A 56350-nucleotide genomic window follows, 5' to 3' on the forward strand; every position below is an offset into this window, starting at 1 on the left:
GATGCGTTGCGCTGCGAACAACTCGGGGAACAGGCGCATCATCATCTTGCGGTCTTCGAGCATGTAGCTCACGCCGCTCGGTGTCCGCAGGTTGTCTTCGAGCACGTAGTACGTGCCGTCGCCATCGCGCACTAGATCGACGCCGGAAATGTGGGAGTAGATATCCCGGTGCAGATCCAGCCCTTGCATCGCCAACTGGTATTGCTCGTTGGCCAGCACTTGCTCGGCCGGGATGATGCCGGCCTTGATGATGCGCTGCTCGTGATAGAGGTCGGCGAGGAACATGTTCAACGCCTTGACTCGCTGAATGCAGCCGCGTTCGACGATCCGCCATTCGCTGGCGGGGATACTGCGGGGAATGGTGTCGAAGGGAATCAGGCGCTCTGTCCCCTGCTCATCACCGTAGAGCGTGAACGTAATCCCGGCGCGATGAAACAACAGATCGGCCTCGCGTCGCCGTTGTGCCAAAAGCTCGTCAGGCGTTTCGGCCAGCCAACGGGCAAACTCCCGATAATGCGGGCGGACCAGGCCGCCGGCATCGTACATCTCATCAAAATAGGTGCGGATCATGCCGTACTCCTTGTCACCCGGACATCTAGGCTTCGCAAGGCCCGTGCCATCGGCATAAACGCTTTGATTTCAATCAGTTGGATAATCGCCCCAAAAGCACCGCACCAATCCTGTGCGGCAAACGCCCCAACCTGATCGCCCCCGCTTCATTGCGAAGCAATGTTGTCGCCTATCACCAGCATAGTCAGAGTTGATTTCACTGCCCGGGGGTTGGTGCGGATAATTCGCGCATTCGTTGCAAAACCTCTCGAACTTCCCTTTGGCCGCCTGTTCAGGCGGCTTTTTTTTGGGTTTTTGAAATGTTGTGAATCAAAAGCGAAGATCAAAAGATCGCAGCCTCGTTGCACTCTGTAGGAGCTGTCGAGTGAAACGAGGCTGCGATCTTTTGATCTTTCAATCCGCACAAACAAAAACGGCCAACCCGAAGGTCAGCCGTTAGTGGATGTTGTCGCTGTTCATAGTGTTATGCGAGTAGCCCTCGTACCTCCTGCTTGACGCCCCATCCTTCGATGATCCCGCCCAGAGGTTCGACCACGGCCTCGAAGTCCTGCTCAAAGTCGCCAATGCCGTCGTAGGTGGCGTACATCACTTTGCTCAGTTCCAGATGCCACGCGCCGTCGTCGCGCACGCTGATCTGGGCATTCAAGGATTCACCACAAAAATGACCTGCCGCCCTGCGTGCCCGCTCCTCGTCCGGGAAAATCGCGTAGAACTCGATGGGATGGAATCGTGAAAAGTCGAACCCGCCTTCCTTCATGCGGCGCAGTACGCTGGTACTGATGTCTTCTTGATAGGCTGTGCTCATGAATCGTCCTCCTAAAACCATATGGATAGACTTTCCGTACTCCCGACACCCGCAACCGATTGGTGGAGGCGCTACGGCAACCAGGTTGCCGCCGGGATTTAAGCATGTAGCTGACAAGACCAGACCTTAGCGATCCGTTCGCTGATCTCGCTTGCAGAGTAGCCCCAAGTCGAAGCCGCTGCCAAGGTCTGGTTGTGATTGAGACAGGTGAGGTTCAGACAGGAGTAATGCCGAGGATTTGAATGCTGTTCTGGGTCTTGAGACTTTTAACACTGGCGTCGCTGGTCCGACCTTCCAGATCGTTCAGATCCAGTTCGGCAGCGACAGGCAGAAGCCGGGCCTTGATGAGTTTGGCAGCATGCTCGTTATCCGGGCACTCGTCGCACTCAAAGACTTCATCGAGCGTTTCGCCGTGATCATCCACGAAAGTGATTTTCCACTTTTGCATCAGTGCCTCCTCGATCAAACCCGCAAATGGGCTTACAACTATCTGGACTTGTGGCCTGACTGATCGTTCAAACGGATTGGGCACGCAATTATGAAAAACACAGAACCCTGTGGGAGCGGGCTTGCTCGCGAATGCGGAGTGTCAGTCGACTACAACATTGACTGACACACCGCTTTCGCGAGCAAGCCCGCTCCCACATTGGGTCTGTGGATAACTTTTAGTCGTTACTTGGCTTGTTGATCGCGTTCAGCACGTATTGCGGCATGGCGAACGCGCCGATGTGGATTTCCGGGTTGTAATAGCGGGTGACGATGCCGCTGCCGGCGAAGCGCTGTTGCAGGGTTTCGCGGGACAACTTGCGATAAGCGGTGTTGGTCGCGCCCCAGGCAAAGGTCATCGCGCCGCCGATGTAGGTCGGCACGGCGGCCTGGTAGAAGTGCCAGTCCGGGAACAGGCTGCGCAGGCGGCCAGCGGTGGTCTGCACTTCGCCCAGTTGCATGAACGGCGTGCCGTTCTGCGTCACCAGGATGCCGCCGTCGTTCAGGCAGCGGTGGCAGGCCTGGTAGAAGTTTTCCGAGAACAGCACTTCACCCGGACCGATCGGGTCGGTGGAGTCGGAAATGATCACGTCGAATTTTTCTGTGGTGGTGGCGACGAAACGCATGCCGTCGTCGATCACCAGGTTCAGCCGTGGGTCGTCGTACGCACCCTTGGAGTGGTTCGGCAGGAACTCTTTGCACATATCAACCACGGTGCCGTCGATCTCGACCATGGTGATATGTTCGACGCTGCCGTGCTTGGCCACTTCACGCAGCATGCCGCCGTCGCCGCCGCCGATGATCAGCACGCGCTTGGCGGAGCCATGGGCGAGGATCGGCACGTGGGTGAGCATTTCGTGGTAGATGAATTCGTCGGCTTCGGTGGTCTGGATCACGCCGTCCAGCGCCATCACCCGGCCCATGCGCGGGTTTTCGAAGATCACCAGGTGTTGGTGCTCGGTGCGCACTTCATGCAGCAGTTTTTCCATGCGAAAACGCTGGCCGTAGCCTTCGTAGAGGGTTTCCAGGTATTCGCTAGTCTTCGTGGTGCTCATGGGAAGTGCTCCGATGAATGCGGCGGCAACGGACGGTTATCCGCCCATGATGGCCAATCAAAAGGCTCGATTGCCCGGCAAAGGCGCGCATTCTACGTTGCGGAACATGACAGGTCGAACCTTCCTCGGAAGGAAGACATTTTGAAGGCTCAGGAGATCGAATGTGGGAGCGGGCTTGCTCGCGAAGGCCGACTGTCAGTCAACATCAATGTTGGATGATAAGCCGCCTTCGCGAGCAAGCCCGCTCCCACAGGTTCAGTGTTCCTGCCGGTAAATAGTATTCACCTGTCAGATGCGCACATTACCCCGTGGCCCGGCGATGGCCCAGATGATCAGGCCCAGTACCGGCAGCAGCAGGATCAGCAGCACCCAGATGATTTTCATCCCGGTGTCGGCGCCACTTTTCAGCACGTTGATGATGGCCCAGATGTCCAGGGCAAGAATGATCAGGCCAACCAGACCGTTGAACGTGGAACCCATGGTGTCGCTCCCAAGATAGTGGCATGCAGTCTTAGGATAGTCGGCCCTCGCGAGGGTTCCGTTTTATTCCATTAAACGTGGATCGCCACTTTCAGGGCTTCCAGGGACGGCGCGGCGGCAATACCGACCTCGGCGCACAGTTCGAGGACGCGAGGTACGTCGTTGCCATAGACCAGCACCACTTGCAGTTCGTCGTCGAGCAGCTGGCTGAAGTTCATCAGCGTGTAACCGCCGTTGTCCTTGTTCATGCTGCTCATCTGCACCTGAATGCGATTGAGCGCAGTCAGGGCTTCGGTCTTGGCCAGTTGCTTGGGTTTGATGTTGAAGTCGACGCCGGGGCCGAACGAGGCAACGATCTGGGCGAACAGGTCCACGTAGGTGTCGGCCTGGAACAGCACGGTTTCCGGCAGGCTGCCCACCACGATCCATTCGCCCAGTGGTATCGGGAAGGTGTCGTCGTAGTTGATGTCCGGATTGGCCGTCAGAAAAGCTTGCGGATCGGCGTAGGCCTGGGCCGCTTCATCAGCGATCTTCAGGATTTCGTCATCGCCCATGCACCCGGAGCTGATTTTGCTGATGAGTTCGACGAGTGCGGTTTTCATGGGGATGGATCCTGTAGCGAGGGAAATTTTAGGGCGCGAAGGATAACCCATTGATCGCGTTTGGCCCATTCGCGAGCAAGCCCGCTCCCACAGGGAAACGCATTTCCAAATGTGGGAGCGGGCTTGCTCGCGAAGACGGACTATCAGCCAATCAGTTTCTCAAGCTGAGCAGTGGTATCCACGGCGCCCATGGTCTTCGCCGCATCCAGCGCCGTCACGCCATTGGCGTCCTTGGCTTTCGGGTCGGCGCCTTTGCTGATCAGGTAGTCGACGATTTCAACGCGGTTGAACATTGCCGCCATCATCAGCGCCGTGCGGCCGTCGAACGACGAACCTTCCACTTGCGCCCCGCCATCGACCAACGCTTTGACCACCGCCAGGTCGCCCTTGAACGCGGCGCCGGCAATCGGGCTCTGGCCGTTGTCGTTGCGGATTTCCGGGTCGGCCTTGTGTTCCAGCAGCACTTTCACCGTTTCCACGTGGCCGTGGTACGCGGCAAGCATCAGCAGAGTGTCGCCCTTGTGGTTGCGCAGGTTTGGCGGCAGGCCTTTGCTCAGCAGCGCAGCCATCATGGCGGCATCGCCCTCGCGCGCTTTGTTGAACACCTGTTCGGCGAATTCGGCAGCTTCTTCGGGCGTCATCTGGCGGCTTTGGTCTGACATGGGGGACTCTCTATTCGGTCAATCGGAAAGCCGACAGTTTCCCGAGGGCTCCGGCGCCTGTCACTCCTTTTTTCTAAAGTGCGGCCATAGCCAGATTCAATAGCGGTACTTGCCCGCGTGAATATCCGCCAGCACTTGCCCGGTGACTTGCACGTAAGTCTGGGTGCCCGGCAGCCAGGCGTAGATCGGATCATCGCCGGTTTTTTCCGGGTCGAAGGCTTCGTCCTTGAGCCGGGTTTTCTGGTATTTGAAGGTCCCGGTGGTTTCCATTTTCACTTTCACCCGCAGGAACAAGGGCACTGCATAAGCGGGCATTTGCTGGCGGGCAAAACTCAGCAGTTCGCTGAAATCCAGGGTCGCCAGGGATTCGGCAGGCGTAATCGCCGCCATCCCGGCGCGGCCATTGGTGTTGCGGATTTCCACACCGTAGGCCACCGCCTCGCAGATATTCGGGTGTTTCAACAGGATGTTCTCGACCTCAGTGGTCGAGACGTTCTCGCCCTTCCAGCGGTAGGTGTCGCCCAGACGATCAACAAACTGCGCATGACCGAAACCGATGTTGCGCAGCAGGTCACCGGTATTGAAGTAGCGATCGCCCTTGGCGAACACGTCGTGGAGCACGACTTTCTCGGTTTTTTGCGGGTCGGTGTAGCCGTCCAACGGCGCCTTGTCGTCGATTTTCGCCAGCAACAAGCCCTGCCCGCCCTTGGCGACTTTGCTCATCAAACCCTTGGCGTTGCGAATCGGCGCGCCGCTGTCGTGGTCGTACGCCACCAACTCCCAGGACATCAGGGAGAAACCGATGGTGTTGTCGAAGTTGAGGATGTTGGTGAAGCCGATGTTGCCGTCGCTGGCTGCGTAGAGTTCACAGATGTGGCTCACCCCGAAGCGCGTCTTGAATTCGCGCCAGGCGCCGGGGCGCAGGCCGTTACCGATCATCTTGGTCACGCCGTGCTGGTTGTCGTCGGCACCGAGCGGTTGATCCACCAGGTAGCGGCACAGTTCGCCGACGTAACCGAGGGTGGTCGCCTGGTACTTGCGCACGTCGCTCCAGAACTGACTGGCGCTGAACTTGCGGCGGATGGCGAACCCCGAAGCGCCGCTGATGGCCGAGCCCCAACACACACAAAGCCCGGTGGCGTGGTAGAGCGGCAAGGTGCAATAGACGACGTCTTGCGGCTGCATATCCAGGGCGATCATGCCGAAACTGGCGGCGCTGCGCATCCAGCGCCCGTGCTTGAACACGCCCGCCTTGGGCAGCCCGGTGGTGCCGGAGGTGTAGATATAGAAGCAGGTGTCGTCGAAAAACACCTGCTGGCTGCTGGCCGGGTTGTGATCGGGGGCGTCGGCGCAGGCCATCATCAGGTTGACGAAGTGATCGGGCGAAATGCCCGGATAGCTGAAGGTGTCGCGATCCGCCACGAACCACGTGCGTGTCGCCGGGATGGACACCCGCTCGCGAACCGCCGAAAACGCCGGCACCAGCTCTTCGCCGACAATGATTGCCACCGGCGCCACCAGGTTCAGGCTGTGGGCCAGGGTGTCGCGAGTTTGCGAGGTGTTGAGCAAGGCACTGATTGCCCCGACCTTGGCCACCGCCAGGATCGTGACCAGCAATTCCGGACGGTTCTCGATGAAGACCGCGACCACATCACCCTTGCCAATGCCTTGGCTGATCAGGTGATGGGCGATGCGATTGGCCCACTGATTGACCTGTGTATAAGTCAGCAGCACCTCATCTTGCAGCAGCGCAACGCCATCAGGATTGCGTAAAGTCGCCTGCTCGAAGCTCCAGCCGAGACCACACGGTTGGGTCGGGTCCTTGACGTTGGCGACCTTCATGCCTTTCATCACGCGGGGAATGGCTTTGGCAATGGTCGGCAATTTACGGAGCATCATGCCCCAGGTAATCGTGTCGCTCATGGTAGCTCCCGGTCGATCTTCTTATTGTCGGGCGGCGTTGATTGAGCCCGAAAATACGTCAGCGGTTCTGGAGCTGTACATGCGGTTTTTGCAATGTTTTGTATCCGCCTTTCATACCCACGCAAACGCGAACCCTGGGCGTGTCATTCGTTCCATCAAATTGCGTGCGACCTCGCAAAATGCAGGATGCACGATGGCCATTCATGCAGATTGCACGAAAGCAAAAAATCGACATATAAATAACTTATTGATTTATAAAGACTTTTAAAAATTCAGGTGCTGGCACAATCGCTGCAACTACCTCTCCATGCTTGCTAATTAAGCGCTAACGGAGCTGATAGACATGAGCCTGATCCAAGAAAAATTTACCTCGCTGTTCTCCAACTTCGACGTGACCACCCAGGCACGCCCTGACGGCGGCATCCTGCTGACACTGCGCAGCACCGAAGGCAAAGTCTTTAAACGCTCGATTTCCTACCAGCAATTGCATGCTGGCGATCAACTGTCGTGGGTGATCAGCGCGATTCGCCGTGACCTGGCTGAACAGGCGAGCGAACTGCCACAGATCTCCATGCTGCAGAGCCAGCAACGGTTTGCACTGCCGACTTATCATTCGGCGTAAATCGTTCGACGCTTTAAACAAACCCTGTGGGAGCGGGCTTGCTCGCGAAAGCGGTGTGTCAGTCGACTGAAGTATTGACTGATACACCGCTTTCGCGAGCAAGCCCGCTCCCACATGGGTTTTGTGTTGTCGGTTAGAAAGTGGTGGGATCAATCCGCGCAAAGCTGTCGACGGTCACATGCCCCGACAACTCACCGCTCTCCCGCGCCAACCCGCACGTCGCCATGCCGGCCGTGCGCGCCGCGTCGAGTTCTTCGACGATGTCGGACAGGAACAGAATCTGCTCAGGCTCCAGCCCAATCGCCTGAGTAATACGCGCGTAGGACTGTGCCTCACGCTTGGGCCCCGAGGTGGTGTCGAAATATCCGCTGAACAGCGCCGACAAATCCCCCGCCTCCGAGCAACCAAAGATCAGCTTCTGCGCCTGGATCGAGCCCGAGGAATACACAAACAGTTGATAACCGTGCTGATGCCAGCGCTTGAGCGCTTCAACGGCATCCGGGTAAACGTGGCCTTTCAACTGCCCCCCCTGATAGCCCTGCGCCCAGACCATGCCTTGCAAAGCCTTGAGTGGCGTGGCTTTTCGGTCTTCGGCAATCCAACCCAACAGGATTTCGACGATCCGCTCGACGTTCGATTCGGGCTCATTGCTGTCCCGGCGCACGGCGTCCAGTTGCTCGGCAACGTCCGCCCGCGCGGCGTGCTGGCGAACGAAGTCCGGCAGGTGTCTGGCGGCGTAGGGAAACAACACGTCGAACACAAAACTCACCGCACTGGTGGTGCCTTCAATGTCGGTGAGAATCGCTTTGATCGGCATCGGCTCAGTCCTCCAGGCGCGGGAAGCGGCTGGCGATGTCTTCACCGGTAAAGTTGGCGACCCAGCCTTCCGGGTTGTTGAACAGGCGGATCGCAACGAAATGCGGATGCTCGCCCATGTCGAACCAGTGCGGAGTGCCGGCGGGCACCGAGATCAGGTCGTTTTTCTCGCAGAGCACGGCGTAGACATAATCGTCGATGTGCAGGGTAAACAGCCCACGGCCGGCGACGAAAAATCGTACTTCGTCTTCGCCATGGCGGTGTTCATCAAGGAACTTGGCGCGCAATTCGGCTTTTTGCGGATGATCGCTGTTCAGGCTGATGACATCGACGGTGATGTAGCCACGCTCGGTCATAAGCTTGTCGATTTGTTCCTGGTAAGCGGCGATCACTTCTTCCTGACTGGCGCCCGGCTGGATTTTCGCGGTGGCTTGCCAGCGGTCGAAGCGCACACCCTGTTCGGCCAGGGTCGACGCGATGTCTTCGAAATGGGTCAGGACCTTGTTCGGTATTTCAGGGCTTGAGACGTGATAAACGGACAGGCTGCTCATGGGGCAATTCCTCGGTATCGGCCACGCCTTCCGGTTCTTTCAGACCGGTCAGGCCAGGCGCTTCATCAGGCAAATGGGCTGCTTCTCGTGAAGTCAGCCTTGGCGGTTCATGATGCTGCGGGTCTTCAACTCGCACTCGAACAAAAATTCAAAGGCTTCGATCTGCCGCAGTGCGTCGCTCATGCGCGCGCCCCAGGTGTAGAGGCCATGGCCGCGAATCAGGTAGCCGACGCAATCGGGATGGGTGTCCAGCCAAGGCTGCACCTTGGCGGCGAGGCGCGCAATGTCCTGGTCGTTGTCGAAAATCGGCACCCGCACCCGGGACTCGTGAGTCGACACGCCGCTGAAGGCTTTTTGCAGTTCGTAGTCTTCGAACTCAATGAAATCCTGTGGCGTCAGGCGCGACAACACTGTGGCGTTCACCGAATGGGTGTGCAGCACGGCGCCGATCTCGGGGCGCCAGCAATAGAGTTGGGTGTGCAGCAGGGTTTCGGCGGACGGCTTTTTGCCCGGTTCGAGGCTGTTGCCCGACAGGTCGGTGGCCAGCACATCGTCATGGCCCAACTGACCTTTGTGCTTGCCGGACACGGTCAGCAGCGCTTCGGTCGGCGACAGGCGCGTCGAATAATTGCTGCTGGTGGCCGGCGACCAGCCGCGACCATACAAAAAACGCCCGGCGTCGATGATTTCCTGGACGAGGTGTTCTCGGGTAAGGCTCATGGCTGGTCCTCTTGCATACGTGTGGCAATGATAACGGCAGCCGCGAAGGCTGCGAGGCTGGCGATACTAAAGGTCAATGTGGCGCCCAAAGCATTCCAGCTGTAGCCCGAATACAAGGCGCCGAGCGCGCCGCCGGTGCCGGCCAGTGCCGCGTATAACGCCTGGCCCTGACCTTGCTGGCGCGCGCCGAAACTACGTTGCACGAACTGGATGGCAGCCGCATGAAAGCTGCCGAAAGTGGCCGCGTGTAACACCTGCGCAAACAGCAGCACCCAGAGAAATTCGGCAAACGAACCTAGCAGCAACCAGCGCAGGGCCGCCAACAGAAAACTCGCCATCAGCACTCGGCGTACCGAGAAGCGCGCAAGAATCCTGCTCATGGCCAGGAACATCAGGACTTCAGCCACCACACCCACGGCCCAGAGCATGCCAATCACGCCACGGCTGTACCCGAGACGTTCAAGATGCAAAGTCAGAAAGGTGTAATACGGCCCATGACTCATCTGCATCAACGCCACACAACCGTAGAACGCCAACACTCCCGGGCTGCGTAATTGTTTGAGGAAGCCCTCCCCCGTCACCCGCTCGCTCTGGACGGGGTGCGCATTCGGCACCCACAAGCTGCTGACGACAATCCCGGCCATGATCAGCACCAGCGCCACGGGATAGATGTCCAGGCTCAGCCATTCGAACACTCGGCCGAGCGCGACCACGGTGATGATGAAACCGATAGAGCCCCATAAACGAATCTGGCTGTAACGCGAGGTCTGGCCCTTCAAGTGCGCCAGGGTGATGACTTCGAACTGCGGCAGCACCGCGTGCCAGAAGAACGCGTGCAGGGCCATGACCATCGCCAACCAGGCGTAGGTTTTGCTGACAAAAATCAGTGAGAACGTCAGCAGCGTGCAGACCGCGCCGAAGCGCACGATGGCCAGGCGTCGACCGGTGTAGTCGCCGAGCCAGCCCCAGATGTTCGGCGCCACGCAGCGCATCAGCATCGGGATCGCCACCAGTTCGCCGATGCGCGCGCTGGAAAAGCCCAGGTGATCGAAGTACAGCGCCAGGAATGGCGCTGTGGATCCGAGCAAGGCGAAATAAAACAGGTAGAAACTGGAAAGCCGCCAGTACGGGAGCGCCGCCAAAATCGTCAGAACCCGGCGGCTTTAAGGTCAGCCATTAAAGCTGACCCAGCACCGGAGTGCTCACCCGGACATCGGCGTTCTGCCCACGATGACGCAGCAGGTGATCCATCAGCACGATGGCCATCATCGCTTCGGCAATTGGTGTGGCACGGATGCCGACACACGGGTCGTGACGGCCCTTGGTGATGACGTCCACCGGGTTGCCATGGATATCGATGGAGCGGCCCGGCGTGGTGATGCTCGACGTTGGCTTCAGCGCCAGGTGCGCGACGATCGGCTGACCCGACGAGATCCCGCCGAGAATACCGCCGGCGTTGTTGCTGAGGAAACCTTCCGGGGTCATTTCATCGCGGTGTTCGGTGCCGCGCTGGGCGACGCTGGCGAAACCGGCGCCGATTTCCACGCCTTTCACCGCGTTGATGCTCATCAGCGCGTGGGCCAGTTCAGCGTCGAGGCGGTCGAAAATCGGCTCGCCCAGGCCAGGCATCACGCCTTCAGCGACGACGGTGATCTTCGCGCCGACCGAATCCTGATCGCGGCGCAACTGGTCCATATAGGCTTCCAGTTCCGGCACCTTGTCCGGGTCGGGGCTGAAGAACGCGTTGTCTTCCACCGAGTCCCAGGTCTTGAACGGGATTTCAATCGGGCCGAGCTGGCTCATGTAGCCACGAATAACGATGCCCTGAGTCGCCAGGTACTTCTTGGCAATCGCACCCGCCGCCACGCGCATCGCGGTTTCCCGCGCCGAGCTGCGACCGCCGCCACGGTAATCGCGTTCGCCGTATTTGTGGTGGTAGGTGTAGTCGGCGTGAGCCGGGCGGAACAGATCCTTGATCGCCGAGTAGTCCTTGGACTTCTGGTCGGTGTTGCGGATCAACAGGCCGATGGCGCAACCGGTGGTGCGGCCTTCGAACACGCCGCTGAGGATTTCGACTTCGTCGGCTTCCTGGCGCTGGGTGGTGTGGCGGCTGGTGCCGGGCTTGCGCCGGTCAAGGTCACGCTGCAGATCCTCCAGGGAAATCTCCAGACCCGGCGGGCAGCCGTCGACAATGGCGACCAACGCCGGACCATGGCTTTCGCCAGCGGTGGTGACAGTGAACAGCTTGCCGTAGGTATTGCCGGACATGCGGGACGCTCCGTGAAATCGAACCTGAATACGTAATGCGCGCCAGTATACGCAGGCTACCCAAGTAGTTCATCCTCGAACCTTATGGGGGCCCGTGAGTCCAACCGGCACCTTATCCATGATGGCGTGATGATGCTGCGAGTTCTAGCCTTGAGCCTTACCCTGTTTACCGGCTTCGTGCAGGCGACTGTCCTGCAACGACCGATCAGTCTGGATACCGGCACCGGAGAGCTTTTCGGCTCCTTGTTGCTGCCTAAATCCGACACGCCGGTACCGGTTGTCCTGATCATTTCCGGCTCCGGTCCTACGGATCGTGACGGAAACAACCCCGACGGCGGACGCAACGACAGCCTCAAGCGCCTGGCCTGGGTGCTGGCCAAACACAACATCGCCAGCGTGCGCTACGACAAGCGCGGCGTGGCGGCGAGCCTGGCCGCGACGCCGGACGAGCGCAATCTGTCGCTGGAGGCCTATGTTGCCGATGCCGAGGCCTGGAGCCGCAAACTCAAGGCTGATCCACGCTTCGGCAAGCTGATTCTGCTGGGCCACAGCGAAGGCGCACTGGTTGCCACGCTGGCGGCACCGAGCGTCGATGCGGCGGCGGTGATTTCCATGTCCGGCAGCGCCCGCCCGGTGGATCAGGTGTTGCGCCAGCAATTGGCCAATCGCCTGCCACCGCCGCTGATGTTGCGCAGCAATGAACTGCTCGACAGCCTCAAGGCCGGCCACACCGATGACAACGTGCCGCCGCAGTTGCAGGTGATTTTCCGCCCGAGCGTGCAGCCGTACCTGATTTCGCTGTTCCGCCAGGATCCGTCGGCCGCGTTCGCCCAGTTGAAGATGCCGGCGCTGATCATCCAGGGCACCAGCGATATCCAGGTCGGTGTCGGCGACGCCAAGCTGCTCAAGGCCGCCAAACCGGACGCCGAACTGGCGGTGATCGAAGGCATGAACCACGTCATGCGCATCGTTCCCAACGACGTGAAGCGGCAATTGGCCTCCTATAAGGACCCGCAATTACCCCTGGCCGCCGAGCTTGGCGCTCGAATCCTCGGGTTTATTGACGGACTTCGCTCCAGTTAAGCGCTGCCTGGGGCGTTTTCGACTGATTTTCACGCGCCTCAGCCCTCCAGTCCTGAAAAAAACGGCCGATAAGCCTTTGTCGCCAGCGCTATGACTGGCGACAAGCAGCGCTTGGACAGGATCTCGCCGTTATGACTGATACCCCGACTTCACCCGACACCACCGCTGAAAAAGACGCACCGCCAGCGGTCGAGCTGCCGTGGGCGGACGTCCACGTCGAGCACCACAAGATGCTCCGCCTGGCGCCGTTGCAGACCGACCGCAATACAGGCGGGCGGCCGTTGCGCTTCGTCGAGTTCGGTTATGCCGAACGCAACGACAAGAAGCGCAGCCTGATGCGCATGACCATCTCGCTGCCCGGCCAGCGGGTGCGCAAGGAACAGAATCATCTGGACGTCTGGGTCGATCACGAAACCAAACGCGTGCATTTCGGCCCTGCCAGCGGTTTGCAGATCGAACCGATGAACCGTGGCCTCGGGCGCTACCTGGCCGCTCAAGGCATTACCTGGGCGAAAAAGCGCTGGCCCGCTTATACCGTCGACGGCAGCGACCTGAACAACAAGGACGCGCTGAACGAAGACACGCGCCTGCGTCGCGATCACTTTTTGCGGGTGCACGGTTTTGATGTGGTGTATGCCGACGCCCAGCATTTGAAGGGCAGCGTCAAAGAGGTGCGAGTCAGCGACCTGCTGACCGACTGGAACACCGAAAAGCTCCAGCAGGTGGAAATTCTCGAAGCCGCGCAGATGCTGCAACAGGCCGAGCAGAATCTGGCCGAGCAGGAAGTGAAGCTCAAGAAACACGAAGAAAAGGTCAGCAAGTACAAGCGTGAAGACGCCGGGTTGCGCTTTACGATTACGTGCCTGGTGGCGTTTGCGGTGTTTCAGGCGGGGTTGTTGATCTGGATTGCGACGCACCGGTAGATCAACAGATCGCAGCCTTCGGCAGCTCCTACAGGGTTATGTGTACACCTGCGTAGGAGCTGCCGAAGGCTGCGATCTTTTTGCTTTTAAGGGTCAGACGCGGGAAGCGAACACGGCCTGATGAGCGCGGCACTGCTCGGCCGTCAACATGAACACCCCATGCCCACCGCGCTCGAAATCGAGCCAGGCGAAGTCGACTTCCGGGTACAGCGCTTCAACGTGCACCTGGCTGTTGCCCACTTCGACAATCAGCAAGCCTTTCTCGGTCAGGTGATTCGCCGCTTCGGCGAGCATTCGGCGCACCAGATTCAAACCGTCGTCACCGCAGGCCAGGCCCAATTCCGGTTCGTGCTGGTATTCGTCGGGCATGTCGGCGAAATCTTCCGCATCGACGTAAGGCGGGTTCGACACGATCAGGTCGAAACGTTGCCCCGGCAAACCATCGAAACCATCGCCCTGAACCGTGTACACCCGCTCATCGACGCCATGGCGCTCGATGTTCTGGTTGGCCACTTCCAGCGCTTCGAACGACAGGTCGGCCAGCACCACTTCGGCGTTCTGAAACTCATAAGCACAGGCGATGCCGATGCAGCCGGAGCCGGTGCACAGGTCGAGAATCCGCGCAGGGTCGTTGCCCAGCCACGGCGCAAAGTGCTTTTCGATCAGCTCGCCGATCGGTGAACGCGGGATCAGCACGCGTTCATCGACAATGAACGACATGCCGCAAAACCACGCCTCGCCCAACAGGTAAGCGGTGGGAATGCGTTCTTCGATGCGACGCTTGAGCAGGCGTTGCAAATTGACCAGCTCATCGTCTTCCAGATTGCAGTCCAGATAGCTGTCGGCAATTTCCCACGGCAGGTGCAGCGCACCTAACACCAGTTGACGGGCTTCGTCCCAGGCGTTGTCGGTGCCATGGCCGAAAAACAGATCCTCCCCATGGAAGCGGCTGACGGCCCAACGGATATGGTCACGCAGGGTACGAAGTCGGGAAGTGATCACGGGTACAACTCCAAATAAACAAACTGGCGGAAAAAACGACTGACGATTCTAACAGCCAAAACGCGCCACGACGACGCAGGAAAAACACCGGATCAGATGTAGGACCTATCCATTTTTTCGGTTGGCTATTGAACAGAATGAGCATCTTGACAAGGCTGCAAGCCAACAACGACGGTGCCTACGATGGTAGCGATTCACAGAACCGCTCAGCCAGAGGACAATGTCGCAAAAGCCCCACTCCAAGGAGCCCCAGAATGTCCGTTCCACAAACGATGTTTCAACTCAGCGGTCGCGGTTACCCGGCGGCCAAACTGAGCCAGGCGACCCTCATCATCATCGATGCTCAGAAAGAATACCTCAGCGGCCCGTTGGCCCTGAGCGGCATGGATGCTGCCGTCGCGAACATCAAGCAAATCGTGGCCGCTGCCCGCGCAGCCGGTCGGCCGATCGTGCATGTGCGTCACCTCGGCACTGTCGGCGGGCTGTTCGATCCACAGGGCGAGCGCGGCGAGTTCATCCCGGGCCTGGAGCCACAGGCTGACGAAACCATTATCGGCAAGCTGTTGCCGAGCGCGTTCCACGGCACCACGCTGTACGATCGCCTGCAAGAACTCGGTTCCCTGGACCTGATCGTCTGCGGTTTCATGAGTCATTCCAGCGTCAGCACTACCGTGCGCGCCGCCAAGAACCTGGGCTTTCGTTGCACGCTGGTGGAAGATGCCTGTGCGACCCGCGACCTGCCTTACAAGGGCGGTGTACTCAGCGCCGAGCACGTTCAGCAGACCGAAATGGCGATCATGGCGGACAACTTCGCCACCCTCGCCCTGACCCACGATCTGATCTGATCGACGTCAGATGAGCGGTTCAGCCGCCGCTCATCCGCAAAAGCCTATCATTTGCTGCAATTGCCTTAGCCTCAGGAACATCCCGGTCAACTCCCGGTCGAAGGGCCGATACCCATTGAGGAAGGTCGGAATGAAGTTATCCGATGGTTTTGATGCACGCCGCTTGCGGCCCAAAGGCCAAAGCAACTGGCGTTTTCGATTCGGCGCAGCCATTGCCGCCCTGCTGGCAATGCTCGGCGTACTGATGACGCTGGCCGGTATCGCCAGCCTGCTCGGCCACGCGCCCGCCCTGGGCGAGTTGAATACCAACAAGGTCGGGTCGGCGGTGATTCTGGTGATTGGCCTGTTGGTGCTATACATCGGCGTGTGGCTGTGGCGCCGCTGCCGTCGCCGTTCGCGTCAATCGCAAGCGCTGAACATGGCCCCGCACCTGATGAAAAAACACGACTGAATGGATGGCCCGGCGTTTAGCCGGGCGCCAATTGTTATGGATAGCGTCCCGACTTGGGTAAACTGGCGGCCTTCGCGGAGGCTGACATGCAAGACGACGATTTTTCCCTGTTCAAAAGTGCGACCCAAGGCATCAAGCCGATCAAGCACGATCGCGCCGAAACCGGCAAACCCAAAAGCGACCGCGCCCAGATCGCCAAGCTGCGTCAGGCCGCCACCGTGCGCACCGATGCCACCACCGTTGACGGGTTGTCCGATCAGTTCGTGATCGACGTCGGTCCGGAAGACGAGCTGATGTGGGCTCGCGACGGTGTTCAGGAAAGCCAGATCCGCAAACTCAAGATTGGCCAGATCCCGTTCGAAGGCAGCCTCGACCTGCATGGCATGAACGTGGAAAAGGCCCGGAAAACCCTCTGGGCCTTTCTTGCCGAAGCGACCAAATTCGAAATCCGCTGCGTGCGCGTCACCCACGGCAAAGCCGTGCGACTGGACGGCAAGCGGCCAATGATCAAAAGCCACGTCAACACCTGGCTGCGCCAGCATTCCCAAGTGCTTGGTTTTACCTCGTGCCAACCGAAACACGGCGGTGCCGGCGCGGTTTATGTGATGCTCAAACGCACCATGATGGAAGGTCGCGACGAGTAAAGCTGTCGCGTCACGCTTGCAGCGCCGTGTCCGCCACCGTACCCTTGCCCTTTGCGAAAAATCCCACAGGTAGTTTCATGTCCCTGGAACAGAATTACACCGCGATTCTCGGCCAATTGGGCGAGGACGTCTCCCGCGAGGGCCTGCTCGACACGCCCAAGCGTGCCGCCAAAGCCATGCAGTACCTCTGCCGCGGTTATGAACAGACACTGGAAGAAGTCACCAACGGTGCCTTGTTCAGCTCCGACAACAGCGAAATGGTGCTGGTCAAGGACATCGAGCTCTACTCGTTGTGCGAACACCACCTGCTGCCGTTCATCGGCAAGGCCCACGTCGCCTACATCCCGAGCGGCAAGGTGTTGGGGCTGTCGAAAGTCGCGCGGATCGTCGATATGTACGCCCGCCGCCTGCAGATCCAGGAAAACCTCAGCCGCCAGATCGCCGATGCGGTCCGGCAAGTCACCGGCGCCCTGGGCGTGGCGGTGGTGATCGAGGCCAAGCACATGTGCATGATGATGCGCGGTGTCGAGAAGCAGAATTCGTCGATGATCACTTCGGTGATGCTCGGTGAGTTCCGGGAAAACGCGGCGACTCGCAGCGAGTTTCTCAGCCTGATCAAGTAAGCCGCAGTACGAAGAAAACCGGCGCTCATCGCCGGTTTTTTTTCGCCTGTGAAAAATCAGGTAAGCTGCGCGCCTTTCTCGATTCCCACCGTGAGGCTTTCAACGTGTTCGTAAAAGCGCTTCGTGTCGGCCTTGGCCAACTGATCATCTTCATCGACTTCATCACCCGTCCGGGCAAAAAACAGCGCCCGGCCGAGGCTCAGGCCCAAGTCAACAGCGCCGCCAAGGACCTGACCCTGTATCAGTTCCACGCCTGCCCGTTCTGCGTGAAAACCCGCCGCACCTTGCGTCGTTTGAACGTGCCGGTGGCGCTGCGCGATGCGAAGAACAACGAACAGGATCGTCAGGCCTTGCTGGACCAGGGCGGCAAAATCAAAGTGCCGTGCCTGCGGATTGAAGAGAATGGCCAGACCACCTGGATGTATGAGTCCAAGGTGATTATTGATTATCTGGATAAGCGGTTTGCGGCGGTCTGACGGTTTGTGGTGTTCTGACTGACGCCTTCGCGAGCAAGCCCGCTCCCACAGGCGACCAAGTTCCTTCAGGAGCAACGCGGTCGAATGTGGGAGCAAGCTTGCTCGCGAAGAGGCCCGCCCAGACACCACAAAATCCAGACAAAATAAACCGGCCCTTGAGCCTAATGCCTGCCAGTTAAGAGAATTTCAGACGAAACACGCACTGCGTAGCAGCTGACGAGCAACGCGAGGCAGCGTTCGGCTGCGAAGCAGTCGTGAACCCTGAGTACACGTACTCTCTGAACCACCGCGCCGCCCGATTTCACGACTGCTGCGCAGCCGAACGCAGGCTTCGCCAGCTGCTACAGATTGAGTGACGGCTTAACTGATCGGCATTAGGCCCTTGAGCCGGTTTTTTTATGACTTCACGCGGCCTCCGCCGCCTGAGCCTGCCTCACCACCGCCGCCAACCGCCTCACCCCCTCATCCAACCGCGCCGGATCGATGTGACTGAAGTTCAGCCGCAAATGCCCAGGATGGTTGTCCGGATCCGGAAAGAACGGCTCGCCCGGCATAAACGCCACGTCCGCAGCCAACGCAGCCTTGAGCAACGTCCGGGTGTCCAGCGGTTGCTTGAGCGTCAGCCAGAAAAACAGCCCGCCCTGGGGCACGTTCCAGTCCGCCAGATCGGAAAAATGCGTTTCCAGCGCTGACTGGAACGCATCCCGGCGCCCCCGATAGAAATCCCTCAGCTCACTCAGATGATGCTGAAACTTCTCGGTGCCGATCCATTGCAGCGCCTGCCACTGCCCCACGCGATTGGTGTGCAGATCCGCCGATTGCTTGAGCTTCAACAAATGCGGGAACAGGTCCGGGCTGGCTATCAGGTAACCGACCCGCAGGCCTGGCAACAGGGTTTTGGACACGGTGCCGGTGTAGATCCAACTGGCCTTTTTCAAGCGACTGACAATCGGCGTGGCACTGCCGCCGTCGAAGGTCAGCTCGCGGTAGGGTTCGTCTTCGATCAGCGTGACGCCGAATTCATCCAGCAACGCCGCCACCTCATCGCGCTTGGCTTCGCTGTAGCGCACGGCCGACGGGTTCTGGAAGGTCGGGATCAGGTAGATGAACGCGGGTTGATGCTTTTCCAGACGCGAACGCAGTTGAATCAGGTTCGGACCGTCGGCCTCCTGCGGGACCGTGATGCAGTCGGCGCCGAACAGCTGGAAAATCTGCAACGCCGCCAGATAGGTCGGCGCTTCCAGCAAAATCTCGGTGCCTTTGTCGATGTAAAGCTTGGCCGCCAGATCAAGGGTTTGCTGGGAGCCGCTGACCACCAGAACCTGACTCGCCTCACACGGCACGCCCAGCGCCCGCGCTTCGGCAGCCAGGGCTTCGCGCAGTGCCGGCTCGCCTTCGCTCATGCCGTATTGGCCCATGGACAGCGGCATGTCGGCCCACTCGACTTTCGGCAACATGACTTCAGCCGGCAAGCCGCCGGCGAACGACATCACTTCCGGGCGCTGGGCTGCGGCGAGGATTTCACGGATCAAAGAACTTTTAAGGCGCGAGACACGTTCGGAAAAAGCCATGGAGGTCACCGGTAGCGAGGCGAGAGGAAAATGAGTCAAACTGGTTGACCGAAATTACGACAGCTTGCGCGGATACGTCAACATGCTTGACCTTAAAAACCCTGAAACTCAGCAACAGGCCATGGAAGCGTTTTTCTTCGGCTACCAGGCGTTCACCGCCAAGGCCGACGAAATGCTTGAGCGTCGTGGCTTGAGCCGGGTGCATCAACGCATCGTGTTTTTCATCGCCCGCTATCCGAACCTGAGCGTGAAGGAATTGCTGGCGTTGCTCGGCGTGACCAAGCAGGCGCTGAACATTCCATTGCGGCAGTTGCTGGAAATGCATCTGGTGAACAGCGTGGCGTCCGAGACGGACAAGCGTAAGCGACTGCTGGAGTTGACCGAAGATGGCGCGCGTTTCGAACAGTCGCTGCGGCGCGAGCAAGTGAAATTGCTGGAGCGGGTGTTTGCCGAGGCTGGGGAAGCGGCGGTGGATGGGTGGTTGGCGGTGAATCTGGCGCTGGGGAAAAGCCAGGTGCCTGTTGAATGAGTGTTTTGCCTGGTGGTTTTGCGGTGGCTGATCTGGCGCCTTCGCGAGCAAGCCCGCTCCCACAGGTGACCGCATTCCCCTGAAAGAACTCGGTCGAGTGTGGGAGCGGGCTTGCTCGCGAAGAGGCCCGCCCAGACACCACAAAATCCAGCCCAACAAACCGGCCCTCGCGCCAATTTGTCTGGTTAATCCTATCCCCCACACGCCTGCCGATACTGCGCCAACACCTGCCCGATCGCCGCCAGCACCAACCCCCGCGCCGAGCGTTCACCCTGCCCGCTCACCACGCTCGGGTAGAGCTGCGGCAAGTACTGGCTGACCAGGGTCTCTGGAATCGGCTCGTCGCCGAGCGCCAGGAACATCTCTTCGACGGCTCTGCTGGCGGCTGCGAAGGGCCAGTAATAGCGGATCCGGTCGCTGTAGCTGAAATGCCGTTGCACCCTCAGCGCGGCATCATCGCCGTGGTAATAGCTGTCCCAATAGTGCGGTTCGGAGAGCATCAGCGATTCCATGGTTTTGCGCAGGCTCGCCTGTTCGGGGGTTGAGCGCATCGCCGCGCCGATGTGGTCCAGCGCATACAGCGCCTCGCGCAGGGCGAAGGTCAGGCCCGGGCCGACCTTGAGGATGGCGAAGCCGTCATGCACCAGATCGGTCAAGGCCTCGGCGGGTTGGTAATCCGTGGAGTGAGCCTCGAAGACCAGCTGCGGTTCGCCCTGCAGAATGGCGCTGAGTGCCTGCGCCTTGTGCGGCTGATAAACCACCACATTCTCGTTGCCGAACTCGACGCCGGGCTGGACCACCAGGCCGATGACCCGTGCGAACACGCTGTCCAGGCCCAGGGCGATAAAGGCCCGGCGATGCAACTCGATGGTGTCGAGGGCCGATTGCGGTGTGGTGACCGCCAGGTCTTCGACTTTCTCCGACGCCCCGCCCGGTACCGGGACTTCGGTGCCGATCACGTAAAACGGTGCCGGCAGGCCGGCGTCGCTCACGGCTCGCTCCACCACCGCGGCCAGGCGTGCAGCACGTTCGGCGATCAGCGCGCCGTCCAGCGGGTTGGTTTCGCCCAGGCAGGCCATGCTCGCGTCGAGGTGGATCTTGCTGAATCCTGCCAAGGCATAGGCCTCGAGCATGCGCTCCGCCTTGAGCATCGCTTGCTGCGGTGGCAGATGTCGCCAAGGGTTCGGCCCCAGGTGATCGCCGCCGAGAATCAAGCGCTGCGGATCGAACCCGACCCGTTCGGCGATCTCCAGCACGAAGCGGCGAAAGTCCGCCGGGGTCATGCCGGTATAACCGCCCTCATGGTTGACCTGATTGCACGTCGCCTCGATCAGCACCGGCGCGGTGCCCGCCTGGCCGTTGCGCAAGGCCGCTTCGATGACCAAAGCGTGCGCCGAACACACCGAAGTAATACCCAGGGCAAGCCCTTGGGCATGGGCATCCGCCAGTTTTTGAAGATAATGACCCTGCATGACCAGTGCCTCTCGATAACGTTGGGGAGGTCACCTTACGAGAGCGAAACGATCAAAATCAATCATAAATTTGATTGACAGTGATTTTTTTAGCTTTATATTTCATTTCAATGAATCACTAACGAGCAACCACAGTGACCAAAGACGAACGCCTTTCCCTGATCTGTCAGCACCTGTACAGCCATGGCGAAAGCACTATCCAGACCATCGCCGAAGTCGCCGACGCTTCCCTGGCCACCGTTCGCCGGGACCTGCTGAGCCTGGAAGCCGACGGCACCATTCACCGCACTCACGGTGGCGCACGGATCGCCAAGAGCGCCGGGGTCGAAGTCGCCTTCGATCTGCGGGAAAACCAGAATCTGTTCGCCAAACGCGCCATCGCCGAAGTGGCCTATGAACAGATCGCGCCCGGCTCGACGATTTTTCTCGACGCCGGCACCACCGTATTGCAACTGGCCCGTCGCCTGCGATTGAACCCCTTGCCGCTGTCGGTGTTCACCAATTGCCTGAACACCGCTCAGGTATTGATGAACACTCCGGGCATCAAAATCGTCCTGCTGGGCGGCCAACTGCGCGCGGAAAACGCCTCGATGGTCGGCGCCCTCGCCGAAGCGATGATCGAGAACCTGTGGTTCGATCAACTGTTCCTCGGCGCCGGCGCCATTGCCCCGGATGCCTGCATCTACAGCCTTGATGCCAGCGAAGCGCAACTCAACCAGAAGATGCTCGCCCGTGCCGCCAGCACCTTGTTGCTGGTGGATTCGAGCAAGTTCGACCAGCGCCTCACTTACCGCGTCGCGCCGCTGGACAAGGCCCTGACCGTGATCAGCGACGAGCAACTGTCGGCCAGTTGGTGGGCGCGGTTGAGCGAGCAAGGTTGCACCACGCTGCAAGCCTCCAGCCAAAAGGTTGCCGCCGAGGACGTGCAAGCATGAAGCCGTGCGTGCTGGGCCTGGACAGCGGCGGCTCGAAAACCCTGGTGGCGATTGCCGACCGCCAGGGCCGAGTGCTGCACTGTGAATCGGCGCCCGGGCTCGACCCGACCGCCAATCCACAATGGCCAGCCCAGTTGCACGCACTGTTGCAAGTCCCCGGTAAACGCCCGCTGGCCGCCGCGGTGCTCGGGATGCCGCTGCATGGCGAGCTGACGGAATGTTCGGTCGCCCAACTCGATACGGCACAACGCGCGCTGCCCTGCCCGGTCACCGTGGAAAACGATGTGCGCATTGCCTTCGATGGCGCGTTTGCCGGGCAAGGCGCGGGCGTGCTGATGCTGGCCGGCACCGGTTCCATGGCCTGGGCCAGCCGCAACGAACCCGACGCCGAACAAGTGCGCGTCGGCGGTTGGGGCGATGTGTTCGGCGACGAAGGCAGCGCCTACTGGATCGGCTGCCAAGTGCTGATCCACGCCAGCCGCAGCCTCGATGGCCGGGATGCTCCGTCGAATCTGACCCTGGCCCTGCTCAATCACCTGGGCCTGACCCCTGAACAACTGGCGGGCTGGGTCTATGGCCTGGCCAACCGCCGGGCCGAAATCGCCGCCCTGGCCGAGTGCGTCTCGGCCTGGGCCGTCGCCGGCGATCCGGCGGCCAGCGCCGTGCTGGATGCCGCCGCCGCGCACCTGGCCGAACACATCAGCGCCGCCTGGAGCCGACTCGGCCTGACCGGGCCCGCGACCTGGAGTTATGCGGGCGGCGTGTTTGCCAATCCGCACATGATCGAGCGCATCGCCCATCGCATCGGCAGCGCAGCGTGCCCGCCACGTCTGCCGCCCATCGGTGGCGCCTTATGGCGTGCCGCTCAAAACGCGGGATGGAACCCCGACCAACACTGGATAGAACAACTGTCCTTGAACCTTCGTACCTCCCTTGCACTGCCATCAACCTCCCCCTTCCCGATGTAGAGGTTTTGCCATGCTTCGACGCCATTTGCTCGCTTCACTCGCGATGTTGCCGCTGTCGTTTGCGGTCTCGGCTTTCTCCCCGATGGCCAGTGCGGCCAGTGTCACTGAAGTGCTGTTGCCGCCGTGGGGCACGCTGCCCAAGGGCATGACCGATCGCCTCGCCAGCCAGACGGGCGTGACGCTGGATACCCAGACCCTGGGCTGGGACCAGATCCTGACCAAGGTCGCCACGTCGATGATTGCGGGCAGCCCGCCGGCGGATACCACCGAAGTGGACTGGTCGTGGGTCGGTCAGTTTGGCGCCGCCAACTGGTACCAACCGCTCAACGATGCAGTGGATGCCGCCACCCTGGCCGACATCCCGACAGCGAAGTTCTTCATGTTCGACGGCAAACTGCTGGCGGTGCCCTACGCCAACGACTTCCGCGTGCTGATCTACAACCGCGACCACCTCAGCCGTGCCGGCATCAGCGCGGCACCGACCACCCCGGATCAACTGCTGGCCGACGCCAAAGCCATCAAAGCCAAGAACATCACCCGATACCCGATCGCCCTGCCGTTGTCCGCTACAGAAGGCAGCGCCACCGCGTGGTATCTGCTGACCAAAGTGTTCGGTGGCGAACTGTTCAACGACAAGCTCGAACCGCAGTTCGTCAAACCTGATTCCGCCGGTTATCGGGCGATGGCGTTCGAGGTCGAGGCGCTCAAGCAAGGCTTGATCAGTCCGGCGGCGACCGGCCTCAAGGACGTCGAAGTGCAGGAACTGTTCAAGAAAGGCGATGCGTCGTTCGACCTCGCGGGCTGGGCCGGTAACGTCGCGGTCTACAGCGACCCGGCCAAGTCCCAAGTGGCCGAGCATGTCGCCGCCGCATTGATGCTGACCACCACCGGCACCGCCCGCACCATCGGCCTGCCGGAAGCCATGGGCATTCCGACCACGGCGAAGAACCCGGCCGGCGCCAAGACCTTTATCAACTGGTTCATCAAGCCCGAGAACCAGATCGAGAGCTACACCACCCTCGGCAACCTGCCGACCCGCACCAGTGTGCTCAAACAGCTCAACAGCGAAGGCAAGCTCAAGAGCGGTGACGTGATTCTGCAGCAAGCGAGCCTGGTCGATCCGTTGTTCAAGCAAGGCACGCCGGTCTGGTACCCGCAGTTCACCAGCGCGGTGTCCAGCGCGCTGAACCAGGCGGCCAAGGGTGAACTGAGCGTGGCCCAAGCGGTGGCGCAAATTGCCGAACAAGCCAAGAGCGCGATGCAGCCGTGATGACATTAGCCTCGATCAGGGAGCGCTTGCGCCCCACGCCGGGTGAAACCTGGCTCGGTCTGGCGTATGTGCTGCCGATCATCCTGGTGATGGCCAGCCTGGTGTTCGTGCCGCTGGTGACCACGGTGCTCGACAGCCTGTACCGGATTGACCCGATGCGCCCGGGCACACCCTTTGTCGGCCTGCTCAACTACCAGAACCTGGCCACCGACAGCAATGTCCAGCATGCCACCTGGAACACCTTGATCTACGTGGTCCTGGCGGTGGTGCTGGAAACCCTCGGGGGCCTGGCCGCCGCCCTGCTGCTGAACAAGGTGCGCCATGGTCGGCAGTGGTTGCTGGCGATTTTGGTATTGCCGTGGTGCCTGCCGCCGGTGGTCAACGCGCTGGTCTGGTTGTGGATCTACAACCCCAGCTATGGCGTGTTGAACAACCTGCTCAAGGGCATCGGGCTGATCAGCGAGAACAAGGTGTGGTTCAACGACCACCACACCGCGTTGCTCCTGATTTCCCTGGTGCATGTGTGGCGCATGTTGCCGCTCACCGCGATCATTTTGCTGGCCGCGTTGCAGGCGATTCCCGGCGACCTGTATGAGGCGGCCAAGCTCGATGGCGCGGGGCGTTTCAAATGCTTCCGGATGATCACCCTGCCGCTGATTGCCGGTGGCCTGGCCATCGCGCTCAGCCAATCGACGGTGTTCGCGTTCAACCTGTTCGACGAAGCGTGGATTCTCAACGGCGCGAGCCTGGACACCCGCAGCCTGATCATTCAGGTGTACATGTCGGCCTTCCAGAACCTGAAGTTCTCCTACGGCATGGCGCTGTCGGTGCTGGCGATGATCGCGTCGTTGCTGGTGTCGATGGTCTACGTGCTCAAGGTCTACCGCGAAACGAGGTTCGACTGATGCGCAGATATTTCCTCCAAGGCCTCGGCAAGGCCGGGTTCGCCCTCGCGGTGTTGGCCCTGATTCTGTGGTCACTCGGCCCGGTGTATTGGTCAGTGATCACCAGTTTCACCGAGCCGCGCGAGATGCTCAGCGGCCAGCTCCATCTGTGGCCGGAGCACCCGACCCTGGAGCATTTCGCCAAGTTGTTCGGCGCCAGCAGTTCGTCCCAGGGCAATGAAGTGCAATCGGTGTGGCCGCAGTTTTCCAGGGCGTTTATCAACAGCCTGGTGACGTCGGTCGCCGCCACGCTACTGACCCTGGTCGCGGCGGCGTTCGGTGGCTACGCCTTTGTGCGCTTGCGCTTTCCCGGTCGCGATTTGTTGTTCGCCTTGGTCGTGGCGAGCATGGCGGTGCCGGCCTACACGGTGATGATTCCGTTGTATCGCCTGATGATCAGTCTGCACCTGATCGACACCTACCTCGGCGTGACGCTGATCTACGTGTCGGCCTTCCTGCCGCTGGCCCTGTGGCTGATGCGCAGCGTCTATCAGTCGCTGCCGGTGTCGCTGGAAGAAGCCGCGTGGCTGGATGGCGCGGGCCGCACCTACACGCTGATCCGCATCGTCTTGCCGCTGGCGGCGCCCGGTTTGATCGCCACCGCGATCCTGACCTTCCTCAGTGCCTGGGGACAATTCATGGTGCCGCTGGTGTTCTCTCCCTCGTTGGCCACCAAGTCGCTGACCGTACTGATTCCCGAATTCGTCACCCGCAACTACGTCGACTACGGCCTGATGAACGCCGCCGGCGTGGTCGCGATGCTGCCACCCGTGCTGCTGGTGATTTTCCTCAACCGGTTCCTGGTGCGCGGGCTGATTGCCGGCGCGACCAAATAATCCTCCTCTTCAAGGACTGCCTCCATGAACATCACTGAACAAGTCATCGTTGAGCAATTCCCTTTCTGGGCGCCGGCACTGTCCCAGCCACTGCCGGATTTCAGTGGCGCCACGGTCGTGGTGGTCGGCTGCGGCACGTCTTACTACTTGGCGCAAAACGTCGCCAGTGCCATGAACCTCAACGGCCAGCGCGCAATCGCCGTCCCCGGTGGCGAATGGGCCCGACGCCCACAGGCCTACCTCGCCGACACCCGCGACGTGTACGTGGTGGCGCTGTCGCGCAGCGGTGAATCCACAGAAACCGTGCAGGCCGTGGAAGCCAGCCGTGTCCGCGGCTTGAAAACCCTGGGCATTACGTGCGAACTCGACAGCAGCCTGGCGCGGGTCAGCGATCAAGTGCTGTTCGCCCCGACCCACGCCCTGGAAGGGATCGTGATGAGCAGTTCGGCGAGTCTGATGTTGCTGCTGGGCCTGCGTCTGGCCGGTGTCAGCCTCGACCCGGCGATTGCCGCCAGCGCCGAGCACGCCATGCGCAACCTCGACGGCCAACTCGACAATGCCCTGCTGTCGCGTTCGCATTTTGTCTACCTTGGTGGCGGCGCGTACTACGGCCTGGCCAGCGAAGGCGCACTGAAATTGCAGGAAATGAGCCTGACCTACACCCAGGTGTTCCACCCGTTGGAATACCGTCACGGCCCGATCAGCCTGGTCGACGAAAAGACCTGCGTGGTGCTGATCTACAGCCCGCAGAGTCTTGAGGAAGAAAGCCAGTTGTGCGCCGAGCTGCAAGCCAAGGGTGCCCTGGTGATCGGTTTTGGCGGCCCCGGCGACCTGTCGATCGAGATCGCCCAGAACGGTCTGGATCGCAGCCTGGCGGTTCTGCCGGCGTTGCAGTTGTTCGGCGAACGCCTGGCCCAGCACAAACACCTGGACAGCACCGCACCACGCCACCTCACCAAGGTTGTGCGCCTTTCCTGATTCGCAGGTCCGACACAGGTGGTTTTCTCGATATGGCAACGGTCAACATCCAGCAACTTCGTAAAAACTATGGCTCGATCCCCGTGTTGCACGGCATCGACCTCTCCATCGCCGACGGTCAATTCGTCTCGCTGGTGGGGGCTTCCGGCTGCGGCAAGTCCACACTGCTGCGGATGATCGCCGGGCTGGAAACAGTCAGCGCCGGCACCATCGAGCTCAACGGCAAGGTCATCAACAACCTGTCGCCGAAGGACCGGGACATCGCCATGGTGTTCCAGAACTATGCGTTGTACCCGCACATGACGGTGGCGCAGAACATGGGTTTCAGCCTGCACCTGCGCAAGGAATCCCCCGAGCGCATCGACAAGGCCGTACGGGAAACCGCCGCCCTGCTCGGCCTTGCGCCATACCTGGATCGTTACCCCAAGGCGTTGTCGGGCGGCCAGCGCCAGCGCGTTGCCATGGGCCGGGCCATCGTGCGCGAGCCCCAGGTGTTTCTGTTCGACGAACCGCTGTCGAACCTCGACGCCAAACTGCGGGTGCAGATGCGCATCGAGATCCGCACCTTGCAACGCCGGCTCGGCACCACCGCCATCTACGTGACCCACGACCAGATGGAGGCCATGACCATGTCCGATCTGATCGTGGTCATGAATGCCGGTCGCATCGAGCAGATCGGCGCGCCCATCGAAGTGTATGACCGGCCGGCCAATCTGTTCGTGGCGACGTTCATCGGCTCACCGGCGATGAATCTGATCGAAGGCTTGCTGGAGCATGAGGGCGCCGAGTCCTTCGTGCGGGTCGGCGGGCATCGCATTGAGTTGGGCCGACACGTTGACCTGCCGCCGTCGACAGCGGTGGTGGTGGGGATTCGCCCCGAACACGTGACCCTGGCGCCGGTGGAAGGACCGACATTTTCCCTGCCGTTCAGCGTCGAACTGATCGAACCGACCGGCGCCGACAGCCATGTCTATGGGCGTTCATGCGATGCCCAGGTGGTGGCCTCGCTGTCACGCCGCGACAGCCTGGCGCTGGGCGAGCACGTGATGCTGCGCGGCCGTTGCGAGCAGTTGCATGTGTTTGAAAAAGCCAGTGGGTTGCGGGTGGACTGAAGGAATCCCGATGTAACGAGTACGCCTTTCCTCGCCACTGTAGGCAGTGGCTGATCTGACGCCTTCGCGAGCAAGCCCGCTCCCACACTTGACCGAGTTCCTTCAAGGGAATGCGGTTGAGTGTGGGAGCGGGCTTGCTCGCAAAAGGGCTAAAACAGGCGATATATCCCTATCGCCAATCTTTTCGTCGACAAAATCAAAAACATTATTTGCTTTATTTGTATACAAAAGCATAATCCACTTCGTGCGAGTTCCTGACCAAGCGGTCAACAAATTCGCAAGTGCCTCAAAGGACCGCTGCCACCCTCATGGGTCCGGTCCTGGAAATAAAAATAAAACTCTTGAGGAGTACTCGCTGTGGAAAGCCGCAAATCCGAAGCCCCGTCGCTGGAACTCTCGCCGCCGTTACGCAATGGCTGGCTGGAGCGCATCTTCAAACTCACCTTGCATGGCACCACGGTGAAGACCGAGCTGATTGCCGGTCTGACAACCTTCATCACCATGGCTTACATCATCTTCGTCAACCCGAACATCATGGCCGATGCCGGCATCGATCACGGCGCCGCATTTGTCGCCACGTGCATCGCCGCCGCCCTGGGCTGCCTGTTGATGGGCCTGTACGCCAACTGGCCAGTCGGCCTCGCGCCGGGCATGGGCCTCAACGCCTTCTTCACCTACACCGTAGTCGGCACCATGGGCTACAACTGGGAAACCGCCCTCGGCGCGGTGTTTGTGTCCGGTGTGTTGTTCATGATCCTGACCTTCTCCAAGATCCGCGAATGGCTGCTCAACAGCATTCCGGTCAGCCTGCGCTACGCCATGGGCGCCGGTGTGGGGCTGTTCCTGGGGATCATCGGCCTGAAAACCGCCGGCATCGTCGTCGACAGCCCGGCGACCCTGATCAAGCTCGGCTCCCTGCGCGAACCCGGCCCGCTACTGGCGGCCATCTGCTTCCTGATGATCGCCGTGCTCAGCTACCACAAAGTCTTCGGTGCGATCCTCATCAGCATCATCACCGTGACCGCTGCCGGTTGGGGCCTGGGCCTGGTGCATTACGAGGGCATCATGTCCGCCCCGCCGAGCCTGGCACCGACCTGGATGGCCATGAACGTTGCCGGCGTGTTCAACGTCAGCATGATCAGCGTGGTGCTGGCGTTCCTCTTCGTGCACATGTTCGACACCGCCGGTACCCTGATGGGTGTGGCCCAGCGCGCCAACCTGGTGAACGCAGACGGTCGTATCGAAAACCTCTCCCGCGCGATGAAAGCCGACAGCGCCTCCAGCGTTTTCGGGGCGATGGTCGGTGTCCCTCCCGTCACAAGCTATGTAGAAAGCGCCGCAGGTGTAGCCGCTGGTGGTCGGACTGGTCTTACCGCCGTGACCGTAGGTGTGCTATTTATTGCCGCGATGTTCTTCGCGCCGCTGGCTGGCATGATTCCCGCTTACGCCACCGCCGGTGCATTGATTTATGTCGCGATGCTGATGATGAGCGGCATGGCGCACATCGAATGGGATGAAGCGACCGACAGCATTCCGGCGATCGTCACCGCGATCATGATGCCGTTGACCTTCTCGGTCGCCGACGGTATCGCGCTGGGCTTTATCACTTATGTGGTGTTGAAGGCCGGCACCGGTAAGTACAAGGAAATTTCCGTCAGTCTGTGGGTGCTCTGCGCGATCTTCATCGCCAAGTTCATTTTCTTGTAAGCGGTCATCGTTTCAAACAGCCTCACCCCGTCGGGTGGGGCTTTTGCACATTAGGAGGAAAGTGATGAGTCTGGAAACCTGGCTGCTGTTCAGCGGCGCTGCGCTGGTGGTGATCCTGATCCCGGGGCCATTGTCTTTGCTGATGATCAGCAACAGTTTGAACTACGGTTTGCGTCGTTCTTACCCGGCGTTTCTCGGTGGGGTGATTGCCTCGATTTGTTTGCTCAGCGCCTCGGCGCTGGGTCTGGGCGCCCTGCTGCTGGCGTCGGAACAGCTGTTCAGCGCGTTGAAGATTGTCGGCGCGCTGTACCTGTTCTACCTCGCCTGGCAGAGCTGGCAGCAATCGCGCCAGCCCTCGGTCGGCGCCGAAGTGCCCCAGGCTGCGCCGGTACCGCGCTTTCGTGCGCTGTTTGGTCGCGCGTTTGTGCTGGGTGCGAGCAATCCGAAAGACATCCTGTTCTTCGCCGCGTTTTTGCCGCAATTCTTGAGCGCCGAGCAACCGTTCCTGCCGCAGTTGCTGGTGATGATTGCTACGTGGACCGTGCTCGATCTGCTGTGCAAATTGGCCTATGGCCTGGGCGCCCATGGCGCGGCGCGGTATCTGCGCAGCGGCAAAGGCCAGAGCTGGTTTAACCGGATCAGTGCCGGGTTGTTCAGTGGTGCGGGGGCGGCGTCGTTGTTGAGCCGTTAGCAAGGCAAGATCAAAAGATCGCAGCCTCGTTGCACTCGGCAGCTCCTACAGGGGATTACATTTCAAATGTAGGAGCTGTCGAGTGCAACGAGGCTGCGATCTTTTGACTTTTTCGGGGACAAAAAAAAGCCCGCAGTGTGGGCGGGCAAAAGACCAAAGAAGCTTTATGCGCAGATTCTTGGGGGAGTCTAGCTTCCTCTGTAGGTCGAATAGCTGTAGGGCGAAATCAGCAACGGCACGTGGTAGTGATCCTGTTCCGCAGAGATGCCAAACCGCAGCACCACCACATCGAGGAACGCCGGTTCCGGCAACTGAACGCCACGGGCGCGGTAGTAATCGCCCGCATGAAACTGAACCTGATAGACCCCGGAACGGTAGTCATCGCCTTGCAGCAACGGTGCATCGACACGGCCATCGCTGTTGGTGATCGCACTGGCGACCAATTCCAGTTGCGAGCCTTCAACGCGGTACAACTCGACCTTGATCGAGCTGCCCGGGCAACCGTGTGCAGCGTCCAAAACGTGTGTAGTCAAACGTCCCATTGATTCTGCGCGCCTGGCTGCGAACAGCAGTCAAGCCTCGCGCCTCCCGAAGTCAGTTGAAAGGAGACCGCACCGTTTCGGAGCACGAAAAGCTGCGGCGAGCGACTGATTAAGACACTTTTCAAAAAAATTGTACACAATAAAAACGACATTTTTATCGCAGCCGCCGTCATCCGTGGATTCCCGGCGAATCTGACCACGAACCATGCGTGCAGCGGACCTTCTATCCATTAGCTGACCAGTCAGGCAGGTTTCTTGCAGTAGCATCCCTTCATGACAGTTAATGAAAAATGCAAAAATTCAGGCTTACAAAATGAATATAAAGTTGTATACAATCAACCCATCGCTGTGACGCCAGCCTGGCATCTATCCGCCAGGTCGCCCACACAACCTGTCAACGAATAAGAAGGAAGACTGCAGTGAGCGCTGACTACCCACGCGACCTGGTCGGTTACGGCAGTAACCCTCCGCACCCACACTGGCCGGGCAATGCCCGCATCGCTTTGTCCTTCGTGCTCAATTACGAGGAGGGTGGCGAGCGCAATATCCTGCACGGCGATAAAGAGTCCGAAGCCTTCCTCTCGGAAATGGTCTCGGCCCAGCCGCTGCAAGGCGCGCGCAACATGAGCATGGAATCCCTTTACGAGTATGGCAGCCGCGCCGGCGTGTGGCGGGTGCTGAAGCTGTTCAAGGAATTCGACATCCCGCTGACGATCTTCGCCGTCGCCATGGCCGCCCAGCGCCACCCGGACGTGATCCGCGCCATGGTCGATGCCGGCCACGAGATCTGCAGCCACGGCTACCGCTGGATCGACTATCAGTACATGGATGAAGCCCAGGAACGCGAGCACATGCTCGAAGCGATCCGCATCCTTACCGAACTCACCGGCGAACGCCCACTGGGCTGGTACACCGGCCGCACCGGCCCGAACACCCGTCGGCTGGTGATGGAAGAAGGCGGTTTTCTCTACGACTGCGACACCTACGACGACGACCTGCCCTACTGGGAACCGAACAACCCGACCGGCAAGCCGCACCTGGTGATCCCGTACACCCTGGACACCAACGACATGCGCTTCACCCAGGTCCAGGGTTTCAACAAGGGCGACGATTTCTTCGAATACCTCAAAGATGCGTTCGACGTGTTGTACGCCGAAGGCGCCGATGCACCGAAGATGCTCTCGATCGGCCTGCACTGCCGCTTGATCGGCCGTCCGGCGCGTCTGGCCTCGCTCAAACGCTTTATCGAATACGCTAAAAGTCATGAACAGGTGTGGTTCAGCCGCCGTGTCGACATCGCTCGCCACTGGCAGGAAACCCACCCGTACCAAGGGGCTGCCCAATGAGCACCTTTCAAACGCTGAAACCGTCGAGCTTGAGCCGCGAGGCGTTCGTCGCCGCGTTCGCCGACATCTACGAACATTCGCCATGGGTGGCCGAGAAGGCCTTCGACCTGGGCCAGGACACCTCGATCGACCAGATCGAAACCCTGCACCAGCGCATGAGCGACATCCTGTTGAGTGCTGATCATCAAAGCCAACTGGCCCTGATCAACGCTCACCCGGACCTGGCCGGCAAAGCCGCCGTCCAGGGCCAACTGACCGAAGCCAGCACCAATGAACAAGCGGGCGCCGGTATTCACCAATGCACGGCCGAAGAGTTCCAGCGCTTCACCGAGCTGAACGACGCCTACAAGGCCACGTTCAAGTTTCCCTTCATCATGGCGGTAAAAGGCAGCAACCGGCATCAGATCCTCGCGGCGTTCGAAACGCGCATTCACAACTCGGCAGACACCGAATTCAAATGCGCGCTGGCAGAGATCAACAAGATCGCCCTGTTCCGCTTACTGACCCTATAGCGAGCCTGGCCCGAGCGACACTGAACGCATACATCGCCCAGGGCCCTGCAAGCATCCCAAGCCAACTTATTAAAGGCAGACAAGAAGAATGAAAGCTTACGCCGTACCTTTCGAGAAGTTCGTCAACCTGGCCGACGCCCGCCTGGGCACCAAAATCATCTCGGTCACCGATGACTGGTTCGCTGATGCCAACCGCCTGTTCCAGCCCACCCCGGCTGTGTGGAAAGAAGGCGTGTTCGATGACAACGGCAAGTGGATGGACGGCTGGGAATCGCGCCGCAAGCGCTTCGAAGGCTATGACAGCGCCGTGATCCGCCTGGGTGTAGCAGGCTCGATCAAAGGCGTGGACATCGACACTTCATTCTTCACCGGCAACTACCCGCCGTCGGCCTCCCTGGAAGCGTGTTTCCTGGCTGAAGGCGAACCGACCGAAAACACCCAGTGGGTTGAAGTGCTGTCGGCCGTCGAGCTGCAAGGCAACAGCCACCACTACCACGAAATCAACAACGACCAGGCGTTCAGCCACCTGCGCTTCAACATCTACCCGGATGGCGGCGTAGCACGTCTGCGTGTGTACGGCGTGCCGCACCGCGACTGGTCGGCCGTGGGCGACAACGAGCAAGTTGATCTGGCAGCAGCCCTCAACGGTGGCCGCGCCCTCGCCTGCTCCGACGAACACTTCGGGCGCATGAGCAACATCCTCAACCCGGGCCGTGGCATCAACATGGGCGACGGCTGGGAAACCGCCCGTCGTCGCACGCCGGGCAATGACTGGGTGATCGTCGCGCTGGGCCATGCCGGCGAAGTCGAGAAAGTCATCGTCGACACCCTGCACTTCAAGGGCAACTACCCGGACACTTGCTCGATCCAGGGCGCCTTCGTCAAGGGCGGCACCGACAGCCAGATCGAAACCCAATCCCTGTTCTGGCGCGAACTGCTGCCGGCGCAGAAACTGGAAATGCACGCCGAACACAGCTTCGCCGAGCAGATTAAAGCGCTGGGCCCGATCACCCACATCCGCCTCAACGTGTTCCCGGATGGTGGTGTGAGTCGCCTGCGCGTCCTCGGCAAAGTAGCGAAGTAAGCGGTGAAGCCATTCGCGAGCAAGCCCGCTCCCACAGGGGAATGCATTCCAAATGTGGGAGCGGGCTTGCTCGCGAAGGCGTCAGAACAAACAACACAGAATTCGGAAAAGAAGACCAGCATGCGCACACTGACGATTGAACCGCTGACCAAAGAAGCCTTCGCCCCTTTCGGTGACGTGATCGAAACCGACGGCAGCGATCACTTCATGATCAACAACGGTTCGACCATGCGCTTTCATAAACTGGCGACGGTGCAAACCGCCACGCCAGAAGACAACGCGATCATCAGCATCTTCCGCGCCGACGCGCAGGACATGCCACTGACCGTCAGCATGCTGGAGCGTCACCCGCTGGGCAGCCAGGCTTTCATCCCGCTGCTCGGCAACCCCTTTCTGATCGTGGTCGCGCCACTTGGCGATGAACCTGTATCAGGCTTGGTCCGCGCCTTCGTTACCAACGGCAGGCAGGGCATTAATTACCATCGCGGCGTTTGGCACCATCCGGTGCTGACGATCGAAAAGCGGGATGACTTCCTGGTGGTTGATCGCAGTGGCACAGGCAATAACTGCGATGAGCATTTTTTCAAAGAGGATGAGCGTTTGATCCTCGCCCCCCACCAATAAGAGAAGGTCTGATCACTCGACGACAGAGTGACAGGCGAGAGGTAAAGACTGTGGAAGCACATCTGTTGGAATGGCTGAACCTGAGCGTGCGCTGGGTTCACATGATTACTGGCGTGGCCTGGATCGGTGCGTCGTTCTATTTCGTCTGGCTGGAAAACAACCTCAATCGGGTCAACCCGAAAAGTGGTCTGGCGGGCGATCTGTGGGCGATCCACGGCGGCGGTATCTATCACCTGGAAAAATACAAACTGGCTCCACCGACCATGCCGGACAACCTGCACTGGTTCAAATGGGAAGCCTACTTCACCTGGATGTCGGGGATCGCGCTGCTGTGCGTGGTGTTCTACTCCAACCCGACGTTGTACCTGCTGGCACCGGGCAGCAGCCTGAGCGGCCCTGAAGGCGTGGCCATCGGTATCGGCTCCCTGTTCATCGGCTGGTTCGTCTACTCCTTCCTCTGCGACTCGGCCCTGGGCAAACGCCCTGCCCTGTTGGGTTTCATCCTGTTCGTGCTGATCATTGGCGCCGCTTACGGCTTCAGCAAAGTGTTCAGCGGTCGCGGTGCGTACCTGCACGTCGGCGCGATCATCGGCACCATCATGGTCGGCAACGTGTTCCGCATCATCATGCCGGCGCAACGCGCACTGGTCGCGGCGATTGCCGAGAACCGTACGCCGGATCCGGCGCTGCCGGCCAAAGGCTTGCTGCGTTCGCGGCACAACAACTACTTCACCTTGCCGGTGCTGTTCATCATGATCAGCAACCACTTCCCGAGCACCTACGGCAGCCAATACAACTGGCTGATCCTGGCCGGGATCGCGGTGCTGGCGGTGTTGGTGCGTCACTACTTCAACACCCGTCATGACAGCCACAAGTTTGCCTGGACGTTGCCGGTCGCAGCCGTCGGCATGATCAGCCTGGCCTACGTGACTGGCCCGGCGCAGATGCCGAGCGCACCGGAAGTGGCCAAGGCTCCTGGCACCATCGAGTATCAGCCGTTGCCGGAAACCGCCCTCGGTGGTGGTGCCAAACCTGCTGAAGCCAAGCCTGCCGCACCTGCCGCTGCACCGGCGCAAGCGTCGAATCAAGGCCCGGCGTTCGACAAGGTGCACAGCGTGATTCAGGAACGCTGCGCCGTGTGCCACTCGGCCAAACCGACCAGCCCGCTGTTCAGTGCAGCCCCGGCCGGCGTGATGTTCGACACCCCGCAACAAATCCAGCAACTGGCCCCGCGGATCCAGGCGCAAGCCGTCGCCAGCCAGATCATGCCACTGGGCAACATCACCCAGATGACCCAGCAAGAGCGTGACCTGATTGGTGCCTGGATCAACCAGGGAGCCCAGACCAACTAAGCAACAAAAGCTTCGCGAGCAGGCTCGCTCCCACAGGTACAACGCAAAACCCTGTGGGAGCGGGCTTGCTCGCGAAAGCGTCGCATCAGTCGACACATGTGTTTCTGACACACCGCTTTCGCGAGCAAGCCCGCTCCCACAGGTTTGCCTGTTGCACAAAATCACAAGAATAAAAAAGATCCGAGGTGTTGCATGTCCGAGCTATCCGAAGCGCGCATCCCCGACGCACCCGCCATTCAGCGTTTGCCCCTTTTGCAACTGATCCTGGTCGGTCTGCAACATGTTCTGCTGATGTACGGCGGTGCCATCGCGGTGCCGCTGATCATCGGACAGGCCGCTGGCCTGAGTCGTGAAGAAATCGCCTTCCTGATCAACGCCGACCTGCTGGTGGCCGGCATCGCCACCATCGTGCAATCCTTAGGAATAGGTCCGATGGGTATTCGCATGCCGGTGATGATGGGCGCGAGTTTCGCCGCGGTCGGCAGCATGGTGGCAATGGCCGGCATGCCCGGTATCGGCCTGCAAGGGATCTTCGGCGCGACCATCGCCGCCGGATTCTTCGGCATGCTCATCGCACCGTTCATGTCCAAAGTCGTGCGCTTCTTCCCGCCATTGGTGACCGGCACGGTCATCACCTCGATCGGTTTGTCGCTGTTCCCCGTCGCCGTGAACTGGGCCGGCGGCGGTGCTGGCGCGACGCAATTCGGTTCACCGATTTACCTGGCCATCGCCGCGCTGGTGCTGACCACCATTCTGTTGGTCCATCGCTTCATGCGCGGTTTCTGGGTCAACATTTCCGTGCTGATCGGCATGTGCCTGGGCTACGTCGTCTGCGGTCTGATCGGCATGGTCGACCTCAGCGGCATGGCGCAGGCGCCGTGGTTACAGATCGTCACGCCGCTGCATTTCGGCATGCCGAAGTTTGAACTCGCACCGATTCTTTCCATGTGCCTGGTGGTGGTGATCATCTTCGTCGAGTCCACCGGGATGTTCCTCGCCCTCGGCAAAATCACCGACCGCGAAGTCTGCCCACGCATGCTGCGTCGTGGTCTGTTATGTGACGCCGCCGCTTCGTTTTTCGCCGGTTTCTTCAACACCTTCACCCACTCCTCGTTCGCACAAAACATCGGCCTGGTGCAGATGACCGGCGTGCGCTGCCGCTCGGTGACCATCGTCGCCGGTGGCTTGCTGGTGATGTTGAGCCTGCTGCCGAAAGCGGCGTTCCTGGTGGCCTCGATTCCGCCGGCGGTACTCGGCGGCGCGGCGATTGCGATGTTCGGCATGGTCGCCGCCACCGGGATCAAGATCCTGCAAGAAGCCGACATCGGTGACCGGCGCAACCAGTTGCTGGTGGCGGTGAGCATCGGCATGGGCCTGATCCCGGTGGTGCGTCCGGAGTTCTTCGCGCACCTGCCGATCTGGATGAGCCCGATCACCCACAGCGGCATCGCCATGGCCACCCTCAGCGCGCTGTCGCTGAACCTGCTGTTCAACATTCTCGGCGGTAGAGAACGCGCGGCGATGAACGACTGCCACGCCCACACACACTAGCCCGGAAAACACAAAACCCTTGTGGGAGCGGGCTTGCTCGCGAAAGCGGTGTATCAGAACCACAAATATCGACTGATACGACGCCTTCGCGAGCAAGCCCGCTCCCACAGGGTCAGCCACAGCCTGCGCCTCAACAATAAAAACAAGAGGAAGCACCCGATGGTTTTTACCCCCTCAAGCCTGTCGTTCAACGACACCAGGCCACCCGCCGCCAACCGTGCCCCAAACCTGTCGTCGGTGCGCTGTTGCGGGGCACTTGAGACCTGGCCAAGGAGTCAGTATTCTCCGCGGCCGCCCGAATCTGGTCTAAAAAAAAGCCCGGATTTAATTTCTGACCAGAAAGCCAACTTATCCCGGCACTGGCCAGTACCAAGGCACCCCAAAATCTCTCTCAATCGACTGTTTTCGGACAGCCGAACGGGAGTTTTTTTGCTTTTCGAAAGCCTTGGCTCAGCTCTTGCTAACAGCACTAAAGCTGACCGCTTGGATGATTTTTTACTGCAGCAACAAAAGGCGCCACACCAGAGCGCCGACCTAAGAAAAAAAACGTGGAACCACCTACTTTTTGGGAGCAACCGAATGAAACGTACGTGCACCAGCCTGATGCTCGCGGGATCCTTGCTGGCCGGGGGCCAGGCAATGGCCGGCGACCTGCTGCAATGGCAGAACAACAGCCTGACCTACCTGTATGGCAAGGACTTCAAGGTCAACCCGCACATTCAGCAGACCGTCACCTTCGAGCACGCCGATGGCTGGAAGTACGGGGATAACTTCTTCTTCGTCGACAAGATCTTTTACAACGGCGAGAAGGATTTCAACGTCGGCCCGAACACCTATTACGGTGAGTTCAGCCCGCGTATTTCCCTGGGCAAAGTCCTGGACCAGAAGATCGAGTTCGGCCCGATCAAAGACGTCCTGCTGGCAATGACCTACGAGTTCGGCGAAGGCGATACCGAGTCTTACCTGATCGGCCCGGGCTTCGACCTGGCGATTCCAGGCTTCGATTACTTCCAGCTGAACTTCTACCAGCGCCATACCGAAGGCCCGCGCGCGGGTGACAACGTCTGGCAGATCACCCCGGTCTGGTCCTACACCATTCCGGTGGGCGACTCGAACATCCTGATCGACGGTTTCATGGACTGGGTGGTCGACAACGATTCCAACGCCCACGGCGACTACCACGCCAACCTGCACTTCAACCCACAGGTTAAATACGACCTGGGCAAGGCGTTGAATTTCGGCGAGAAGCAGTTGTACGTCGGTGTGGAATACGACTACTGGAAAGACAAGTACGGGATCGACGACACCCGTGCGTTCACCACCAATCAGAACACCACGAGCTTCCTGGTGAAGTTCCACTTCTGATGAGCTGAAGACAAGAGATCGCAAGCGTCACCTGCCACGTGCGCATCCGGGGTGGGTGGGGGGTTGTGGTCTTTTGTTTTTCAGGGGCAAGATCAAAAGATCGCAGCCTTCGGCAGCTCCTACAGGGATCGCATTCCAATGTAGGAGCTGCCGAAGGCTGCGATCTTTTGCTTTAAACCAACCCCAAAAACCGACACAACTCCTCCCGCTTGGCCAACGCATCCCGCCGCCCGAGGTCAATCAACTCGCTGCAATACCCTGCCTCGAACAACAAATAACTCAACACCCCCGCCCCGCTCGTCTTGGTCGCCCCCGGTCCGCGCAGGAACAGGCGCAGCGCCGCCGGCAATTCCTGGCGATGGCGCGCGGCAATTTCGTCGATCGGCTGGCTCGGCGAGATCACCAGCACTTCCACTGGCGCCACGCCCAGTGCGCGGGTCGGCGTACCGTCGGGCATCAGGTGGCTGAACTGATTGAGTCGTTGCAACAACTCGATATCACTTTCCAGGCTGTCAATGAACGTGCTGTTGAGCATGTGCCCGCCGATCTGCGCCAGGGTCGGCTGCTGGCCGGTGTAGGCCCGTTGCAGCGGTTGTTCCGGATCGACCCCGCGCGGGTTGCCGCTGACGCCCACCACCAGCACCCGGCTCGCTCCCAGGTGCAGGGCCGGGCTGATCGGTGCCGACTGACGCACCGCGCCATCACCGAAAAACTCTTCGCCGATTTTCACCGGGGCGAACAGCAACGGAATCGCCGAGCTGGCGAGCAAGTGTTCAACGGTCAATTGGGTCGGCACGCCGATTCGTCGATGGCGCAACCAGGCGTCGATGGTGCCGCCGCCCTGATAGAAGGTGACGGCCTGGCCGGACTCGTAGCCGAACGCCGTCACCGCCACCGCCTGCAACTGCTTCTGCGCGATGGCCTCGGCGATGCCGTTCATCTGCAGTTTGTCGTTGAGCAATCCGCGCAGTGGCGAACTGTTGAGCAACGCCACCGGCACTTGCGCGCCGATGCCGAGCAAACTGTGGCTGACAAAGCGGCTGGCCTGGTGGATCACGCCCGGCCAGTCGCTGCGCAATACCAGATGACTGCGAAAGCCTTGCCAGAACGCGGTCAGACGCTCGATGGCACCGCGAAAGTCCATCGCCCCACTGGCGAGGCTGACCGCGTTGATCGCCCCGGCCGAGGTGCCGACGATCACCGGGAACGGATTGTCCGCCCCCACTGGCAGCAATTCGGCAATCGCCGCCAGAACGCCCACCTGATACGCCGCCCGAGCCCCGCCGCCGGAAAGAATCAACCCTGTAACCGGTTCAGCTGGGCGCATCGCAACACTCCATGGTGCCTAAAGGGATCGCGGGTTCAACCGCGTTTTGCGTACAACTTGGGCTCGCCCGGTGGACGGCTCTTGAAGCGGCGATGGGCCCAGAGGTATTGCTCCGGACACTCGCGCAAGGCGCCTTCGACCCACTGATTGATGCGAATGCAATCCGCCTCGTCGGTCTCGCCGGGGAAATTTTCCAGAGGGGCATGAATTACCAGCCGATAGCCGCTGCCGTCCGCGAGTCGCTCTTGGGTAAACGGCACGACCAGCGCCTTGCCCAACCGGGCGAATTTGCTGGTCGCGGTGACTGTCGCGGCCTGAATCCCGAACAACGGCACGAAGATGCTTTGCTTGGCGCCGTAGTCCTGATCCGGTGCGTACCAGATCGCCCGGCCGGCCCGCAGCAGTTTGAGCATGCCGCGTACGTCGTCGCGCTCCACCGCCAGCGAATCGAGGTTGTGCCGCTCGCGGCCCCGGCGCTGGACGAAGTCGAACAACGGATTTTTGTGTTCGCGGTACATGCCATCAATCGTGTGTTGCTGACCGAGCAGCGCCGCGCCGATTTCCAGGGTGGTGAAATGCAGGGCCATCAAAATAACGCCCTTGCCGTCGCGCTGGGCTTTTTTCAAATGCTCCAGGCCTTCGACATGGGCCAGTTTGGCCAGACGCTTGCGCGACCACCACCAGCTCATGGCCATTTCGAAGAAGGCGATGCCGGTGGAGGCGAAGTTTTCCTTGAGCAGGTGCTTGCGCTCGGCGGCGGACTTTTCAGGAAAACACAGCTCAAGATTGCGCTTGGCAATGCGCCGTCGGTCGCCGGCCACTCGGTACATCAATGCGCCCAGGACGCGACCGATGGACAGCAACGCCGGATACGGCAACTGCACAATCAGCCACAACAGCCCCAGCCCGCACCACAATGGCCAGAAACGAGGGGAAAGAAATGCTGTACGAAAACGCGGGCGATCCATTAAAGGTTCCGGAAAGACAATGGCCGCGCATTCTACATCGTTCGACCCGGCTTGCGGCCCGCGGGCGTTCTCGTTATAAGTCTCGGCACTTTTAGTGACAAGCCGTTGTATGCCGACCATGAGCCAAACCGAACCGCTAGACCAAGATCCCGTGTTCCAGTTGAAGGGCAGCATGCTCGCCATTACGGTGCTGGAACTGGCCCGTAACGACCTCGAGAACCTCGATCGGCAACTGGCCGCCAAGGTCGCACAAGCGCCGAACTTCTTCAGCAACGCGCCGCTGGTGCTGGCCCTGGACAAGCTCCCGCCCAGCGAAGGCGCCGTCGACTTGCCCGGTCTGATGCGCGTGTGCCGTCAGCACGGCCTGCGCACCTTGGCCATCCGCGCCAGCCGCATCGAAGACATTGCCGCCGCCATCGCCATCGATCTGCCGGTGCTGCCACCGTCGGGTGCCCGTGAGCGCCCGCTCGATCCGCACGAAGGCGTCGTGACGAAAAAACCGGAAAAGCCACCGGAACCGACGATCAAACCGACCAAGGTAATCACTTCGCCAGTACGTGGTGGCCAACAGATCTACGCTCAGGGTGGCGATCTGGTGGTGGTTTCGTCGGTCAGCCCAGGGGCGGAACTTCTCGCCGATGGGAACATCCATGTATACGGACCGATGCGCGGTCGTGCACTGGCCGGGGTCAAGGGCGACTCGAAAGCGCGGATTTTCTGCCAGCAGATGAGCGCCGAACTGCTGTCTATCGCGGGCCATTACAAGGTTTCCGAAGATCTGCGACGCGACCCGTTGTGGGGCTCGGGCGTACAAGTCAGCCTGTCGGGCGACGTGTTGAACATCATTCGGCTTTAACGGATACTGCCGCATTTTCCAAGCATCTCTAAAACGTAGCGAAAACGGCTCAAACGAAGTAGGAAAAAGGCCAAAAGCAGTGTTTACCGCAGGTATGCGCCGCCCAGGACCGGATTCCAGCCAAGGCTGTCCGACTGCAGTAGTTTTTCAAGAGATGTTTTTCAGGGGCTAAAAGTCCTTTTTCCTTAGGGGTGAAACACCTTGGCCAAGATTCTCGTGGTTACATCCGGCAAGGGTGGTGTGGGTAAGACCACCACCAGCGCCGCTATCGGTACCGGCCTCGCTCTGCGTGGTCACAAAACAGTTATCGTCGACTTCGACGTCGGTTTGCGTAACCTCGATCTGATCATGGGTTGCGAGCGCCGCGTAGTGTATGACTTCGTCAACGTCGTGAACGGCGAAGCCAACCTGCAACAAGCCCTGATCAAAGACAAACGCCTGGAAAACCTTTACGTACTGGCCGCCAGTCAGACCCGCGATAAAGACGCGCTGACTGTCGAAGGCGTGGAAAAGGTTTTGATGGCGTTGAAAGAAGACTTCGAATTCGTGGTCTGCGACTCCCCGGCCGGCATCGAGAAAGGTGCTCACCTGGCCATGTACTTCGCCGATGAAGCGATTGTCGTGACCAACCCGGAAGTGTCCTCGGTACGTGACTCGGACCGTATGCTGGGCCTGCTGGCCAGCAAATCGCGCCGCGCCGAGAACGGTGAAGAGCCGATCAAGGAACACCTGCTGCTCACCCGCTACAACCCGCAACGCGTCAGCGACGGCGAAATGCTGGGCGTTGAAGACGTGAAAGAGATTCTGGCCGTGACCCTGCTGGGCGTGATTCCGGAATCCCAAGCGGTACTCAAGGCTTCCAACTCCGGTGTGCCGGTAATTCTCGACGACCAGAGCGACGCCGGTCAGGCCTACAGCGATGCGGTTGATCGTCTGCTGGGCAAAACCGTGGAGCATCGTTTCCTCGATGTGACGAAGAAGGGCTTCTTCGAGCGCCTGTTTGGAGGTCGGTAATGAATCTTTTTGACTTCTTTCGTGCCAGCAAAAAGGTCAGCACCGCGTCGGTAGCGAAAGAGCGTCTACAGATCATCGTGGCGCATGAACGCGGCCAACGCAGTACCCCGGACTACCTGCCAGCCTTGCAGAAGGAACTGGTGGAAGTGATCCGCAAGTACGTCAATATCGGGTCCGATGACGTGCACGTCGCCCTGGAAAACCAGGGTAGCTGCTCGATTCTGGAACTCAATATCACCCTGCCTGACCGCTAGTCGATCAGACGGGAGCCACGGCGGCTCAGGGCCCTTCGGGCCTTTGTAGGAGCTGCCGAAGGCTGCGATCTTTTGATCTTGTTTTTTAATAAGCAAAATCAAAAGATCGCAGCCTTCGGCAGCTCCTACATTGGACATGTAGGGTTCTGAGCCGCCGTTGGCGTTTGTTACGAGGCTGTTTTAATGCCGTTGTCCAACGTCCACATCATCCATCAAGACGACGCCGTCCTGGTGGTGAACAAACCGACCCTGTTGCTCTCTGTCCCTGGCCGGGCCGATGACAACAAGGACTGCCTGATTACCCGTCTGCAGGAAAACGGCTACCCGGAAGCGCGAATCGTCCATCGGCTGGATTGGGAAACGTCGGGCATCATTCTGTTGGCCCGCGACCCGGACACCCATCGCGAACTGTCCCGGCAATTTCACGACCGCGAAACCGAAAAGGCCTACACCGCCCTGTGCTGGGGTCAGCCGGAACTGGACAGCGGCAGCATCGATTTGCCCCTGCGCTACGACCCGCCGACCAAGCCACGCCATGTGGTGGACCACGAATTCGGCAAGAACGCCCTGACCTTCTGGCGCGTGCTGGAACGTTGCGGTGACTGGTGCCGGGTCGAACTGACACCGATCACCGGCCGCTCTCATCAATTGCGCGTGCACATGCTGTCCATCGGTCATCCGCTGCTCGGTGACGGGCTCTATGCCCACGAACAAGCCCTGGCGGCCTGGCCGCGATTGTGCCTGCACGCCAGCATGCTCAGTTTCACCCATCCGCAAAGTGGCGAGCGTTTGCGCTTTGAGTGCCCTGCACCGTTTTGACGGTCAATGCGGTAAAAACCTGTGGGAGCGGGCTTGCTCGCGAAAGCGGTGTATCAGTCAACATGGATGTCGACTGACACGCCCTCTTCGCGAGCAAGCCCGCTCCCACATGGGGATCTCCAGCAAGCACACATTCGAAGACTACCCAACATCACCCCACCGCCAATTCTGCGGCCAATACGTTAAACTCCCGCCCATTGCTGTCTGGAGTTTCTTATGCGTGAAGAGTTGAACCAAGGCCTGATCGACTTCCTCAAGGCCTCCCCTACCCCGTTCCATGCCACTGCCAGCCTTGTTCAACGTCTGGAAGCGGCGGGTTTTTCGCGTCTGGACGAGCGCGAGCCGTGGACCGTCGAAACCAACGGGCGTTACTACGTCACCCGTAACGATTCCTCGATTGTCGCGTTCAAGATGGGCCGTCATTCGCCGCTGCACGGCGGCATTCGAATGGTCGGCGCCCACACTGACAGCCCGTGCCTGCGGGTCAAGCCGCAACCGGAGCTGCAACGCCAGGGTTTCTGGCAATTGGGCGTCGAAGTCTATGGCGGTGCGCTGCTGGCGCCGTGGTTCGACCGTGACTTGTCCCTGGCCGGCCGCGTGACCTTCCGCCGCGATGGCAAGGTCGAGAGCCAGTTGATCGACTTCAAGGCCCCGATCGCCACCATCCCCAACCTGGCGATTCACCTCAATCGTGAAGCCAACATGGGCTGGGCGATCAACGCGCAAACCGAATTGCCGCCGATTCTCGCGCAATTCGCCGGTGACGAGCGCGTGGATTTCCGCGCCGTGCTCACCGACCAACTCGCCCGGGAACACGGCCTCAACGCCGACGTGGTGCTCGACTACGAGCTGAGCTTCTACGACACCCAAAGCGCGGCGGTCATTGGCCTGCATGGCGACTTCATTGCCGGTGCGCGCCTGGACAACCTGCTGTCGTGCTACGCCGGCCTGCAAGCGTTGCTGACCACCGAAACCGACGAAACCTGCGTGTTCGTGGCCAACGATCACGAAGAAGTCGGTTCCTGTTCGGCCTGCGGTGCCGATGGCCCGATGCTGGAGCAGACCTTGCGTCGTCTGTTGCCTGAGGGTGATGAATTCGTACGCACCATTCAGAAATCCCTGCTGGTCTCGGCGGACAACGCCCACGGCGTGCACCCGAACTACGCTGAGAAGCACGACGCCAACCACGGCCCGAAACTCAACGCCGGCCCGGTGATCAAGGTCAACAGCAACCAGCGCTACGCCACCAACAGCGAAACCGCCGGGTTCTTCCGCCATCTGTGCATGGCCGAAGAAGTCCCGGTGCAAAGCTTCGTGGTGCGCAGCGACATGGGCTGCGGCTCGACCATCGGCCCGATCACCGCCAGCCATCTGGGCGTGCGCACCGTGGACATCGGCCTGCCGACCTTCGCCATGCACTCGATCCGCGAACTGTGCGGCAGCCACGACCTGGCCCACCTGGTCAAAGTGCTGAGCGCGTTCTACGCCTGCCGCGAATTGCCGTAACTGCTGGATCAAAAGCTTCGCGAGCAAGCCCGCTCCCACATTTGGAATGCATTTCCATGTGGGAGCGGGCTTGCTCGCGAAGGCGATCTCAAGGGCCATCGCGGGCAAGCCATGCTCCTACAGGTGTTTACCACCAGTCGCCAAAAAGCCACCTAGACTTAAAGCATTCCCTACGACAAGGCTGTCGCCATGATCTCGATGTCTTCGTTCCACGCCATGCTGATCCCCATTCTCGCCGGTATGATCATGCTGGCCATCGGCTTCAATTTCCGTGACAAGAATGCCGGCGTGTTCGCCATGTGGCTCGGCATGCTGATGATCCTCGCCACGGTTGTTTACAAGATCCTGGCCAAACTCAACGAATAAATCCATGCGCCCGCTCGCATTGATTTTGACGGGCTCGTACACTCGGCCGATCCGCTCTTCCCGAGGTTGACCGCCTAGTGTTCGCTCGTCTTTTCGCCCTGCCGTGTTTCCTCCTTGTCTGCCTCATGACGCTGCTGCCGATCGCGTCTGCCCAGGCGGTCAGCTTGCCGGGGCTGCTCAGTAACTCGTCGAAGACCCAGCCCGAAGCCCAGGAACCCCTGGGGCAATCCCTCGACGAAGTCATCAAGTCCCTGGAAAACGATCAGCAACGCAGCAAATTGCTGGCGGACCTGAAGAAGCTGCGCGACGTCACCAAAAAGGCTCAACCCGCCTCCGAAGTCGGTGTCCTCGGTCTGATCGGCGGCACCCTCGCCAGTTTCGAAAAACAGTTTTCCGGCGCCGACAGCCCCATCACACGCTGGTCCGAAGAGTTCGATCTGGCCAAGGAAGAACTCTCGGCACTGATGCTGCCGGCCAATGAATGGCTGCCGATCATCTTTGCCTTTGCCATGATCCTGATGGTCTGGAGCCTGCTCGCCGCCGCGCTGATCTGGCTCGGCCACCGGGTGCGCATGCGTTTCGGCCTCACCGAAGAACTGCCGCAACACCCCAAGGCCCTCGACATGCTGCGCTTTGCCCTGCGCAAGCTCGGGCCGTGGCTGATTGCGCTGGTGATGACGGTCTACATGACCTACGCGCTGCCCTCGTCATTGGGCAAAAGCCTGGCGATGGTGTTGGCCTATGCGCTGGTGGTCGGCACCTGTTTCTCGGCGATCTGCGTGATTGCCTTTTCCGTGCTCGACGGGCCGCATCGCCACCGCGCCTTGTACATCCTGCGCCATCAAGCCTTCCGGCCGCTGTGGCTGATCGGCAGTTTCGCCGCGTTCGGTGAAGCCTTGAGCGATCCGCGTCTGGTGGCCAGCCTCGGCAGCCATCTCGCGCATTCCGCCGCAACCATTGCCAATGTCCTCGCGGCACTGTCCACCGGGTTGTTTATCCTGCGTTTCCGCCGCCCGATCGCGCACTTGATCCGCAACCAGCCACTGTCCCGGCGCCTGACCCGCCGCGCCTTGAGCGACACCATCGATATCCTCGGCACCTTCTGGTACGTGCCGGCGCTGGTGCTGGTGTGCATTTCGCTGTTTGCCACGTTCATCTCGGCGGGCGATACCAGCACCGCGTTGCGCCAGTCGCTGATTTGTACCGTGCTGCTGGTGTTGTGCATGGTCATCAACGGATTGGTCCGCCGGCACTCGCTCAAACCGCAAAAGGGCGTAAAACGTCACGCGTTGTATTCCGAGCGCCTGAAAAGCTTCTGCTACACCCTCGCCCACCTGATGGTGTGGCTGGTGTTCATCGAACTGGGCCTGCGGGTCTGGGGCATGTCGCTGATTGCCTTCACCGAAGGCGAAGGGCATGAAGTCAGCGTCAAGTTGTTCAGCCTCGCCGGCACGCTGATTTTCGCCTGGCTGATCTGGATTCTCAGCGACACCGCCGTGCACCACGCCCTCACCCGCTCGCGCAAAGGCCTGGCCAATGCGCGGGCGCAGACGATGATGCCGCTGATCCGCAACGTGCTGTTCGTGGCGATTTTCATCATTGCGCTGATCGTTGCGCTGGCGAACATGGGCATGAACGTCACGCCACTGCTGGCCGGTGCCGGTGTGATCGGCCTAGCCATCGGTTTCGGTGCGCAGTCGCTGGTCGCAGACTTGATCACCGGTCTGTTCATCATCATTGAAGACTCCTTGGCCATCGACGACTACGTGGACGTCGGCGGTCACCTGGGCACCGTCGAAGGCCTGACCATCCGCACCGTACGCCTGCGGGACATCGACGGCATCGTCCATACCATCCCGTTCAGCGAAATCAAAAGCATCAAGAACTACTCCCGGGAGTTCGGCTACGCGATTTTCCGGGTGGCGGTGCCCTACAACATGGAAATCGACGACGCGATCAAGTTGATGCGCGAAGTCGGCCAGAAGATGCGCACCGATCCGCTGCAACGGCGCAACATCTGGTCGCCGCTGGAGATTCAGGGTGTGGAGAGTTTCGAGTCCGGCAGCGCGATTCTGCGCGCCCGGTTCAAGACCGCGCCGATCAAGCAGTGGGAAGTTTCGCGGGCGTTCAATTTGTCGTTGAAGCGGCATCTGGATGAGGCCGGGCTGGATCTGGCGACGCCCAGGATGAGTGTTCAGGTGGTGACGGCGGGTGGTGGGCCTCAGAAAGAACAGGAGTGACTGGGCGGGCCTCTTCGCGAGCAAGCCCGCTCCCACAGGGGAATGCATTTCAAATGTGGGAGCGGGCTTGCTCGCGAAAGGGTCGACTCGGCCTTCCAGACAAACCCGACCAGTCAAACCACATCCACCCCCACATGAATCGCATCATGCCGCCAAAACTCCAGGTCACAATCGATCAACCGCTCATGCTGATCGTAGTTAACCCGGGCAATCCGTAACCCCGGACTCCCCACCGACACCCGCAAAGCTGCCGCCGCATCCACCGACAACGACGTCGGCACAATCTCGAACCGCACCCGCCCGTAGTGCAGATCGTAGTGCCGCGCGTACAGCTCGGTAATCGACTGATTCAAATCAAAGTCCAGAATCCCCGGGAAGAACTGCGGGTTCAGATAGTGCTCCACGTACAACACCAGTCGGCCATCAATGCGCCGTGAACGGCAAATCTGGATCACGCTCGACAACGCCGGCAACTGCAACCAGGCACACACCGCCGCCGACGCCGGCTGCAAGCGCGCTGAAATCACCTCAGTAGACGGCACCCGGCCCTGGGCGCTGACCATCGCGTGAAAGTGGCTGCGCTGCATCAGATTATAGGCCAGGCGCGGCGGCGAGACGAACCAGCCACGGCGTTCCTCGCGATAAATCTGTCCCTGCGCTTCCAACTGCAACAACGCTTCACGCACGGTGATCCGCGTGGTCCCGAACAACTCACTGAGCTTGCGCTCGGCCGGCAGTTTGCTGCCCGCCGCCAACAGGCCGTGGTCGAGCTGCTCCTGCAACACCTGGCCAATGGCTGTCACCGCTTTTGTTGCCTCATCGCGCATTAACGTTACCTATCTGGACTAGACCAGCACTGTTTCAGGGCAGAACCGCACGGCAAATCCGGCTCAACGGCATTCTGCAAGCCTAGGCAGTGCAGATGACTGATAGATGACAAAGCTACCCAACGGTCATTTTTACGATCGCTTAAAAACTTGCAATACATCGGCCAAGTCCCTTGCCGCATGGGCCTTTACCCATGGTCTACGCTTACCGGGCACCCGCCAATTGCCGGTAAATAAAAGTCCCGTTGGGCGACGAGCGACATGAAAGTGTCATGCAGCCCGCTTAAATTGGCTCGTGTATTGCTGACCTAGACCAACACAACCGCAATCGCAGCGTTGAAAACGCCCAAAGGAGCTTCGGATGAAACAGCTTTTCCTGGCATCACTGTTAGGCTCGACCATTGCCATGTGCACCGCCGCCATGGCTGCTGATACGGATTTGAAAACCCTCGAAGCCGCTGCGAAAGCGGAAGGCGCCGTCAACAGCGTCGGCATGCCCGATGACTGGGCCAACTGGAAAGGCACCTGGGATGACCTGGCCAAGAACTACGGCCTGAAGCACATCGACACCGACATGAGCTCGGCCCAGGAAATCGCCAAGTTCGCCGCTGAAAAAGACAACGCCAGCGCCGACATCGGCGACGTCGGTGCCGCTTTCGGCCCGATCGCGGTCAAGCAAGGCGTGGTGCAACCGTACAAGCCAAGCACCTGGGCACAAGTCCCGGACTGGGCCAAGGATAAGGACGGTAACTGGGCCCTGGCCTACACCGGCACCATCGCATTCATCGTCAACAAAAAGCTGCTGCACGGTTCCGAAGCACCGACCAAATGGGCTGATCTGAAGACCGGTAAATATAAAGTCTCCATCGGTGACGTGAGCACCGCCGCCCAAGCCGCCAACGGCGTATTGGCCGCTGCACTGGCCAACGGTGGCGACGAGAAGAACCTGCAACCGGCCCTGTTGCTGTTCGCCGACATCGCCAAGCAAGGTCGCCTGTCGATGGCCAACCCGACCATCGCCACCATGGAAAAAGGCGAGATCGAAGTCGGCGTGGTCTGGGACTTCAACGGTCTGAGCTACAAAGCGAAGATGGCTAACCCGGATGACTACGTCGTGCTGATCCCGTCCGATGGCTCGGTGATTTCCGGCTACACCACCATCATCAACAAATACGCGAAGAACCCGAACGCCGCCAAGCTGACCCGCGAATACATCTTCAGCGACGCCGGCCAGATCAACCTGGCGCGCGGCAACGCCCGTCCGATCCGCGCCGAGCACCTGCAACTGCCGGCCGACGTCCAGGCCAAGTTGCTGCCGAACGAGCAGTACAAAAAAGTAACGCCGATCAAAGATGCTGACGCATGGGAAAAGACTTCCAAGGCTCTGCCACAGAAGTGGAACGAAGAAGTCATCGTCGAAATGAAATGATGCGGTAGCACAAACACTGGGAAACCAATGTGGGAGCGGGCTTGCTCGCGAAGACGGTGTGTCAGTCAACACATGTGTTGAATGTGAAACCGTCTTCGCGAGCAAGCCCGCTCCCACACTGGACCGAGTTGAATTCAAGTTCTTGTCATTCTGTTTTGCGGAGTTTTGCCCCTATGAAGCACAACGTCATCCTTGTCGTGCTCGACGGCCTCAACTACGAGGTCGCGCGCCACGCCATGGGGCACCTGCAGGCTTACGTTGGCGCAGGACGCGCGGCGCTTTACAAACTGGAATGCGAACTGCCGGCCCTGTCTCGACCACTGTATGAATGCATCCTGACCGGCGTTCCGCCGATCGTCAGTGGCATCGTCCACAACAACGTCTCGCGCCTGTCCAACCAGCGCAGCATCTATCACTACGCCACCGACGCCGGCCTGACCACCGCCGCCGCGGCCTATCACTGGGTCAGCGAGTTGTACAACCGCTCACCGTTCGTGGAGGCTCGGGATCGTCACACGGACGACCCGACACTGCCGATCCAGCACGGGCATTTCTACTGGAACGATCACTACCCCGACTCGCACCTGTTCGCCGACGCGGAACACCTGCGCCTGCGCCACACGCCGAACTTTCTGTTGATCCACCCCATGAACATCGACGACGCCGGGCACAAGCACGGCCTCGACACCCCGCAATACCGCAACAGCGCGCGCTTCGCCGACATCTTCCTCGCGGATTACCTGCAACGCTGGCTCGACGCCGGTTACCAGGTGCTGGTGACCGCCGACCACGGCATGAACAACGACCGCTCCCATAACGGCCTGCTACCGGAAGAGCGCGAAGTGCCGCTGTTCGTCCTCGGCGACGCCTTCAGCTTCAACGCCGGCGCCTCGCCGAAACAGACCGAAATCTGCGGCACCGTCTGCGAACTGCTGGGTGTGCCCCACGACAAACCTGTGTGCCGGGAGCTGCTCAAGTGAATTCCATCTCTCGCGGCAAATGGCTGGCCGTCTTATGCCTGGTGCCCTTCGCGCTGTTCTTTATCGTGTTCGAAATCGCCCCGCTGGTGTGGGTGATGATCAACAGCCTGCAATCGGAAGAATTCGGCTGGGGCATCGAAAACTTCACCAAGATCTTCAGTTCGAAGTTCTATTTGCAGGCGATCCAGTACAGCCTCGAGATCAGTTTCTGGTCCAGCGTGTTCGGGATCATCATCGCGGTGCTTGGCGCCTATTCCCTGCGCCGGGTCGACTCGAAGCTGCGCAACTTCGTCAACGCCTTCGCCAACATGACCAGCAACTTCGCCGGCGTGCCGTTGGCCTTCGCGTTCATCATTCTGCTGGGCTTCAACGGCAGCTTCACCATCATGTTGAAGCAGGCCGGGATCATTCAGGATTTCAACCTGTACTCGAAAACCGGGCTGATCATTCTCTACACCTACTTCCAGATTCCCCTGGGCGTGCTGCTGCTCTACCCGGCCTTCGATGCGTTGCGTGAAGACTGGCGCGAGTCCGCTGAACTGCTCGGCGCCAGCGGCTGGCAGTTCTGGCGTCACATCGGCTTACCGGTGCTGACCCCGGCGCTGCTCGGCACCTTCGTGATCCTGCTGGCCAACGCCCTCGGCGCCTACGCTACGGTCTACGCGCTGACCACCGGCAACTTCAACGTGCTGCCGATCCGCATTGCGGCAATGGTGTCCGGTGACATTTCCCTCGATCCGAACCTGGCCAGTGCCCTGGCCGTGGTGCTGGTGGCGTTGATGACCCTGGTGACCGTCGTGCATCAGTTGCTGTTGAAGAGGAGCTACCATGTCTCGCGCTGATCTGGGCCCCGTCGGTGTCTACCACCGGGTCGTGGTGTATTTGCTGTTCGCCATTCTGTTGCTGCCGCTTGCGGGTACGTTGATCTACTCGATCGCCAGCAGTTGGTCGGCGACCATTTTGCCCAGCGGCTTCACTTTCAAATGGTACGTGCAGCTGTGGAGTGATCCGCGCTTCCTGCACGCGTTCGGGCAATCGCTGCTGGTGTGTGTCGGTGCGCTGATTCTGTCGGTGGTGCTGATTCTGCCGCTGCTGTTTGTGGTGCATTACCACTTTCCGAAACTCGACGCGCTGATGAACATCCTGATCCTGCTGCCCTTCGCGGTGCCTCCGGTGGTGTCGTCGGTGGGGCTGTTGCAGCTTTATGGGTCCGGGCCGTTTGCGATGGTCGGGACGCCGTGGATCCTGATCGGTTGCTACTTCACCGTAGCGCTGCCGTTCATGTACCGCGCGATCACCAACAACCTGCAAGCGATCAACCTGCGCGACCTGATGGACGCCGCCCAACTGCTCGGCGCCAGCACCTTTCAAGCGGCGATCCTGGTGGTGCTGCCGAACCTGCGCAAGGGCCTGATGGTGGCGCTGCTGCTGTCGTTCTCGTTCCTGTTCGGCGAGTTCGTGTTCGCCAACATCCTCGTCGGCACCCGCTATGAAACCCTGCAGGTCTACCTCAACAACATGCGTAACAGCAGCGGCCATTTCACCAGTGCGCTGGTGATTTCCTACTTCTTCTTTGTGCTGGTTCTGACCTGGGCGGCCAATATCTTGAACAAGGACAAAAGCGAATGAGCTACGTCAGCGTCCAACACCTTCAAAAGAATTACGCAGGCACCACGGTGTTCAGCGACATCAACTGCGAAATCCAGAAGGGCGAATTCGTCACCCTCCTAGGCCCGTCCGGTTGCGGCAAGTCCACGCTGCTGCGTTGCATCGCCGGGCTGACCTCGGTGGATGGCGGCAAGATCCTGCTCGATGGCGTCGATATCGTGCCGCTGAGCCCGCAGAAACGCGGGATTGGCATGGTGTTCCAGAGCTACGCACTGTTTCCGAACATGACCGTGGAACAGAACGTCGCCTTCGGATTGCGCATGCAAAAGGTCAATGCCGACGACAGCCATAAACGCGTCGCCGAAGTGCTGAAACTGGTGGAGTTGAATGACTTCGCGGGCCGTTATCCGCATCAGATGTCCGGTGGCCAATGCCAGCGTGTTGCCCTGGCCCGCTCGCTGGTCACTCGTCCACGGTTGTTGCTGCTGGATGAACCGTTGTCGGCCCTGGATGCGCGGATTCGCAAGCACTTGCGCGAACAGATCCGTGCGATCCAGCGCGAACTCGGCCTGACCACGATCTTCGTCACACACGATCAGGAAGAAGCCCTGACCATGTCTGACCGCATTTTCCTGATGAATCAGGGAAAGATCGTACAAAGCGGCGACGCCGAAACCCTCTACACCGCGCCGGTGGATGTGTTCGCCGCCGGTTTCATCGGCAACTACAACCTGCTGGACGCCGACGCCGCCTCGAAACTGCTGCAACGGCCGATCACCCACCGCATCGCCATTCGCCCGGAGGCCATCGAGCTGAGCCTCAACGGCGAACTCGATGCGCAAATCCGCAGCCACAGCCTGCTGGGCAACGTGATTCGCTACCGGATCGAAGCCCGGGGCGTGGAATTGGTGGTGGATGTGCTCAACCGCTCGGCGGCGGATCTGCACCCCGATGGTCAGCGCCTGGCACTTTCCATCGATCCGACGGCACTGTGTAAGGTGGCTTGAAAGCAGCGGCAAGTTTCAAGCTGCAAGCTTCAAGTTGTAGACTGCTGCCCTTAAATTCACTCTTGCAGCTTCAAGCTTGAAGCTTGGAGCTGTTCTCGAAGAGAACCGCCCTAATGGCTTTGGCAATTTTTGATCTGGACGAAACCCTGATCCACGGCGACTGCGCCACCCTCTGGAGCGAACAGATGGGCCGCTTGGGTTGGGTCGATCCCGAATCGTTCATGCGGCAGAACAACGAACTGATGGACGCCTACAGCCACGGCAAGCTGCGGATGGAGGACTACATGACCTTCAGCCTGGAGCCGATGATCGGTCGCACGCCGGAAGAGGTCGATCACCTGGTCGGGCCGTGGGTGGAAGACTTCATCGAGCCAATCATCTTCAGCGACGCCACCAAAGCCATCGCCGCCCACCGTAAGGCCGGCGACCGGATCCTGGTGATTTCCGCCTCTGGCACGCACTTGGTACGGCCGATCGCCGATCGCCTGGGCATCGACGAGATTCTGGGCATCGAACTGGAAGTGGCCCATGGCGTTTATAGCGGCCACACCGTCGGCACGTTGACCTACCGTGAAGGCAAGATCACTCGCTTGCTGGAATGGCTGGATGCCGAAGAGGAAAACCTGGAAGGCGCGAGCTTCTACTCCGACTCACGCAATGACTTGCCGTTGTTGCTGAAAGTGGACTTCCCGCATGTGGTGAACCCGGACCCGGTGTTGCTGGAGCACGCCCAAAAGGCCGGCTGGCCGATCCATCTCTGGAAATAACGCGCAACATCTGTAGGAGCAAGGCTTGCCCGCGATAGAGGCGACACGGTCTATCTGGCGGACCGCGTTATCGTTCATCGCGAGCAAGCTTTGCTCCTACAGGGGTTACGTCAGGCTCTCGTCGATCACCAACACCAACTTCCCCGCCACCGTATTACTCGCCAATTCCGCAAACGCCGCTTCGGCGTCCTTGATCGGAAACGCCTTGGCCAACTGCGGCTTCAACCGCCCTTCCGCAAACAACGGCCAAACATGCTGGCTCAAATCACTGAACACATCCGCCTTGAATTGATCGTCACGGCTGCGCAACGTCGAGCCCAGCAGTTGCACGCGCTTACCCAACACCTGCGCCAGGTCCAGCTTCGCCTCACGCCCGCCCATCAGGCCGATCAGCACCCAACGGCCATCCAGCGCGGTGAGCTTGAGATTCAGCGCCGCGTAATTGCCGCCCACCGGGTCCAGGATCACATCGAACGGCCCCAGATCGCGCAAGCTCTCCAGATCCCCGGTGCGTATGACGCCACCCTGAGCCCCCAGCGCTTCGCAGTACGCCAAACGCTCGGCGGACCCGACGCTGACCCAGCACGGGTTGCCAAACGCCTTGCACAACTGAATGGCGGCTGAACCGATTCCACTTGCCCCGGCATGCAGCAGAACTTTCTCACCGGGTTTGAGGCCGGCAAGATGAAATAAATTTAACCAAACAGTCGCATACACTTCGGGCAACGCCGCCGCCTCGACTAACGACAAACCTTCGGGCACCGGCAGCACATGCCGTCCGTCGACAACCACCTCTTCGGCCATCCCGCCCCCGGCCAGCAAGGCGCAGACCCGGTCTCCCACCTGCCAGGACGAGCCCGGGCCGACCTCGCTGATCACCCCCGAACACTCAAGACCCAGCACCTGACTGGCTCCCGGCGGGGGTGGATAAAGGCCTGCCTTCTGTAACAAATCGGCGCGATTGAGACCCGCTGCCGCCACTCGGATGCGAACTTGTCCTACATCACACGCAGGACTCGGCTCTTCAACCCACTCCACTTGACCGTCAACGCCTTGCAATGCTTTCACAGTGCCTCCATAGTGAGTCTGGACTGAGCCCGTAGCGGTAGCGCCGGGCTTTCTTGCATTATGTGACCGGCCCTTTGTGGAACCGGCGACTTCAAAGACGGCCTAATATGCGTGATCAATTGTCCCCGCGTCGAATCAGCATGAAGCAACTGTTTCCCAGCACTGCCCTAGCCCTATTCATTGGTATCGGCCTGTTGCCGATGTCGAGCAATTCGTTTGCAGCCAACAGCTGGGACAACCTTCAGCCTGATCGTGACGAAGTGATCGCCAGCCTGAACGTCGTCGAGCTGCTCAAGCGCCACCACTACAGCAAGCCGC

60 protein-coding genes (2 of these 60 only partly in view) are annotated in these 56350 nt (G+C 60.1%); 39 read left to right on the forward strand and 21 right to left on the reverse strand.

The window, feature by feature from the left end:
- The 8 genes from HB680_RS02605 to HB680_RS02640 form a co-directional block, all read right to left on the reverse strand.
- Positions 1-570: the 5' end (the start) of a circularly permuted type 2 ATP-grasp protein gene (locus tag HB680_RS02605; RefSeq protein WP_054048561.1), read on the reverse strand. 840 nt of this gene lie to the left of the window's left edge; 570 of the gene's 1410 nt are visible here — the first part of the coding sequence; the start codon lies at positions 568-570; its stop codon lies off the left edge, out of view.
- A 463-nt stretch (positions 571-1033) separates the two neighbouring features.
- Entirely contained in the window at positions 1034-1375 is a 342-nt protein-coding gene (locus HB680_RS02610) for a ribonuclease E inhibitor RraB (protein ID WP_054048564.1), read from the reverse strand.
- A 214-nt stretch (positions 1376-1589) separates the two neighbouring features.
- Positions 1590-1823 carry a hypothetical protein gene (locus HB680_RS02615; RefSeq protein WP_149656879.1) on the reverse strand — a complete coding sequence of 78 codons (234 nt, stop codon included), beginning with the start codon at positions 1821-1823 and terminating at the stop codon, positions 1590-1592.
- 217 nt (positions 1824-2040) lie between these two features.
- Positions 2041-2916 carry a polyamine aminopropyltransferase gene (gene speE, locus HB680_RS02620; RefSeq protein ID WP_213936997.1) on the reverse strand — a complete coding sequence of 292 codons (876 nt, stop codon included), beginning with the start codon at positions 2914-2916 and terminating at the stop codon, positions 2041-2043.
- A 288-nt stretch (positions 2917-3204) separates the two neighbouring features.
- Positions 3205-3396, reverse strand: a complete 192-nt coding sequence (locus HB680_RS02625; RefSeq protein ID WP_033055745.1) for a PLDc N-terminal domain-containing protein — start codon at positions 3394-3396, stop codon at positions 3205-3207.
- Positions 3397-3467: 71 nt separating this feature from the next.
- Positions 3468-3998: a hypothetical protein gene (locus HB680_RS02630; protein ID WP_213936998.1), complete on the reverse strand. Its 531-nt coding sequence runs from the start codon at positions 3996-3998 to the stop codon at positions 3468-3470.
- Between the two features lie 143 nt (positions 3999-4141).
- Positions 4142-4660 carry an ankyrin repeat domain-containing protein gene (locus HB680_RS02635; RefSeq protein WP_213936999.1) on the reverse strand — a complete coding sequence of 173 codons (519 nt, stop codon included), beginning with the start codon at positions 4658-4660 and terminating at the stop codon, positions 4142-4144.
- A gap of 96 nt (positions 4661-4756) precedes the next feature.
- Entirely contained in the window at positions 4757-6583 is a 1827-nt protein-coding gene (locus HB680_RS02640; protein WP_213937000.1) for a long-chain-acyl-CoA synthetase, read from the reverse strand.
- Between the two features lie 343 nt (positions 6584-6926).
- On the opposite strand from HB680_RS02640, the gene HB680_RS02645 reads away from it, so the two are divergent.
- Positions 6927-7205 (forward strand): DUF3509 domain-containing protein, encoded by a 279-nt coding sequence (locus HB680_RS02645; protein WP_054048577.1) that lies wholly within the window; start codon positions 6927-6929, stop codon positions 7203-7205.
- Positions 7206-7338: 133 nt separating this feature from the next.
- Here the strand turns inward: HB680_RS02645 and mtnC are convergent, their stop codons facing one another.
- The 5 genes from mtnC to aroC all read right to left on the reverse strand — a co-directional run bounded on the left by mtnC (position 7339) and on the right by aroC (position 11560).
- Positions 7339-8022, reverse strand: a complete 684-nt coding sequence (mtnC, locus tag HB680_RS02650; protein ID WP_213937001.1) for an acireductone synthase — start codon at positions 8020-8022, stop codon at positions 7339-7341.
- Between the two features lie 4 nt (positions 8023-8026).
- Positions 8027-8572, reverse strand: a complete 546-nt coding sequence (locus HB680_RS02655; RefSeq protein ID WP_213937002.1) for an acireductone dioxygenase — start codon at positions 8570-8572, stop codon at positions 8027-8029.
- Positions 8573-8665: 93 nt separating this feature from the next.
- Positions 8666-9292 carry a methylthioribulose 1-phosphate dehydratase gene (locus tag HB680_RS02660; protein WP_213937003.1) on the reverse strand — a complete coding sequence of 209 codons (627 nt, stop codon included), beginning with the start codon at positions 9290-9292 and terminating at the stop codon, positions 8666-8668.
- Positions 9289-10437, reverse strand: coding sequence for an MFS transporter (locus HB680_RS02665; protein WP_213937108.1), 1149 nt, complete (start codon positions 10435-10437; stop codon positions 9289-9291). The genes HB680_RS02660 and HB680_RS02665 overlap by 4 nt, the downstream gene beginning before the upstream one ends.
- 31 nt (positions 10438-10468) lie before the next feature.
- Positions 10469-11560, reverse strand: coding sequence for a chorismate synthase (aroC, locus tag HB680_RS02670; RefSeq protein WP_213937004.1), 1092 nt, complete (start codon positions 11558-11560; stop codon positions 10469-10471).
- Positions 11561-11644: 84 nt separating this feature from the next.
- Here aroC and HB680_RS02675 point away from each other — a divergent pair, with 84 nt between their 5' ends.
- Positions 11645-12643 (forward strand): alpha/beta fold hydrolase, encoded by a 999-nt coding sequence (locus tag HB680_RS02675; RefSeq protein ID WP_213937005.1) that lies wholly within the window; start codon positions 11645-11647, stop codon positions 12641-12643.
- Between the two features lie 131 nt (positions 12644-12774).
- A complete protein-coding gene (locus tag HB680_RS02680) occupies positions 12775-13566 on the forward strand; it encodes a hypothetical protein (protein WP_213937006.1) in 792 nt (263 codons plus the stop codon).
- Between the two features lie 93 nt (positions 13567-13659).
- On the opposite strand, the gene prmB is transcribed toward HB680_RS02680, so the two are convergent.
- On the reverse strand, positions 13660-14568 hold the full coding sequence (gene prmB, locus HB680_RS02685; protein ID WP_213937007.1) for a 50S ribosomal protein L3 N(5)-glutamine methyltransferase: 909 nt from the start codon (positions 14566-14568) through the stop codon (positions 13660-13662).
- 254 nt (positions 14569-14822) lie between these two features.
- Here prmB and HB680_RS02690 point away from each other — a divergent pair, with 254 nt between their 5' ends.
- The 5 genes from HB680_RS02690 (at position 14823) to HB680_RS02710 (ending at position 17607) form a co-directional block, all read left to right on the forward strand.
- Positions 14823-15413 (forward strand): cysteine hydrolase family protein, encoded by a 591-nt coding sequence (locus tag HB680_RS02690; protein WP_213937008.1) that lies wholly within the window; start codon positions 14823-14825, stop codon positions 15411-15413.
- 130 nt (positions 15414-15543) lie between these two features.
- Positions 15544-15864, forward strand: a complete 321-nt coding sequence (locus HB680_RS02695) for a hypothetical protein (protein ID WP_213937009.1) — start codon at positions 15544-15546, stop codon at positions 15862-15864.
- Positions 15865-15950: 86 nt separating this feature from the next.
- Positions 15951-16508 carry a Smr/MutS family protein gene (locus HB680_RS02700; protein WP_213937010.1) on the forward strand — a complete coding sequence of 186 codons (558 nt, stop codon included), beginning with the start codon at positions 15951-15953 and terminating at the stop codon, positions 16506-16508.
- 77 nt (positions 16509-16585) lie between these two features.
- Positions 16586-17131: a GTP cyclohydrolase I FolE gene (gene folE, locus HB680_RS02705; RefSeq protein ID WP_213937011.1), complete on the forward strand. Its 546-nt coding sequence runs from the start codon at positions 16586-16588 to the stop codon at positions 17129-17131.
- Between the two features lie 104 nt (positions 17132-17235).
- Positions 17236-17607, forward strand: coding sequence for a glutathione S-transferase N-terminal domain-containing protein (locus HB680_RS02710; RefSeq protein ID WP_213937012.1), 372 nt, complete (start codon positions 17236-17238; stop codon positions 17605-17607).
- Positions 17608-18011: 404 nt separating this feature from the next.
- Here HB680_RS02710 and HB680_RS02715 read toward each other — a convergent pair whose 3' ends face one another.
- Complete coding sequence (locus HB680_RS02715) at positions 18012-19178, reverse strand: PLP-dependent aminotransferase family protein (protein WP_213937013.1); 1167 nt, start codon at positions 19176-19178, stop codon at positions 18012-18014.
- A gap of 82 nt (positions 19179-19260) precedes the next feature.
- Between HB680_RS02715 and HB680_RS02720 the strand changes: the two genes are divergently transcribed.
- Positions 19261-19707 carry a MarR family transcriptional regulator gene (locus HB680_RS02720; RefSeq protein ID WP_213937014.1) on the forward strand — a complete coding sequence of 149 codons (447 nt, stop codon included), beginning with the start codon at positions 19261-19263 and terminating at the stop codon, positions 19705-19707.
- Positions 19708-19898: 191 nt separating this feature from the next.
- Here HB680_RS02720 and HB680_RS02725 read toward each other — a convergent pair whose 3' ends face one another.
- Entirely contained in the window at positions 19899-21179 is a 1281-nt protein-coding gene (locus HB680_RS02725) for a D-tagatose-bisphosphate aldolase, class II, non-catalytic subunit (RefSeq protein WP_213937015.1), read from the reverse strand.
- Between the two features lie 134 nt (positions 21180-21313).
- Here HB680_RS02725 and HB680_RS02730 point away from each other — a divergent pair, with 134 nt between their 5' ends.
- The 9 genes from HB680_RS02730 to HB680_RS02770 all read left to right on the forward strand — a co-directional run bounded on the left by HB680_RS02730 (position 21314) and on the right by HB680_RS02770 (position 30620).
- A complete protein-coding gene (locus HB680_RS02730; RefSeq protein WP_213937016.1) occupies positions 21314-22114 on the forward strand; it encodes a DeoR family transcriptional regulator in 801 nt (266 codons plus the stop codon).
- Entirely contained in the window at positions 22111-23082 is a 972-nt protein-coding gene (locus tag HB680_RS02735) for a BadF/BadG/BcrA/BcrD ATPase family protein (protein WP_213937017.1), read from the forward strand. Before HB680_RS02730 ends, HB680_RS02735 begins: the two co-directional genes overlap by 4 nt.
- A gap of 10 nt (positions 23083-23092) precedes the next feature.
- Positions 23093-24352 carry an extracellular solute-binding protein gene (locus tag HB680_RS02740; protein WP_213937018.1) on the forward strand — a complete coding sequence of 420 codons (1260 nt, stop codon included), beginning with the start codon at positions 23093-23095 and terminating at the stop codon, positions 24350-24352.
- Entirely contained in the window at positions 24352-25257 is a 906-nt protein-coding gene (locus tag HB680_RS02745; protein WP_213937019.1) for a sugar ABC transporter permease, read from the forward strand. Before HB680_RS02740 ends, HB680_RS02745 begins: the two co-directional genes overlap by 1 nt.
- A complete protein-coding gene (locus HB680_RS02750) occupies positions 25257-26132 on the forward strand; it encodes a carbohydrate ABC transporter permease (protein WP_213937020.1) in 876 nt (291 codons plus the stop codon). Before HB680_RS02745 ends, HB680_RS02750 begins: the two co-directional genes overlap by 1 nt.
- Before the next feature lie 24 nt (positions 26133-26156).
- Positions 26157-27110, forward strand: a complete 954-nt coding sequence (locus HB680_RS02755; RefSeq protein ID WP_213937021.1) for an SIS domain-containing protein — start codon at positions 26157-26159, stop codon at positions 27108-27110.
- Between the two features lie 32 nt (positions 27111-27142).
- Positions 27143-28222: a sn-glycerol-3-phosphate ABC transporter ATP-binding protein UgpC gene (ugpC, locus tag HB680_RS02760; RefSeq protein ID WP_213937022.1), complete on the forward strand. Its 1080-nt coding sequence runs from the start codon at positions 27143-27145 to the stop codon at positions 28220-28222.
- A 387-nt stretch (positions 28223-28609) separates the two neighbouring features.
- On the forward strand, positions 28610-29929 hold the full coding sequence (locus HB680_RS02765; protein ID WP_218627548.1) for an NCS2 family permease: 1320 nt from the start codon (positions 28610-28612) through the stop codon (positions 29927-29929).
- Between the two features lie 64 nt (positions 29930-29993).
- Entirely contained in the window at positions 29994-30620 is a 627-nt protein-coding gene (locus HB680_RS02770; RefSeq protein WP_059404689.1) for a LysE family translocator, read from the forward strand.
- 188 nt (positions 30621-30808) lie between these two features.
- On the opposite strand, the gene uraH is transcribed toward HB680_RS02770, so the two are convergent.
- A complete protein-coding gene (uraH, locus tag HB680_RS02775; RefSeq protein ID WP_204280813.1) occupies positions 30809-31189 on the reverse strand; it encodes a hydroxyisourate hydrolase in 381 nt (126 codons plus the stop codon).
- A 392-nt stretch (positions 31190-31581) separates the two neighbouring features.
- On the opposite strand from uraH, the gene puuE reads away from it, so the two are divergent.
- From puuE to HB680_RS02810, 7 genes are all read left to right on the forward strand, one after another.
- Entirely contained in the window at positions 31582-32508 is a 927-nt protein-coding gene (puuE, locus tag HB680_RS02780) for an allantoinase PuuE (RefSeq protein ID WP_213937024.1), read from the forward strand.
- A complete protein-coding gene (uraD, locus tag HB680_RS02785) occupies positions 32505-33020 on the forward strand; it encodes a 2-oxo-4-hydroxy-4-carboxy-5-ureidoimidazoline decarboxylase (RefSeq protein ID WP_213937025.1) in 516 nt (171 codons plus the stop codon). The genes puuE and uraD overlap by 4 nt, the downstream gene beginning before the upstream one ends.
- Positions 33021-33108: 88 nt before the next feature.
- Positions 33109-34104 carry an allantoicase gene (gene alc, locus HB680_RS02790; RefSeq protein ID WP_213937026.1) on the forward strand — a complete coding sequence of 332 codons (996 nt, stop codon included), beginning with the start codon at positions 33109-33111 and terminating at the stop codon, positions 34102-34104.
- A 120-nt stretch (positions 34105-34224) separates the two neighbouring features.
- Positions 34225-34728 (forward strand): ureidoglycolate lyase, encoded by a 504-nt coding sequence (locus tag HB680_RS02795; protein ID WP_010456681.1) that lies wholly within the window; start codon positions 34225-34227, stop codon positions 34726-34728.
- Positions 34729-34778: 50 nt separating this feature from the next.
- Positions 34779-36080, forward strand: coding sequence for a urate hydroxylase PuuD (locus HB680_RS02800; RefSeq protein WP_213937027.1), 1302 nt, complete (start codon positions 34779-34781; stop codon positions 36078-36080).
- A 192-nt stretch (positions 36081-36272) separates the two neighbouring features.
- A complete protein-coding gene (locus HB680_RS02805; RefSeq protein ID WP_213937028.1) occupies positions 36273-37631 on the forward strand; it encodes a nucleobase:cation symporter-2 family protein in 1359 nt (452 codons plus the stop codon).
- A gap of 579 nt (positions 37632-38210) precedes the next feature.
- Positions 38211-38996, forward strand: coding sequence for an outer membrane protein OmpK (locus HB680_RS02810; RefSeq protein WP_213937029.1), 786 nt, complete (start codon positions 38211-38213; stop codon positions 38994-38996).
- 172 nt (positions 38997-39168) lie between these two features.
- Here the strand turns inward: HB680_RS02810 and HB680_RS02815 are convergent, their stop codons facing one another.
- Both HB680_RS02815 and HB680_RS02820 read right to left on the reverse strand, forming a co-directional pair.
- The gene (locus tag HB680_RS02815) at positions 39169-40323 is read right to left on the reverse strand and encodes a patatin-like phospholipase family protein (protein ID WP_213937030.1); all 1155 of its coding nucleotides are present in this window, start codon (positions 40321-40323) and stop codon (positions 39169-39171) included.
- A 35-nt stretch (positions 40324-40358) separates the two neighbouring features.
- The gene (locus HB680_RS02820) at positions 40359-41291 is read right to left on the reverse strand and encodes a lipid A biosynthesis lauroyl acyltransferase (protein ID WP_213937031.1); all 933 of its coding nucleotides are present in this window, start codon (positions 41289-41291) and stop codon (positions 40359-40361) included.
- A 118-nt stretch (positions 41292-41409) separates the two neighbouring features.
- Between HB680_RS02820 and minC the strand changes: the two genes are divergently transcribed.
- The 7 genes from minC to HB680_RS02855 all read left to right on the forward strand — a co-directional run bounded on the left by minC (position 41410) and on the right by HB680_RS02855 (position 48346).
- A complete protein-coding gene (gene minC, locus HB680_RS02825; protein WP_213937032.1) occupies positions 41410-42147 on the forward strand; it encodes a septum site-determining protein MinC in 738 nt (245 codons plus the stop codon).
- A gap of 201 nt (positions 42148-42348) precedes the next feature.
- Positions 42349-43161, forward strand: a complete 813-nt coding sequence (gene minD / locus HB680_RS02830) for a septum site-determining protein MinD (RefSeq protein WP_150631077.1) — start codon at positions 42349-42351, stop codon at positions 43159-43161.
- Positions 43161-43415, forward strand: a complete 255-nt coding sequence (gene minE / locus HB680_RS02835) for a cell division topological specificity factor MinE (RefSeq protein WP_007898843.1) — start codon at positions 43161-43163, stop codon at positions 43413-43415. Before minD ends, minE begins: the two co-directional genes overlap by 1 nt.
- A 183-nt stretch (positions 43416-43598) precedes the next feature.
- Positions 43599-44234 carry an RluA family pseudouridine synthase gene (locus HB680_RS02840; protein WP_201194812.1) on the forward strand — a complete coding sequence of 212 codons (636 nt, stop codon included), beginning with the start codon at positions 43599-43601 and terminating at the stop codon, positions 44232-44234.
- 216 nt (positions 44235-44450) lie between these two features.
- On the forward strand, positions 44451-45740 hold the full coding sequence (locus HB680_RS02845) for a M18 family aminopeptidase (protein WP_213937033.1): 1290 nt from the start codon (positions 44451-44453) through the stop codon (positions 45738-45740).
- 189 nt (positions 45741-45929) lie between these two features.
- A complete protein-coding gene (locus HB680_RS02850; protein ID WP_213937034.1) occupies positions 45930-46106 on the forward strand; it encodes a hypothetical protein in 177 nt (58 codons plus the stop codon).
- Between the two features lie 77 nt (positions 46107-46183).
- Positions 46184-48346, forward strand: a complete 2163-nt coding sequence (locus HB680_RS02855; RefSeq protein ID WP_213937035.1) for a mechanosensitive ion channel domain-containing protein — start codon at positions 46184-46186, stop codon at positions 48344-48346.
- A 113-nt stretch (positions 48347-48459) separates the two neighbouring features.
- On the opposite strand, the gene HB680_RS02860 is transcribed toward HB680_RS02855, so the two are convergent.
- A complete protein-coding gene (locus HB680_RS02860) occupies positions 48460-49173 on the reverse strand; it encodes a UTRA domain-containing protein (RefSeq protein ID WP_213937036.1) in 714 nt (237 codons plus the stop codon).
- Positions 49174-49534: 361 nt separating this feature from the next.
- Here HB680_RS02860 and HB680_RS02865 point away from each other — a divergent pair, with 361 nt between their 5' ends.
- The 6 genes from HB680_RS02865 (at position 49535) to HB680_RS02890 (ending at position 54964) form a co-directional block, all read left to right on the forward strand.
- A complete protein-coding gene (locus HB680_RS02865; protein ID WP_213937037.1) occupies positions 49535-50602 on the forward strand; it encodes an ABC transporter substrate-binding protein in 1068 nt (355 codons plus the stop codon).
- A 173-nt stretch (positions 50603-50775) separates the two neighbouring features.
- The gene (locus tag HB680_RS02870) at positions 50776-51582 is read left to right on the forward strand and encodes an alkaline phosphatase family protein (RefSeq protein ID WP_213937038.1); all 807 of its coding nucleotides are present in this window, start codon (positions 50776-50778) and stop codon (positions 51580-51582) included.
- Positions 51579-52424, forward strand: a complete 846-nt coding sequence (locus tag HB680_RS02875; RefSeq protein ID WP_213937039.1) for an ABC transporter permease subunit — start codon at positions 51579-51581, stop codon at positions 52422-52424. Before HB680_RS02870 ends, HB680_RS02875 begins: the two co-directional genes overlap by 4 nt.
- The gene (locus HB680_RS02880; protein ID WP_213937040.1) at positions 52411-53211 is read left to right on the forward strand and encodes an ABC transporter permease; all 801 of its coding nucleotides are present in this window, start codon (positions 52411-52413) and stop codon (positions 53209-53211) included. The genes HB680_RS02875 and HB680_RS02880 overlap by 14 nt, the downstream gene beginning before the upstream one ends.
- Complete coding sequence (locus tag HB680_RS02885) at positions 53208-54197, forward strand: ABC transporter ATP-binding protein (protein ID WP_213937041.1); 990 nt, start codon at positions 53208-53210, stop codon at positions 54195-54197. Before HB680_RS02880 ends, HB680_RS02885 begins: the two co-directional genes overlap by 4 nt.
- A 113-nt stretch (positions 54198-54310) precedes the next feature.
- Positions 54311-54964 (forward strand): HAD family hydrolase, encoded by a 654-nt coding sequence (locus HB680_RS02890; protein WP_213937042.1) that lies wholly within the window; start codon positions 54311-54313, stop codon positions 54962-54964.
- Between the two features lie 105 nt (positions 54965-55069).
- Here the strand turns inward: HB680_RS02890 and HB680_RS02895 are convergent, their stop codons facing one another.
- On the reverse strand, positions 55070-56032 hold the full coding sequence (locus tag HB680_RS02895) for a zinc-binding dehydrogenase (protein ID WP_213937043.1): 963 nt from the start codon (positions 56030-56032) through the stop codon (positions 55070-55072).
- 140 nt (positions 56033-56172) lie between these two features.
- Here HB680_RS02895 and HB680_RS02900 point away from each other — a divergent pair, with 140 nt between their 5' ends.
- A protein-coding gene (locus HB680_RS02900) for a carboxy terminal-processing peptidase (protein ID WP_213937109.1) crosses the window boundary here: on the forward strand, positions 56173-56350 show its 5' end (the start). It continues 1904 nt past the right edge of the window; only the first 178 of its 2082 coding nucleotides appear in the window; its start codon is at positions 56173-56175; its stop codon lies beyond the right edge, outside the window.

The organism is Pseudomonas sp. dw_612, from assembly GCF_018449725.1.
Lineage (GTDB): Bacteria > Pseudomonadota > Gammaproteobacteria > Pseudomonadales > Pseudomonadaceae > Aquipseudomonas.

What these genes read in the sequence shown, in the direction of transcription:
- mtnC (WP_213937001.1), bottom strand. Translation starts at nt 8,022, where the DNA reads ATGCCGATCAAAGCGATTCTCACCGACATTGAAGGCACCACCAGTGCG.
- HB680_RS02795 (WP_010456681.1), top strand. Translation starts at nt 34,225, where the DNA reads ATGCGCACACTGACGATTGAACCGCTGACCAAAGAAGCCTTCGCCCCT.
- aroC (WP_213937004.1), bottom strand. Translation starts at nt 11,560, where the DNA reads ATGTCCGGCAATACCTACGGCAAGCTGTTCACTGTCACCACCGCTGGC.
- HB680_RS02820 (WP_213937031.1), bottom strand. Translation starts at nt 41,291, where the DNA reads ATGGATCGCCCGCGTTTTCGTACAGCATTTCTTTCCCCTCGTTTCTGG.
- HB680_RS02845 (WP_213937033.1), top strand. Translation starts at nt 44,451, where the DNA reads ATGCGTGAAGAGTTGAACCAAGGCCTGATCGACTTCCTCAAGGCCTCC.
- HB680_RS02655 (WP_213937002.1), bottom strand. Translation starts at nt 8,572, where the DNA reads ATGAGCAGCCTGTCCGTTTATCACGTCTCAAGCCCTGAAATACCGAAC.
- HB680_RS02675 (WP_213937005.1), top strand. Translation starts at nt 11,645, where the DNA reads ATGGGGGCCCGTGAGTCCAACCGGCACCTTATCCATGATGGCGTGATG.
- HB680_RS02645 (WP_054048577.1), top strand. Translation starts at nt 6,927, where the DNA reads ATGAGCCTGATCCAAGAAAAATTTACCTCGCTGTTCTCCAACTTCGAC.
- HB680_RS02680 (WP_213937006.1), top strand. Translation starts at nt 12,775, where the DNA reads ATGACTGATACCCCGACTTCACCCGACACCACCGCTGAAAAAGACGCA.
- HB680_RS02755 (WP_213937021.1), top strand. Translation starts at nt 26,157, where the DNA reads ATGAACATCACTGAACAAGTCATCGTTGAGCAATTCCCTTTCTGGGCG.
- HB680_RS02690 (WP_213937008.1), top strand. Translation starts at nt 14,823, where the DNA reads ATGTCCGTTCCACAAACGATGTTTCAACTCAGCGGTCGCGGTTACCCG.
- HB680_RS02770 (WP_059404689.1), top strand. Translation starts at nt 29,994, where the DNA reads ATGAGTCTGGAAACCTGGCTGCTGTTCAGCGGCGCTGCGCTGGTGGTG.
- HB680_RS02865 (WP_213937037.1), top strand. Translation starts at nt 49,535, where the DNA reads ATGAAACAGCTTTTCCTGGCATCACTGTTAGGCTCGACCATTGCCATG.
- HB680_RS02860 (WP_213937036.1), bottom strand. Translation starts at nt 49,173, where the DNA reads ATGCGCGATGAGGCAACAAAAGCGGTGACAGCCATTGGCCAGGTGTTG.
- HB680_RS02805 (WP_213937028.1), top strand. Translation starts at nt 36,273, where the DNA reads ATGTCCGAGCTATCCGAAGCGCGCATCCCCGACGCACCCGCCATTCAG.
- HB680_RS02870 (WP_213937038.1), top strand. Translation starts at nt 50,776, where the DNA reads ATGAAGCACAACGTCATCCTTGTCGTGCTCGACGGCCTCAACTACGAG.
- HB680_RS02660 (WP_213937003.1), bottom strand. Translation starts at nt 9,292, where the DNA reads ATGAGCCTTACCCGAGAACACCTCGTCCAGGAAATCATCGACGCCGGG.
- HB680_RS02735 (WP_213937017.1), top strand. Translation starts at nt 22,111, where the DNA reads ATGAAGCCGTGCGTGCTGGGCCTGGACAGCGGCGGCTCGAAAACCCTG.
- HB680_RS02635 (WP_213936999.1), bottom strand. Translation starts at nt 4,660, where the DNA reads ATGTCAGACCAAAGCCGCCAGATGACGCCCGAAGAAGCTGCCGAATTC.
- minE (WP_007898843.1), top strand. Translation starts at nt 43,161, where the DNA reads ATGAATCTTTTTGACTTCTTTCGTGCCAGCAAAAAGGTCAGCACCGCG.
- HB680_RS02840 (WP_201194812.1), top strand. Translation starts at nt 43,599, where the DNA reads ATGCCGTTGTCCAACGTCCACATCATCCATCAAGACGACGCCGTCCTG.
- minC (WP_213937032.1), top strand. Translation starts at nt 41,410, where the DNA reads ATGAGCCAAACCGAACCGCTAGACCAAGATCCCGTGTTCCAGTTGAAG.
- HB680_RS02640 (WP_213937000.1), bottom strand. Translation starts at nt 6,583, where the DNA reads ATGAGCGACACGATTACCTGGGGCATGATGCTCCGTAAATTGCCGACC.
- speE (WP_213936997.1), bottom strand. Translation starts at nt 2,916, where the DNA reads ATGAGCACCACGAAGACTAGCGAATACCTGGAAACCCTCTACGAAGGC.
- HB680_RS02885 (WP_213937041.1), top strand. Translation starts at nt 53,208, where the DNA reads ATGAGCTACGTCAGCGTCCAACACCTTCAAAAGAATTACGCAGGCACC.
- HB680_RS02700 (WP_213937010.1), top strand. Translation starts at nt 15,951, where the DNA reads ATGCAAGACGACGATTTTTCCCTGTTCAAAAGTGCGACCCAAGGCATC.
- HB680_RS02615 (WP_149656879.1), bottom strand. Translation starts at nt 1,823, where the DNA reads ATGCAAAAGTGGAAAATCACTTTCGTGGATGATCACGGCGAAACGCTC.
- HB680_RS02815 (WP_213937030.1), bottom strand. Translation starts at nt 40,323, where the DNA reads ATGCGCCCAGCTGAACCGGTTACAGGGTTGATTCTTTCCGGCGGCGGG.
- HB680_RS02695 (WP_213937009.1), top strand. Translation starts at nt 15,544, where the DNA reads ATGAAGTTATCCGATGGTTTTGATGCACGCCGCTTGCGGCCCAAAGGC.
- HB680_RS02850 (WP_213937034.1), top strand. Translation starts at nt 45,930, where the DNA reads ATGATCTCGATGTCTTCGTTCCACGCCATGCTGATCCCCATTCTCGCC.
- alc (WP_213937026.1), top strand. Translation starts at nt 33,109, where the DNA reads ATGAAAGCTTACGCCGTACCTTTCGAGAAGTTCGTCAACCTGGCCGAC.
- HB680_RS02625 (WP_033055745.1), bottom strand. Translation starts at nt 3,396, where the DNA reads ATGGGTTCCACGTTCAACGGTCTGGTTGGCCTGATCATTCTTGCCCTG.
- HB680_RS02720 (WP_213937014.1), top strand. Translation starts at nt 19,261, where the DNA reads ATGCTTGACCTTAAAAACCCTGAAACTCAGCAACAGGCCATGGAAGCG.
- HB680_RS02890 (WP_213937042.1), top strand. Translation starts at nt 54,311, where the DNA reads ATGGCTTTGGCAATTTTTGATCTGGACGAAACCCTGATCCACGGCGAC.
- HB680_RS02750 (WP_213937020.1), top strand. Translation starts at nt 25,257, where the DNA reads ATGCGCAGATATTTCCTCCAAGGCCTCGGCAAGGCCGGGTTCGCCCTC.
- HB680_RS02725 (WP_213937015.1), bottom strand. Translation starts at nt 21,179, where the DNA reads ATGCAGGGTCATTATCTTCAAAAACTGGCGGATGCCCATGCCCAAGGG.
- HB680_RS02630 (WP_213936998.1), bottom strand. Translation starts at nt 3,998, where the DNA reads ATGAAAACCGCACTCGTCGAACTCATCAGCAAAATCAGCTCCGGGTGC.
- uraD (WP_213937025.1), top strand. Translation starts at nt 32,505, where the DNA reads ATGAGCACCTTTCAAACGCTGAAACCGTCGAGCTTGAGCCGCGAGGCG.
- HB680_RS02610 (WP_054048564.1), bottom strand. Translation starts at nt 1,375, where the DNA reads ATGAGCACAGCCTATCAAGAAGACATCAGTACCAGCGTACTGCGCCGC.
- HB680_RS02740 (WP_213937018.1), top strand. Translation starts at nt 23,093, where the DNA reads ATGCTTCGACGCCATTTGCTCGCTTCACTCGCGATGTTGCCGCTGTCG.
- HB680_RS02880 (WP_213937040.1), top strand. Translation starts at nt 52,411, where the DNA reads ATGTCTCGCGCTGATCTGGGCCCCGTCGGTGTCTACCACCGGGTCGTG.
- HB680_RS02715 (WP_213937013.1), bottom strand. Translation starts at nt 19,178, where the DNA reads ATGGCTTTTTCCGAACGTGTCTCGCGCCTTAAAAGTTCTTTGATCCGT.
- HB680_RS02745 (WP_213937019.1), top strand. Translation starts at nt 24,352, where the DNA reads ATGACATTAGCCTCGATCAGGGAGCGCTTGCGCCCCACGCCGGGTGAA.
- folE (WP_213937011.1), top strand. Translation starts at nt 16,586, where the DNA reads ATGTCCCTGGAACAGAATTACACCGCGATTCTCGGCCAATTGGGCGAG.
- HB680_RS02810 (WP_213937029.1), top strand. Translation starts at nt 38,211, where the DNA reads ATGAAACGTACGTGCACCAGCCTGATGCTCGCGGGATCCTTGCTGGCC.
- ugpC (WP_213937022.1), top strand. Translation starts at nt 27,143, where the DNA reads ATGGCAACGGTCAACATCCAGCAACTTCGTAAAAACTATGGCTCGATC.